The sequence below is a fragment of the Ketobacter alkanivorans genome (genome assembly GCF_002863865.1).
GTDB lineage: Bacteria > Pseudomonadota > Gammaproteobacteria > Pseudomonadales > Ketobacteraceae > Ketobacter > Ketobacter alkanivorans.
Map to the genome: position 1 here is coordinate 1,335,001 of NZ_CP022684.1, position 57,671 is coordinate 1,392,671.

The window sequence follows — 57,671 nt, forward strand, 5'->3', positions numbered from 1 at the left end:
AGGAACGCTCTTAACAATGACGAAGATTTAAGCATTAGACGCTCAAAAATGGGTGCGCAGGTTCATTTTGTCGTATAGGGCAGCCACCTGCTCCTCATAGCCGTTGAACTTTTGGGTTGGTACCCAGTTGGGATCCCACAGGCTATTGGGGAGACGGCGCTCACGCTTTTGGCTCCAGCGTGGATGGTCAACTTCTGGATTCACGTTGGCGTAAAACCCGTATTCGCTTGAAGCCAGTTGCTGCCAGGTTGTTTTGGGGGCGGTGGAGGTAAATTCGATTTTGACGATGGATTTGATGCTTTTAAAACCATATTTCCAAGGCACCATTAGACGCAATGGCGCACCGTTCTGCGGCAGCAGGGTTTTACCGTATACGCCTACGACCATCAATGTCAGCGGATGCATGGCTTCATCCATCCTGAGCCCTTCCACATAAGGCCATGATATGGTTGAGCGACCGAAACGCTGAGCAGGGAATCGGTCCGGATCAACCAACGTCTCAAATCGCACATATTTTGCGCTTGATGTGGGCTCAAACCGCCTGAGAAGATCCGCTAGCGGGAAGCCAACCCAAGGCACCACCATTGACCATGCTTCGACGCAGCGAAATCGGTATATGCGATCCTCAAGCGCGTGCGGCTTGAGAATGTCCTCCAGCGTGAAGTTGCCTGGCTTTGCCACCTCCCCCGCCACCTGCACACGCCAAGGGTCAACCTTGAATGATTTACTAAGGCGAGCAGGATCGTCTTTACCGGTTCCGAACTCGTAGAAATTATTGTATTGGATGATGTCTTCGTAAGGTGTGGGCTTATCTCTGGATGAACCAGCCCATGCGACACTGTCGGCCAGCTTCTGCTTGAGCATTGCCTGCCATGTTTCAGGCGAGGCAGGAGCCCCCACCACAGGCAGACTGACCGCAGCAGCCAAACCAGCACCGAAGTAGCCTGCAGCCTTAAGCCAGGCGCGACGGGACCAGTAATCGCTCTCTGAGGTAAGCTCATAGGATTTGGGGGTTGTTTTGTCGCTAGCCTTAATCAGCATCGGGGTATCCTCGTCTGTCTGTAATTATATAGACGCAGATACCCCGCTAATGTTTCTGCTTGCTAGCTAGATTTTCGACGCAACGCCAGCAACGGGCCACTGAGCGCGTAAAGCAGAAAGATTGCCAGTAGCATTTGCGAGGGGTAGGAGGCAACAACGGCCAACACCAACACCACCACAAGGATGGCAACAAATGGCACTCGCCCTTTGAAGTCCAGCTCTTTAAAGCTGCTGTACTTGACGTTGCTCACCATCATAACGGCTGCAAACCCTGTGACGAGAGCGGCAATCACGGCAATAACCTGGCCATCGAGCTGATACTCCGTCCCGCACCAGACCATGCCTGCAACCACCGCGGCGGCGGCAGGGCTGGGCAGCCCAGTAAAGTATCGTTTATCTGCTGTATCGATCTGAACATTGAAACGGGCCAGCCTGAGTGCAGCACAGGCTGCGTAAACGAAGGCCACCATCCACCCGACTTTACCCATACTGGACAACGACCAAGAATAAGACACCAGCGCAGGTGCCACCCCGAAGGAAATGCAATCGGCAAGACTGTCGTACTGTGCACCAAACTCACTCTGCGTGTTGGTCATCCGTGCAACGCGCCCATCAAGCCCATCCAGTATCATGGCAACGAATACTGCAATGGCCGACTGCTCGAACATGCCGTTCATTGCGGCGATGATGGCGTAGAAACCTGAAAAGAGCGCGCCCGTTGTGAACAGGTTGGGTAGTAAATAGACGCCTCGGCGGCGGATTTTTTTGCCTCCCTCCAGCTCCTCACCCTCTACGACCTCAAACGTCACTCCATCGTGATCGTCAAAGTCATGATGCTCTTCATAATCCTGCTGGTCTGTGGCCGATTCAGCCTCGATGCTCTCATCGACAGGCTGCCGAGTCGGATTTGTGTCCTTTTTTTTGGGATGCTGCCGTTTGTCTACCATATTCCGCACCTTACCGACGAATCTGTTACTCGCTAAATGTGGTGTTTAAATGCCTATTTTGCAACTGCATTGATCTATTTTAATGGCCGCAAACAAAAAACGCGGCAAACGCCGCGCTTTTTGTCACCGAATAGGCCGCTTAGTTCTTGGACTTGTCGATGATTTTGTTAGCCTGAATCCAAGGCATCATTTCGCGCAACTTAGCACCTACCTGCTCAATAGGGTGCGCTGCATTATTACGACGATACGCTGTCATGGAAGGATAGTTGTGCGCACCTTCTGCGATGAACATTTTGGCATACTCACCATCCTGAATACGCTTAAGCGCATTACGCATGGCAGCACGGGACTCATCATTGATGACCTCTGGACCCGTTACGTACTCACCGTATTCTGCATTGTTGGAGATTGAGTAGTTCATGTTGGCGATACCGCCTTCGTACATCAAATCTACAATCAGCTTCAACTCGTGCAGACACTCAAAATACGCCATCTCAGGGGCATAACCCGCTTCAACCAGGGTTTCAAAACCGGCTTTAACCAGCTCGACTGCACCACCACACAGAACCGCCTGCTCACCAAACAGATCTGTTTCGGTCTCATCTTTAAACGTAGTTTCGATAATGCCGGTACGACCACCACCTACGCCGGAAGCATAAGAAAGAGCTACATTTTTGGCATTGCCGGAAGCATCCTGATAGATGGCAACCAGGTCAGGGATACCACCGCCTTTAACGAACTCGGAGCGCACTGTATGACCAGGTGCTTTAGGAGCAACCATGATGACGTCAAGATCTGCACGAGGTACAACTTGATTGTAGTGGATAGCAAAACCGTGAGCGAATGCCAGGGTTGCGCCCTGCTTCAGGTTAGGCTCGATTTCGTTTTTGTAGAGTTGAGCCTGAAATTCGTCTGGAGTCAGGATCATGATCAGGTCAGCCCACTGCACTGCCTCTGGCACAGACTTGACACTCAGACCAGCGGCTTCGGCTTTAGCAGCGGTTGCAGAACCCTCTCGCAGAGCTACCACGACTTCAACGCCGGAGTCTTTCAGGTTGTTGGCGTGCGCATGGCCTTGTGAGCCGTAACCGATGATCGCAACTTTCTTGCTTTGGATAATGGAAAGGTCGCAATCTTTGTCGTAATAAACTTGCATGGTTCTTCCTCTATGTGTAAATGCTTTCTTCGCAATAATAATTAAGTGTGTTACTTGTTTGCGCCAGACTTAAAGCGCCAGTACCTTGTCACCACGGGCAATACCGGAAACACCGGAGCGAACCACTTCCAGGATGGAAGCCTCGCCCACCGATTCCAGAAATGCATCCAGCTTATCGCTGGCACCTGCCAACTGCACGGTATAGACCGAGCTGGTCACATCCACGATTTGGCCGCGAAAGATATCAGCAGTACGTTTGATCTCAGCACGCTGAGCACCGGTGGCTTTCAACTTAACCAGCATTAACTCACGCTCTATATGAGCGCCTTCGCTGAGATCTACCAGCTTAACCACTTCGATCAGCTTGTTGAGCTGTTTGGTTATCTGCTCGATGGTACGATCCGAGCCCGATGTGGTCAGTGTCAACCGGGACAGGGTTGGATCATTGGTGGGCGCCACTGTCAGAGTTTCGATGTTGTACCCGCGCTGGGAAAACAAGCCTACAACTCGCGACAATGCACCCGGTTCGTTTTCCAACAGGATAGAAATAATTCGTCGCATGATCAGGTACGCTCCGTCTTATTCAGCCACATGTCACGCATGGAGCCTTCTTTTATCTGCATAGGATATACGTGCTCGTTGGGATCAACGGAGATATCCATGAACACCAGACGATCTGTCAGTGAAAAGGCCTCTTTCATTGCGCCCTCAAGGTCTTCCGGCTTGGTAACTCGTATTCCCACATGCCCATAAGATTCCGCCAGCTTAACAAAATCAGGCAGCGATTCTTCGTAGGTCGAGCTGGAGTGACGCCCCTGATATTGCATGTCCTGCCACTGACGAACCATGCCCAGGGCCTGGTTGTTCAAATTGATGATTTTGACGGGGAAGTTATATTGCAAGCAGGTGGACAGCTCCTGAATATTCATCTGAATACTGCCTTCACCGGTTACACAAGCCACCGTGGCATCAGGCTTTGCCGCCAGACAGCCCATGGCCGCAGGCAATCCAAATCCCATTGTGCCCAAACCACCAGAGTTGATCCACTGACGCGGATACTTGAACTTGTAGTACTGGGCGGCGAACATCTGATGCTGACCAACATCCGAGGTAACAATGGCTTCGCCGTTAGTAGCCCGATACAGCTCTTCGATAACCTGCTGTGGCTTAAGCAATCCAGTCTTGGTTTCGTAACGCATGCCGTGGTATGCGCGCCAGGCTTCAATTTGCTTCCACCAGGCTTCAAGCGCCTGCGGATCTGGCTTCTCATCGGTTTTCTCGAGTTGCTCCAGCATCTCTTTCAACACCTGATCAACCGGGCCCACGATCGGGATGTCGACAGGTATGTTTTTGGCGATGGACGCAGGATCCACGTCTACGTGTATGATCTTGGCGTTGGGGCAGAATTTGCCGGTGTGGTTGGTTACTCGATCGTCGAAACGAGCGCCAATAGCCATTACCACATCGGCATGATGCATAGCCATGTTGGCTTCGTAGGTTCCGTGCATGCCCAGCATGCCGACAAATTGCGGATCATCCCCTGGAAAACCACCCAACCCCATCAGGGTGTTGGTGCAAGGGAAGCCCATTTTGCGAACCAATTCGGTAAGCTCAGCGGCTGAATTGCCCTGAATAACACCACCACCGGTATAAAAGATAGGACGCTTGGCAGCCATCAGCAGGTCGACGGCTTTTTTGATCTGTCCAGAATGACCTTTGGATACCACATTGTAGGAACGCAGCTTCACCTTGGAGGGGTAGCTGTACTCATAGGTAACCGCCGGGTTGGTCAAATCCTTGGGAATATCCACCAACACTGGGCCAGGGCGACCGGTGCTGGCGATGTAAAAGGCTTTCTTGATGATGGACGGAATGTCTTCGGTCTTTTTCACCATGAAGCTGTGCTTCACGATAGGCCGAGTCACGCCCACAATATCGGTCTCCTGGAAGGCATCGTCGCCGATCCAGTCAGACTGCACTTGCCCCGTGATGATGACCATGGGGATGGAATCCATGTAAGCGGTAGCAATACCGGTTACTGTATTGGTTGCGCCAGGGCCTGAAGTAGCCAGGCACACCCCCGTTTTGCCGCTGCTGCGGGAAAACGCATCAGCCATGTGAGCAGCAGCCTGCTCATGACGAACCAGCACGTGGGAAATGCTGGGCTCCTGGTATAGCGCATCATATATATGCAGCACGGCACCACCAGGGTAGCCGAATATGATTTCTACACCCTCATCCTTTAAGGAGCGGATGAGCATCTCTGCACCAGATAAAAGTTCCACGATCTCACACCTTCTATTGAGCAATCGGCACCGGCCTTTCTAGCCAGCCAGCGTGCGCTCAAGCCTGTTACGAACCAATTAAAGTCATGAATGTCAGTTCCACCCCACCGCAGTCGACTTCGGTATGGGGTGGCCTGTGGGTCAGAGCTAGCTTGGCAACCAGAGCCCAGGGGTTTTGGCCGGGTTGCCTCATACGCTGTTAAGCCTATGATTTATCTAGCGAGATCGACGGGGTATGGCAGGAAAACCGGGTATCCGCAGCCTGCCTAAAAGTGGCGATACTCTCGCTCTAGCGCAGCCCGGCCGGGTATCTCCCTCCAGTCTGCACCCACCTCAGTGAGCCGCATATCTTGACATGGATGTGAATTTTGTCAATAGAAGGGCTTTGTGTGGAAAACCATGCACTTAGCGTGGGCTAATCTATACTTCCAAAATTGCAGTAATGAATTCACAAATCAGCACTGAATTCCTACGAAGGTGCCCATTAAGCGGCTATAGTTAGGGTAGTATTTCTACAAACATGGGCAACATCATGATTAAACGACCTTTATTCATTTTTTCAGTGCTGTGCTTTGCGCTGATAACTTCACCACTTACCCATGCAGGAAAATTCTACAAATGGGTGGATGGAGCCGGTGTAACCCATTACGGTGAAAACCCGCCTGATACCGAAACCGCTGTTGTAATCAACGTCAAAGCCGGCGCATCGAGCGATCAAGCCAAAGAGCTGGATAAATTGGATGCGCAGCGGAAAGCCGCTCAGCAAGACCAAGCCCCAAAGGAAGACCCCAATGCTGAGGTCGAACGCCGCAACAAAGAGATAATGGCTAACAACTGCAAAATTCAGCGGCAGAACTTATCTCAGCTACAAGCTAACAGCCGAGTTAAGCAAACTGACGAAAATGGCACTATCCGATATCTGAGTGCCGAAGAAATTAGCGCCAGAACCAAGGAAATACAAAAGTATATTGACGATAACTGCAAAGGCTTATAGCAGCAGGCAGCCTCTTGCGGACAGGGCGCGCCGGTTTCAAACTGCCCGGCGAGCGCCCAAGCCATCCTGATAAAAAAATGCCTTAAGGGCACTTCTGTTGATGGGTTTGGATAAATGCCCATTCATTCCGGCATCAAATGCCTTCTGCTTGAACTCATCAAAGGCATGGGCCGTAAGCGCAATAATCTTCACTTTCTCTAACCCTAAATCATGTTCCAGTGCACGGATCTGGCGGGTAGCATCGTAACCATCCAATTCAGGCATCTCGCAATCCATAAAGATGTAGTCGTAGGCACCATTGGACTGCTGGTAAAGCTCTACGGCTTCACGACCATCCCCGGCTATATCCACCTCACCCACCAAAGGCTTCAACAATTCTCGAATGACCATCTGATTAACCGGGTTATCTTCTGCCACCAAGACCTTCACCGGCAACAGCGGTGTATTATCAGCCACATCCACATCCCGTGACGCTGCTGAAACATCGCGCCAACCTAGCCATGCGTTAATAGCAAAAGGGGCTTTGTAACTGCGTTTGGGGTTGATCGCAACAGCGCTGCTGCACTGCTCCAACATCACCCCATGTTCATCAATTTGAATTCTGATATCTGGCTTTGTGGTGACCGCGACAATAGTGACCCCTTCGCGCTCCAGACTTTCGCAAACGAAGTGGTTGAGCTGAGCAGCACCACCTACGACAGCAACCGATGGCATGGGGTCAGGCAGTTGGGGCTGCTTTGCGTCTGCGCCCAAGGGAAAACCTAACTCAACCCAAAAGACACTACCCTCTCCCTGAATACTTTCAACGCCGATGTTGCCGCCCATCGCTTCAGTCAGCTTCTTACTGATGGCCAGACCGAGCCCTGTCCCTCCAAATTTACGATTGGTTGAAGTATCCCCCTGGGTAAACGAATCGAATAGCTTCTGTTCCTGCTCATGGCTTAGGCCAATACCCGAGTCAATTATTTCCAATCTTACCGTCTGACGCTGACCATCAACAGCCACACTACGAGCACTGATGAAGATGTGACCTCGATCGGTGAACTTAATGGCATTACCCAACAAGTTATAAATAATCTGCTTGATTCGGGTTGGATCACCCAACAGCGGCGCATAAATCTGAGGGCTGACAAACGACGACATCATCAACCCTTTCTGACTGGCTGATGCATCATAGATAATCACAGCATCATCGATAATCTGTTGCAGGGATAGCGGGATCTGCTCCAAATCCAGTTTTCCTGACTCAACTTTACTCAGATCAAGGATGTCGTTGAGAATATTTAACAGCAGCTTGCCAGAACTCTCTATGGTGCCAATCATTCTGGTTTGCTCTGCATCCAAACGTGTGTCCTTAAGCAGGTCAAGCACCCCCAAAACACCGTTCATGGGTGTTCGGATTTCATGACTCATCACGGCCAGAAAATCGCTTTTGGCTTTGCTTTCATACTTGGCTGCCAGTAGTTCTTTGTCGGCCTGAATTTCTTTCTCGCGAGCCTGGAGCTGCTCCTTTTGCAGGGTTAGGCTGTCCTCTCTCAACCGGTTAATACGTGCCGCCAACGCCAGGGAAAGCAATATGGTTTCCAATGCAGAACCAATCTGCATCAAGTTCTCGGTCAGCCAGTTATAGGGAATCAGGCCAAATTTATTCAACCCCATGACCAAACAACCAAGCACGAAAGCATCCCACGCCACTGAAAATATCCGCGCATCTGTCTCATATCGAGCCCAGTAACGGATGCCAATATAAGCAACACTGGCAGCGCTCACTACGGTCATGAAGGTGGATATCGGAACCACATACTGAAACGGAAAGATCAGGCTGGCAATTGCCAAAAAGGGAGCGCTGACTATCTGGAGCAACATAACCTTGTACAAAGGCGGGGACACTTCACGAATGCGCAGCATTTTATTGGAGAACAGGCTTGAAAACCCGTTCGCCAAAGGAATGAAAAACGCCATGCTGACGGCGTTCCAATCGGTGAACTCAGGCCATAAAACCTGATAAGCAACACCATGCAGAATCGCCTGAAAGATCAATACGCCCGCCATGGTACCTACATAAAACAAGTAGGTAATATCACGAACGCCCCACACCAGAAACAGGTTGTAGAAGATCATGGCAATCATCAAACCATAGTATACGGTTTGCCACGACAGCCTCTGCTGATCGACACGCCAAAAAGTAGACTCGCGCCACAGCGCCATCGGCACCTGAATAGCGTTGCCACCTTTAACGCCAAGATAAAGTGTTGTACTGGAATCAGCAGGCATAGTAACAGGAAAGATCAGATGCCGGTGATTGATGGGGCGATGGTCAAAATCCACCTGATTACCCAGCACCAGCGTCTGCAGTTGGCGCTGCCCCTGCATGTGACGCAGCTCAACCCGGTCTAACAATGGATAGCTCACTTCCAGCAAGCGATGGACTTCATGCGGCGTGGGGTTTTCAATAACAAACCGCAACCACAGCTGCGAATTGCTAAAACCGAAGTTTGGAACGCTATCTGGGTGTTGTTGCCACACCAAATCTGTATCAAGAGGATCAAAAGCGCTGTCCCGATCCACTAACACATACTCTAATTCATTGTATTGAAAGGCCCCATCCTCAAGCGCTGACAACTGAATCCCCGCAGATGCCCTCGAACTGTTGAACAGGGCGAGATCCAAGATGAGCCCCACACACACCAAACCGAATACCCAAAACACACTACATCGGTGTTGAGATAGCTGCACCACGTGCCCTCTTAAACATTGCGATCTATAAGGAAAGGATAGCTTGATTATCTGTATCCTGTACCTCCATTACCGTTTAATCCGGAAACGCTAACGCTCAAAGAAAAAAGGCCTGCGTAACGCAGGCCTTCGTATCTACGAAATGTATAATATTGATAATTAAAGGCTATTTGTCGAAACGGATACCATCTCCATCCAGCTCTGCACGAATGGTTTCGCCGGGCAGGAACTCCCCGGACAATATTGACTGCGCCAGCGGGTTCTCTATTTCACGCTGAATCGCCCGCTTCAGTGGTCGTGCGCCGTACACCGGATCGAAACCGGCCTCAACCAGTTTGGCCATCACCCCCTCAGACAGGGTCAGTGCCAGGTCACGATCAGCCAGTCGTTTGCGCAGGTTGGCCAACTGAATTTCGGCAATGCCTCGAATCTGCTCGTTTAGCAAGGGATGGAACACCACTACCTCGTCGATGCGGTTAATTAATTCAGGACGGAAATGAGTGGCCACGATGTCCATCACTGCAGACTTCATTTGCTCGTAGTTTTCATCTCCAGCCATGGTCTGAATCACATCTGAGCCCATATTAGAGGTCATCACAATCACCGTATTACGGAAATCCACGGTTCTACCCTGTCCATCCGTAAGCCGTCCGTCTTCCAACACCTGCAATAGAATGTTAAACACATCGGGGTGCGCTTTTTCTACCTCATCCAGCAAAATAACCGAATAAGGCTTACGGCGTACGCTTTCGGTCAGGTAGCCGCCCTCCTCGTAACCCACATAGCCGGGAGGCGCACCGATCAAGCGAGCCACCGAGTGCTTCTCCATAAACTCCGACATATCGATGCGAACCAGCGACTCCTCGGTATCAAAGAGGAATGTCGCCAAGGCCTTGCACAACTCCGTTTTACCTACACCAGTAGGGCCAAGGAACAGGAACGAACCATTAGGACGATTCGGGTCAGACAATCCAGCCCGAGAACGACGGATCGCGTCGGATACCGCTTTTATGGCCTCATGCTGACCCACAACACGGTGATGTAAGGCATCCTCCATTTTCAGGAGTTTTTCACGCTCACCTTCGAGCATTTTGGAAACCGGAATACCGGTCCATTTGGAAACCACCTCGGCAATCTCTTCCTCGGTGACCTTGTTGCGCAACAACTTCATTTCCATCATTTCAGCCTGAGCTGCCATATCTAGTTGTTTTTCAAGCTCTGGAATGCGCCCATACTGCAGCTCGGACATTTTGGTCAGATCACCGCTGCGCCGGGCCTGCTCCAAGTCGATTCGTGCTTGCTCCAAGTCCGCCTTGATCTGCTGGCTACCATGGAGGGAGGCTTTTTCTGCCGTCCACACTTCATCCAGATCGGCGTATTCAAGTTCAATTTTGTCGATATCTTCATTGAGCTTGTCGAGGCGTTTGCGAGAGGCTTCATCCTCCTCTTTTTTCAACGCTTCACGCTCCATCTTCAACTGAATTAGACGGCGCTCCAGACGATCCAGCTCTTCCGGCTTAGAGTCCATTTCCATACGAATGCGGCTGGCAGCTTCATCGATGAGATCGATGGCTTTATCGGGCAGTTGCCGATCCGTGATGTAACGCTGTGACAGCTTGGCCGCTTCTACGATGGCAGAATCGGTAATGTTAACCCCGTGATGAACTTCGTAACGCTCTTTCAAACCGCGCAGAATCGCAATGGTATCCTCAACGGTGGGCTGATCCACTTGCACCCTTTGGAAACGGCGTTCCAATGCAGCGTCTTTTTCGATGTACTTTCTGTATTCATCCAGTGTGGTCGCACCCACGCAATGTAACTCACCACGGGCCAGCGCAGGTTTCAACATATTGCCTGCATCCATCGCGCCTTCGCTTTTGCCAGCGCCCACCATGGTGTGCAGTTCATCAATAAAGAGAATCACACTACCCTCTTCCTTGGCCAGCTCATTGAGAACGGATTTGAGGCGCTCCTCAAATTCACCTCGATATTTGGCACCCGCCAGCAGTGACCCCATATCCAAGGAAAGCACACGTTTGTTTTTGAGACCTTCAGGCACCTCACCATTCACCACACGCTGCGCCAAGCCTTCCACTATGGCAGTTTTACCCACACCGGGCTCACCAATAAGCACTGGATTGTTTTTAGTGCGACGCTGCAATACCTGAATGGTGCGGCGGATTTCATCATCCCGCCCGATAACAGGATCCAGCTTGCCATCGGCGGCACGCTTGGTCAGATCCATGGTGTATTTCTCCAGCGCTTGCCGGGACTCTTCTGCATTGGGATCGTTCACTTGTTCACCCCCACGTACTTTCTCGATGGCTGTTTCCAGATCGCGCTTGGTAACACCCAGTTTTTTGAAAATGGCTCCGGTAACCCCTTTATCCTCCACCATGGCTAACACCACGATTTCACTGGAGATATATTTGTCACCCCGTTGCTGCGCGTATTTGTCCGCCACATTAAGGATGCGCCCCATGTCATTAGACATGTGAACATCACCATCATGATCCTGAACTTGCGGCAAACGAATCAACTGTGCCGTAATTTCATCCTTCAACTGACCGACGTTTACGCCAACCTGGGCCAGCAAAGGCTTAATGCTGCCGGAGCTGTCATCCAACATGGCTGACAACACGTGCAGCGGCTCGATAAAATTGTGATCCCGGCCCACCGCAATGGACTGAGCATCAGACAGCGCCATTTGCAATTTGCTGGTCAAACGATCAATTCGCATGGAATACCCTCTTAACTGTGCTTTCGGCGCGATGGCACACTCGCAACGCCACACGCCCTAGTAACTGCTTTACAATTTGGGGGCGTTCCAGGCGCTTTTCAAGCTTGATGACTGTTTTAGGTGAACAGTTTTAGGGAAATTCAGGAGGACTATTGAGCTGGATCAATCCAGATCAAGGATAACATCCGCCCCGTCACAGGCTGACGCCGAAAGGAGAAGAAGCGAGTATCGCTATAAGTGCAGTACTCACCACCACCGACTCGATTTATACCCGAGCGAACGAGGCGGTTACGGGCTAACTCATAGAGATCGCATTGCCAACGCCCCCGCACATTGCTCTGGAAACAATATGCCTGGTCAGGGGAATCGCTTAAAAAGGCCTCACGCACCTCTGCACCCACTTCGAATGCTGACTGAGCAATGGCAGGGCCTAACCACACACTTATTTGATGAGGCTTGCAGGCGAACTTTGCAAGGGTAGCTTCCAATACGCCCGCCGCCAATCCTCGCCAACCGGCATGAGCCAGCGCCACCTCAGCACCATCATTGGCAGCGAAGAACACCGGCAAGCAATCAGCCGTGTGCAGGGTGCAAATTTGCCCCGCATCGCAACTGTAGACCGCATCACCCTCCCGCTCCAAACCATCTGGCCTGGCTTCAACAACGGCGGTACCATGGACCTGCTTCAACCACTGAGGTTGCCTCTGCCAATGAAAATACTCTGCCAATGCCTGGCGGCAATTTGCCACCGCCACAGGATCGTCCTCCACGTGATTAGCCGTATTAAAACCGTCATAAGGTGGCTGGCTTAGATCCCCGGCCCGGGTTGTACACCACGCCCGCACACCGGGTATGTGCCAACCCGGCTGGAGCCATTGCTGTACCTGTTCCTGGGTAAGCACATTCATCACCGATCGCTGGCGGCGTCCTCGCGCAAGACCTTGATCATGGCTTTGAAATCATCCGGCAAGGGCACTTCCCACTCGCAGTATTCACCGGTTTCAGGGTGTTGCACACCTAATTTTTTGGCGTGAAGCGCTTGGCGTTTAAACTGGCGCAAAGCTTCGATCAGCTCCGAAGTAGCCCCTTTGGGAATGCGCAAACGCCCACCGTAGGTGGGGTCGCCAAGCAATGGATACTGTGCATGGGCCATATGCACACGTATTTGGTGGGTACGCCCGGTTTCCAACTGCACTCTAATATGAGTATGGGCACGGAAACGCTCGATCAGTCGATAATGGGTAACCGCCGGTTTACCGGAATGGGTGACTGCCTGCCGGGTACGCTGGGTTGGGTGTCGGCCGATGGGCTGATCCACCATACCGCCCCCTGTCATTACACCAGATGCAATGGCTTCGTACTCACGGAAGGCGGTTTTTTCCTGCAACTGATTAACCAGCGAAGTATGGGCCTTTAGGGTCTTGGCCACCACTAAAAGACCGGTGGTTTCTTTGTCAATTCGGTGCACGATTCCTGCACGGGGCAATGTTGCCAGTTCCGGCGCGTGATGCAGCAATGCATTCAGCAAAGTACTGTCCCGGTTGCCCACCGCAGGGTGCACCACCAGCCCTGCGGGTTTATTAATCACCAGCAGATGCTCATCCTCATACACAATATCGAGATCAATCGGTTGGGGCTCCCAGCTCTGCTCGGCTTCCAAAACGGCATCGATCACTAGCATTTCGCCGCCGATCACCTTATCCCTTGGCTTACGGGTTTGGCCATCGACAGTAAGCTCACCATTCTTGATCCAGCTCTGCAGGCGAGAACGGGAATAATCGGGAAACAGCTCGGCGGCTACTTGATCCAGGCGCTGCCCACCGTAATGATCGTCAACCTGGGCGCTGAATTGGATTTGCTGGGACATGGAACTCTCTCGTTGATATCGGGTCGGATATTTTACCTCAGATCCAGAGCATTCGCCTGACTTTGCTGTGCAGGTGGCCGAATGTGGCTATAATGGCCGACTTCAAGAATTCTAATAGTGGATAAAACGATCCTATGTTGATTTGGCGAACCTTTTTGATTCGACGCCTGTGGTTAAGCCTTCCTTTGATTGCCCTGCTGGCGGCCTGCTCTAGCGCACCGAAAACACCCCAGCTATCCGAACGCCAGTTCTATGAGGAAGCACAAAAAGCCATTGATGGGAACAACATGAGCCTCGCCATCGAGCGCTTACAGGGCTTGGAATCACGCTACCCGTTTGGACGCTATGCCTCACAAGCAAAGCTGGATCTGATTTACTGCCACTATCGGGCAATGGACTATGAGGCTTCCGCCGCCACGGCAGAACGCTTTATTAACACCAACCCCGATCATCCACAGCTGGACTACGCCTATTATATGAAGGGCCTGGCCTCATACAGCGTCGATAGGGGCCTGCTGGAACGCTTCATTCCCAGCGACTTTACCGAACGGGACATGGGGCCAGCGCGGGAATCCTTCGAGGACTTCAATCGCCTTATCAACCGTTTCCCCAATAGCGTTTACGCCGCCGATGCCCAGCAGCGCATGGTGTACCTGCGCAACTTGCTGGCAGCCTATGAACTGCGAGCTGCAGAATTCTATATGCGCCGAGGCGCTTACGTTGCCGCTGCCAATCGTGGCCGTTACGTGGTGGAAAACTTTGACACCAGCCCATCGGTAGCCGATGCGTTAGTCATTATGGCGGAAGCCTACACTGAGCTGGATCAACTGGATCTGCGGGACAGCACGGTAACTGTGCTGGAACACAACTACCCCAGCCACCCCAGGCTGGCGAAAACAGGTGGTTTCGAGTACCAGAAAAGCAAACGTGGCCGTCGTTCACTCGCCAGCGTACTCACCTTCGGATTAGTAAACTGAGGTTACGGGCCTGCTGGATTACTCTCCGGCAGGCCACTTGCAGGTAATAGGGTAGCGTCGATCCCGCCCAAACGCCCGTGAGGTGATTTTAGTGCCCACCGCAGCCTGACGCCGCTTGTATTCATTCAAATCGACTAACCGCAACACCCGTTGCACCGTTTCGCGATCGTACCCCTTAGCCACAATCGCATCCGCGCTCAAGTCTCTTTCTACATAGAACTCTAAAATGGCGTCCAGCTCAGGATAGGGCGGCAAGCTGTCTTCATCTTTCTGATCCGGTGCCAACTCCGCAGAGGGAGGGCGATCAATGACTCGCTGGGGAATGGGCGGGTTATCTGGAGTCAACTTATTGCGGTACTCACACAGACGAAATACCAGCGTTTTCGGAACATCCTTCAAGACATCGAAACCACCTGCCATATCCCCATAAAGCGTTGCGTAACCGACAGCCATTTCACTCTTATTACCGGTGGTCAGGACGATATAGCGCTTCTTGTTAGACAGCGCCATCAACATCACGCCACGACATCGAGCCTGCAGATTTTCTTCTGTGGTGTCGCGGGCGGTACCCTCAAAATCAGGCGCTAACGTCTGCATAAAGGCTTCGTACATGGGCTCTATTGGACGAATATGGTAAGGGACACCGAGCGCAGTGGCCTCTTCTTCAGCATCATCAAGACTCATCTGAGAGGTATATCGGAACGGCATCATCACCGCCTCAACCCGCTCGGCCCCCAAGGCGTCTACCGCTATTGCCAAGGTCAGCGCTGAATCCACCCCACCAGACAACCCCAATACTGCACCTTTGAAGCCATTCTTGTTAACGTAGTCCTTAACGGCCAGCACCAGCGCGTTGTAGGCGCTCTGCTCCACTGTTTGATCCGGCTCCACCGACATAGCGAGCGGCTCAATCTCATTGTCGTATCGAAAAGCCACCGGATACAGGCCAGCTTCAAAAGCCGGAGCCCGGAACACCATCGCTCCATCAGCGTTCACCACAGATGAGCCGCCATCAAACACAAGCTCATCCTGCCCGCCCACCAAATTGGCATAAACAATGGGCATATCGCCTTCCCGTGCGCGCTTCTCCAGTAACCCCGCCCGCTCCTGCTCCTTGCCTAAATGGAACGGCGATGCATTGAGATTCAACATCAGTCGTGCACCAGCATTACGCGCTTGAGTCATGGGGCCGCTATGCCAGATGTCTTCACAAATGGTAATGCCCACCGGTATATCTTTGATCGAAACCACACAAGCCTGATCCCCAGGCTGAAAGTAACGCTTCTCATCGAACACAAGATAATTGGGTAATTCCTGTTTGTGATATTCTGCAATCAGCTTGCCCTGATGAATAACACCGGCCGAATTGTACAGTTTCTCATCAAGCCCTCGAGGATACCCAACCAAAGTATACAAATCACCCGGCAACTGATCACACAGTCGGGCAAGCGCTTTTTCCACCCGGGTGCGGATACTGGCACGGAACAGGAGGTCTTCTGGGGGGTAGCCTGTCAAGGTAAGCTCTGGAAAAACAATCACATCGGCATTGAATTCATCCTTGGCACGCCGAGCGGCATTTAATATTTGTGTCGCATTCCCGTCGATATCCCCTACCATGAAATCCAACTGCGCTATAATGATGTGTAAATCATTGTTTTTCATGAATTTTAAACCCTGCTAACCTATGGCTTGCCAAACACTGACAAAATAAGCGCGTATTTTGGGGCAAATCGCCCTCGCGCGCAAAGGCCAAAGCCACTGAGGACAAAACCATGATCGTTCGTTTAATCATTTTTATTGCACTGGTAAGCCTGCTGATCCTGGTTTATCGCAAGTTTACCGCCAATAAACAAGCCACTCCGCCTGAGGCCGACGCAGCTTCTATGCGCAAGTGCGCTCAGTGCGGTATACACCTGCCTGAATCTGAAGCCTGCACTGAAAACGGAAAGTTCTTTTGCAGTGACGCCCACCGCCAAGCCTATTTGAATAACAACAAGGATGACTGACAACACCGCCAACCACGAACTGGCCCTGGAGGAAGTTCGCCAAAATCAATGGCGATTGCTTCAGGTATACCTGTACTACCGGCTGGTACTGGGCTTCAGCCTTGTGGGTGCCTACATCGTGGAAACCAGCCAGAATAAAAACAGCAGCGGGCTGAACGAACGGCTGTACTTTGCTGCGGTGATCACCTACCTGGTACTATCCGTACTAAGCCTGCTGATCAATCGCTTGAAAGCAGGCCGCATCAGTATCCAGATCTTTATGGTCATTATTATCGATATTGTTGCCATAGCTTTACTTGAGTACGCAAACGGAGAAACCAACAGCAATCTCTCCATCCTGCTTGTAGTGACCGTAGCTGCCGGCAGTATTTTGGTAGAGGGCAAACTGGCAACATTTTTTGCGGCCGTTGCAACCCTCGCCATACTGTACAAGCAAATTCTTAATGGCGTACTGCACGGCAGCTTTAAGCAGGATGATTTTCTACAAAGTGCTTTTATAGGCATTGCCTGTTTTGCCACCTCACTACTTGCTCAGCAAATTGCCAAACGCCTGCGTGAAAGTGCGGATTTGGCAGGCAGGCAGGCCGAGGATCTCGCAAATCTGGAAGAACTGAATCATCTGATCATCCAACGCATGCGCACAGGCATTGTTGTTGTCAGTCATGATGAAAGAATCGTGCTTATCAACGAGGCCTGCTGGAAAATGTTTGGGATGCCAGTAATGCGTGGGTTGAACTATCTTGAAAATCTTTCACCACAGCTGGCAACACAACTGAAGACCTGGCGCTCAGATCCATACAAGCGCACCACCCCCTTCCGCACTCACCCTGCCGGGCCTGAGGTACAAGCCAATTTCACCCTAATGGAAACTGGCGACCAATCAAACACGCTTATTTTTGTGGATGACAACACCCGAATGGCGCAGCAGGCGCAACAATTAAAATTGGCCTCTCTGGGTGGGCTAACCGCCAGTATTGCCCACGAAATAAGAAACCCCCTGGGGGCCATCAGCCATGCCGCGCAGTTGTTACAGGAATCCAACGACCTCAACAAAGGCGACGCCCGCCTCAGCGAAATCATCCACCAACACACCATCCGTGCCAACAAGGTGATTGAAAACGTACTGCAGCTATCCCGCCGAAAGCAAGCTGAACCTGAACTTTTCAACATCTATCAATGGGTGGAAAATTTCATTCGTGAATTCGAATCCACGCAAGATCAAAACTGTAAAATCCAATTCATCTGCAAAAAGAAAGACCTCCAATTCCGCATCGACCCTTCTCAGATGCAACAAGTGCTTACCAATCTATTTCATAACGGCATTCGCTATAGCGAACAAAACACCGGCAAGCGCACCCTGACTGTCGTGGCAGATTTCAACATCCAATCAGAACAGCCAACACTGGATGTGATTGATCAAGGCCCCGGTATCGCCAAAGAGCAACAGGATAAAATCTTTGAGCCGTTCTACACTTCAGAAAAGAGCGGCACAGGTCTGGGGCTGTATATCGCCAGAGAGTTGTGCGAAGCTAATCAAGCCCGCCTTGACTACCACACCATTAAGAGTGGCAGCTGCTTTCGTATTACGTTTTCACATCCATCCAGAATAGTGACCATATAACAATGAGCCAATATAAAGCACTAATTGTTGATGATGAGCCTGATATAAGGGAACTGCTCGATCTGACGCTGTCTCGAATGGACATAGAAACCTTTACCGCAGCCAATATTGATTCTGCTCATGTTGCACTTGATCAGGAAAAATTTGATCTCTGCATTACCGATATGAACCTGCCAGATGGCAATGGCATTGATTTAGTGAAATACATTCAAGCCAACAACCCTAGCTTGCCGGTAGCTGTTCTTACCGCCTATGGCAGCATGGAAACGGCCATTACTGCGCTGAAAGCAGGCGCCTTTGACTTTGTATCCAAACCAGTAGATCTTCAACGATTGCGGGATCTGGTAAACACCGCTCTCAAATTAAAATTTGAAAAACAGGAGCCTGCCACCGGCGAGACAGACTCACCCATATTGGGCACATCGCCACAAGTAAGAAAACTACAAGCGCAAATCAAAAAATTGGCGCGCAGCCAGGCTCCAGTCTATATCAGCGGAGAATCAGGAAGCGGCAAAGAGCTGGTGGCCAAAGAGATACACCGCCTTGGCCCTCGCACAGATGGCCCATTTGTTCCAGTGAATTGCGGCGCCATCCCCAACGAATTGATGGAAAGCGAATTTTTCGGGCACCGAAAAGGCAGCTTCACCGGCGCCTACGAGGACAAAACAGGCCTATTTCAAGCCGCTCAAGGTGGCACTCTTTTTCTTGATGAAGTGGCAGACCTGCCCATGCAAATGCAGGTTAAACTACTGCGGGCAATTCAAGAAAAAGCCGTGCGCCCGGTGGGCTCACAGAAAGAACTTGCCACCGATGTACGCATACTGAGCGCCACCCACAAAGATCTAGCCAAACTGGTGGAGCAAGGGGATTTCAGACAGGATCTTTTCTATCGCATTAATGTCATCCAGATGAGCGTTCCTCCCTTAAGAGAAAGAGGAGAAGACATCATCTTACTGGCCAAGCGGATGCTGCAATCACTGGCCCAGGATTGGGAAATGGAACTGCCAAGCCTGAGCCCAAAAGCCGAAGCCGCGTTGCAAGAGTACCAATTTCCCGGCAACGTGCGAGAGCTGGAAAATATATTGGAACGCGCCGTTACCCTGTGTGACGATGAAGTCATCACACCCGAGCACCTGCAACTGCCCACCGATGGCACGCCGGTGGTGAAACCCATAGCAGGAACCAGCCCGGATCATGCCATCCCTGATTTTGTAGAAGGTGACTCTCTAGAAGAATACCTCACCGACATTGAAAAGCAGGCGATCCTCAAAGCACTGGAAGAAACACGCTGGAACCGCACTGCAGCAGCGAAAAAGCTCGGTATGAGTTTTCGCTCGCTGCGCTATCGTCTGAAAAAGCTGGGACTTGATACCGACGACTAGAATCCATTCTAGAACATATCTGAAGACGGCCTGGGTGTCAGCGGGTCATAAGGCCCTGGATCAACTATCGGCTCCTCATTCAGCAATAAATTTCGCATCAAGCGCACAGAGGCCGGCGCCAAGACCAAACCGTTGCGAAAATGCCCCGCGTTAACATAAAGGTTTGACCACCCTGGCACCTTGCCAATAAAAGGAATGCCGTGGGGAGAGCCTGGCCTTAGCCCCGACCAATGTGCTTCAACCGGCACCGAGCGTAATTCGGGCACCAACTTAAACGCCTGCTCAAGTAACAGCTCTCTCGCCTCTTTGGTTGTGGCCTTGTCAAACCCCGTATACTCAAGAGTACTTCCTACTAAAATGCGACCATCCAAGCGAGGAATCAAATAACGCCCCTGATGTAAAATCATACTGTTAATCAGGCCAGGCCTGGGCTCGAAAATCAGCATCTGCCCTCGAACTGGTTGGATGGGTGTGTCTACCCCTAGAGCCCCCAGCAATTTGCCCGTCCATGCTCCGGCGCAAATAACGGCCTTGCTTGCGGTGAGTTTTTTCCCCACGGCAATGATGTCAACTTGCCCGGACTTTGACTCCCGAATGGACTCAACCTCAGTATGGGAGTATACCTTGCAGTGATCACTCATCTTGAGGTAAGCATACAAACTCCGCAGCAGCCGGGGATTGCGAATATTACCAATATGTGGCCACCAGACCGCATAATCCAAACCACACCCCAATGCTGACTCCTTCGCCAATGCCTGTTGAGCAGAGAGCAGCTGAACGGCCTTCTGATTAACACTTGCCCAATCCAGAATACGATCCTTTCCTGGCGGATCGAGCATCATTAGGCCACAAGGGTTAAATTCGGGATCTATGCCAGACTCTACCGCGAGCTCAGCTGCCAGATTTGGATACGCCTGCTGAGCCCAATTAGCCAATGCCGTAACTGGTTTAGAGTAATTCCAAGGATATAGCGGTGAGACAATACCACCACCTGCCCACGAAGCCTCTCGCCCAAGCTCACCGCTATCGACAATCGCTACTGAAATGGACTGCTTTACTAACTCTCTGGCCAGTAACAGACCAATTACACCGCCCCCTACTATCAGAATATCTGTCATAACCGCCTTACATCATCTATGTATTCAGTGTGTCGCCCCGAAATGGTAATCTAAGCCCACATTGATAACAGCAAATTATTTAATAACGAAATAAATGGGGAAGCGTGATGATGCGCATTAACAAGGGATTCACTATGGTGGAGCTATTAATCACCATGTTCATTGCGGCCATTCTACTAGCCTTTGCGACACCGTCTTTTGTGGATCTGATCGAACGTACGAGGGTGAAAACAACCGCCGAGAATGTGGTGGAGCTAATGAGAATGTCTCGCTTGGTCGCCGTGGAAAATCGAACTATTGTTTCCGTTTGTGGGAGCTCAGACAGCGAAAACTGCGACAACGATTGGGGTACATCCATTATCGCTATTAAGCGTGGCCAGGATGCAGATGATGCGGATCAACTTCTTGCAAGCATCAGCATAAGTGAAAAGCTATCCATTACCAAAACGAACCAGAATAACCCCAATGTAGATTTTCGGGTTAACGGCTGGACACCATGGGATCAGACAACAATCAGCATATGCCCAGTCGATGGCAAGGAGGGCAATGCATACCAGGTGGTCGTGTCACAGTCAGGAAAAATCAAGATGCGCGCTAACCTAGATGGGGAATCTTGGTGCTAATAATTATGTTAAAAGCAATAAAAAGCCTCCATTAGGAGGCTTTTTATTGCTTTTAACATACTGGATCAAGATCCGCCGCTATTACGCCTTATTACGTTTGCGTGAGAAACCTAACGCAGCCAACCCCAAGCCGAAAAGAGACAGCGTGAAAGGTTCTGACACTGGTGTAGACGGAATCGGTGGAGTAATAAACTCTTCCACATCAATTGTGAACGTAACGAAATCGAGTGACCAGCCATCCAGGTCACTACCCATAACAAAATCCAGCGTTATTAACTCGCCCAGCAACGCATCTAATATGCTGCGATCTGTAATTGAAACCTGATCTTGCACAGCGTTCTGGATAACACCTAAATCAGGATCCATATACTGGCTACTTAAATCAGCGATTGTAGTCCCATTCAGCTGAAGAGCAGAACCTGCAGAGGCACCATATACGCCATATCCAACCACAATACTGTTGATCGTGGAATACCCGGAAAGGTCTATCGGTGACCACGAAAAACCACCCTGATTTATGCCATCAATATAGGCATCATCGCCAGCGGCGGCCGTAGGGAAAGACATACCTGTATAGCTCTGGGAATAGTCAATATCCCCATTAAAGCTATCATTATCCCCGTAAGTCGCGCTGATAACGACCGCGTTTGCATTAACGGCCAAACCTGCAGCAGCCAGCAAAACCGAGCACGCCACACCCTTTCTAAAAGTAGACATATAAGCCAACCCCATTTATTTCCTATTGAATGGATTTACCAAAATCATGTTAAACGCAAAAATGAATCTAAAATACTCATCAGGTCAACTTTACGCAAAAAACACACCAAAAAACGCAACGCATTGAAAACAAAGGCGACAGAAAACAGCCCGTCTTCACAACAACATCTTTATGTAAGAAATATCGACACTACAACATCAATCCATCTGCAACCATCGAGTCTTACGAATAGCATCCAAATTCAACGGCACCCGGCCACCGGACGCTGTACCTGACAAGAGTCCACCCTGTCTGCGAGTATCAGGGGCAGGTGATTCACCATCGCCATCATCGATAATCGGATCTTCGATTACCGAAATCAACGCCTGCATGGAACCAGCGGCATTCTGACTTAACCCGGATGCAACAGTCAGCACCTGGGCATCACCAAGGCCCAACGCATAAATAGCTGCAGCACCCTCACCAATCTGACAGGTTCGAGTATTTGTAAGCACCGGAGGCCTGTAATAGGTGGAGAAATACGCCGTACCACCTACGATCAATGGTGACCCCATTAACTTCTCAGCGGCAAATCCTGTACCGCCTAATTGCAACGAATACCCTCGGATTCCGGGGTCACTGGTCACATCGACGATCGAGTCTGCATCGCTTGTTTTAGACAAGGCTAAAACCTCAAGAGTGGTTCCGTTTGCTGAGGCGGTTGAGGTTTCTGTTATTGTAGGCTGAGCACTGCCGAATGGCTCGTAGTCCATCAACATATAGAACTTCTCAGTTACTGATGCATTGGTAGGGTTAGAACGCCACCCTGAGCCTATTGCAACCATAATGCAGGAACCGCGAGGGCAATTTCCCAAAGCGACACTTGGCGGATAAAAGAAGCGGCGATCATCAGCATCCGTTACAACAGCTACCCCGTCATTCGCAAAGCCCAGCTGGGCAATAACCGTGTCGTTAATATTGGAAATAAGATTCGATGATCCTGTATTGCTGTTATTGACATCAAAGCGGTGCACCTGGCCGCCCATATCCCCTACATAAAAATGATCCAGATAGCCATCACCATCTGTATCCATTGTTTTAACCGTGGAAGGTATGCTGTATTGCAGCGCACTTATTTGGGCGTGGGTTGTATCAGTGCCGCTGGCATCAGCAGAAGCCCACCATAGGACCTCCCCCGCTTGATGCGGGGTACCAGTGCCCCGCTCTGTAAAATAACGGGCAGATACAATATAAACCTGAGCACCCCGTGCAGGCAGCGCCTCGGGGCGGCCATTATCGTAAGCGGTGTCATAGCCACCACCAATAATAAACACCGCGGTAGGCGTTCCTGCGTAATTGATAATGGCTAATCGTGGCTCAGACCAACTCTGCCCATTATTAACAAACGGCCCGGTACCGCCTTCCAGCACAGCTAATTCACTGATGGTTTCTGATGCCTGAACATTGGTGGCATCCAAAATATAATAATTCCGGCCCCCACGTCGCATTCCGCCGTAGAGGTAAACGAAATCACTAGTGGCCTCATCAATATTCCCGTTACGATTAACATCCTGTCTCCATACCGTCCAGCTGGAATCCAATCCGTAAATCAAACCACCATCGGCCGCTGTGGGCTTGGTCGCGTCATACATTCGTTCGACCGGTGACCGCTCTGTAAGGGAGGGTCGCTTCAGCATCGCCTCTGGCATGTATGCGAGATGCTCTTCACCTGTATCAGAATCCACTGCATACAATTTGCCATCATTAGTACTTATAAAAACAACGTCATCAGGGTCGGTGAGCGCGTTGCCCAACGCATCCCTACTACGGTAGTTAACCAGTGCTGGTGAAGAATGCAGCGGAGCGCCATAAAATGTTCTGAGATCGTTGCTATCTGTTCTTGTATCCTGCGGAGCGGCAGGCCGCTGACTGGGATCAATGTGCTGGCTCAGCCTTATCCATTCATCATTCTCATCGACACCCAACACCCAATTAAGAGATGGCACCAATGTATCTGTACCATAGCTTGCCAATAACGCCTGATCAGCGCCCGACGGATCAGCAAGCAAACCGGCATAATCAGCGCTCAACTTGGTGCGTAATTCGTCAATATCTTCATTGGTATCGGCTGCGTTATCAGGCTGGATTAAATGTCGGTCACCATCATAATAAACATAAAGCTTGCGGTCAGCTGGCTGCTCAATTTTACTGGCAGCTCCGCCAACATGGGCAATATCCCCATCAACACTCTGAAGGTTGTTAGTGTTGTAGTAGGCTGGCACCACATCGGACCACTCGCTCAGAACGCCCGGAAGAAAAACCCCATCATCTGTTGCTTGTTCAGTCTTCGCCGAATTTGCATAAACACCCAGCTCACCATCGAGCCCAACCTGGAAAAAATATTTCTTAAGGTTCCCATACCAGAATGGCTTGCTTGAAGGAGTAAACATGGCGAAGTACATTTCATCCAAATGCAAAAAGCGGTTGAGCTGATTTACGCCCACACCGCTTGACGCAACGACAAAAGTACCTGGCAAGATAGCTTCATTACTGATGGTTTTAAAGGCGTCAGCCAATTCAGAGGAGTTATTGGCTGCCACAAACTGACCGCCTCCATTGACAGCCCAATTACTCATGCCGTCACTTACATCGCTACTCGCAGACCCCATATCATAAGCAATCACATGGGTAGTCACACCCGCATTAACAGAGTTCGCACCATCAGTCTGAGTATGGTTATGCAGGGCATCCGACATGATGCTCAAGCATCCCCAATAACTCTCATAATTCGAGTTGCCAGCATACGTGGATAAGAAATTAGCTGGGCACTCATCATGATACTGATTAACTTCGCCAGTAACGAACTCATTTATTCGAGTGCCCAAATCACCCATCAGCACACTATTAGTAGGAGCGGAACACCCACTGCTTTCTCTTTCAAACTCTGTAAACCTTGAGCCTTTCTCACAGCTGGACGCACCGTCCGTTAGGAATACAAGATGGTTATTGGTTATGCCACATTGCGGCCCGAGATCAACACCTTTATAGCGTGTATTGGAGCTGGTATCACCCACCCAAACGGAGGAATCACTTTCGGATGATGCTGCTCCAACCGCCTGACCGCCGGTCAAATATTCCGCTATCTCCAGATAACTGCCCACTAAAGGCGTCGATCCTGCAGCAGTTAGGGATTGAACTGACTGAATAAGCCGATTTCGATGGGAATCTGGATCAACGATACTGCCCAACGCAGACACAGGCGCTACCACCACCCCACCGGGCACCCCGTATCGGGCAAGCCCTACTTCAAAGTTATCTGGCCAGACAGAATCCCCACCAACATCAGGATCCAAAAAAGACAACAATATGCTTCGCACAATACAGATTTTTCGATCCGCATTCTGGATAGTAAATTGTCCAATGATTCGATAGGGGTAAGTGTCTTCCCTGTCAGCATACACTTGCTCCCCGACGCAATCCCCGTTATAGGAAGTCACTTCAGGCCGAGGATCATTCTCAACTCGAGCCATGGAGCCAGAGGTATCCACCACCACCGTTATACGGGCAGGTGCCGACACCGCGCTAACATCAAACAGGTCGGTATCATCCGCCTGCGCAAAGCTCGTGAAAAATGCCACCACGACAGCGACTGTGCTCAGCACGACCGCATAAAAATTGGATTCAGTGTTCACATCCACCCTCATTTCTTATATTCCTTATTTTTCGCCTTAGGGCGCATCGTTACCATACCCAAGCAACCCCTGATCATCCGAGAATTGCCCTGAGCTTGGGCCAATTTTGCGCCACTCCTGATAATTGGTTGTACGAAAAGGCATTGAAGATTGGATAAAGGATCCGCTCCCTTCAGTGGCAAATTGATAGTCCATAAAATAATCTGCATCTGAGTTCGTTAACGGCTTTTTTGCATCAAAGTGAGAAGAAGCGTTGGACTGGATACTCTCTCGGGCATCAATAGTATCGTCACCATCGCAGCCACCTTCGACCAACCCTGATGCTCGCGACAAACAATGCGTAATCGCTGCAGCGCCGGGTTCCAACATTTGAGTTAATACACTACCGTTGGATCTACCTTCCGAGATCACTGCATTTATGGCTGACTCCGCGCTCTGAAAGGTTAACTCTTCCGCTTGCGCATTAAATGCCATTCGTTCGTGAAACATTCCCGATTTAAGAGCCGAAACGCCCACCAGCGTAATCATTAGTAGAATAATGAGCGCCATCAACAACGCGGCTCCACGCTCCGATTTATGTTGTTTCATATTCCACTCACTAAATTGCGCAGGGAAACGGTAGAACCGTAGGTTCGGTAAAGACGCCGATCTTCAAAATTAATATCGGTACCAACACTACCATCGCCCTGAGTATAAGTTTGATCCAAGACCGAAATAGAATCGGGGGCATAATCTTCTTGCAGTGTAATCGCCTCATCACTTGCCAACAACACTGAAAAGCGCACACTAACTATGCGTACTCGCCTTTGCGTCAAATCTGACAACAAAGCCTTGGTTCGTGTAGCATTTGTATAAATATCCGCAAAGCCATACCCGGCATCTTCAGTACCATCAAAATCCAGACCGTACAGCACCTGAAACGCTTCAACATTATCAAACAGTGGGCCACTGTCATCTGCGCTCCAGCCACCTACAACCTCGCCCTCTTCATTTTCTACTTGGCTGAATTCATACGATGTGCAAATTAGGCGTTTGCCATCACTGTCTGCCAGCACGTGAAAGCGCTTATAGCCAGTCAAGGCATTTCCCAGGCAGTCTTTTCCCTCAGATACCTCGAACGCAATACTGTCATATTTAACGCCATCACCAATTTCCGCATTAGCGGGCGTGGTCGAATTGAATTGGTTACCGTCCAGAATGAAGGGCACAATGGGCTCGTTGGCACTGTAACCTGCCGACATCAGGGATCGACTCAGATAATCAAAAGCGAAACGGCCGTTTTCCTGCACGCCGGCAATACCGAGCTGCAGATTCGAGGTTTGATTATTGACCAAAAACAATTGGGTAGCGGCAATAGTCAAGACACTCCCCAAAAGCAGGGCAATCATCAACTCAACCAGGGAAAGCCCCTTTTGCTTAATCATATCTGCTCCTGAAGGTGGAACGGGATCTGGACGCAGTGGGCATTAGACTGCCGCTGACCGCCCTCAAAAGCCGACTCATCACAATCATCCAGTTGCGTATCAGCCCACGCGACCGTCACACAATAGATCTCCTCGCACCTAACGATGCCAATTTTTCCATTAGTCAGTAGATTGGTGAGATTAGAACGAACCTGAAATACATCGTATTGAGCCATCAAAAGAGAGCTGCAACCGTCACCTGCGCCGGGGACTGCTGCGGTGATAACGCAAGATCCTGGATCATTCAGCGCTGCAGACCACGAGGTCGCCCTGAGGTAGTGCTCCAGTGCTTCAATGGTATTATTGGCTCCAGCCCTTTCAATTAAATCCTGAGCAATGGACATGGCCTGGCTGCGACTGTATGTTTCTTCTACTTTTATCACAGATTTGAGTTGCAACGCAGCAAAGCCCACAACACCAACCCCGAACACGAGCAGGGCAACAAGAACCTCGATGAGGGTCACCCCGGACTGATTGCTTAATAAGCGGCTTGCATTCCTATATTGCATGCTGTCCCCCGACAACATTGATCCTACTATTATTTTATTAAGCCGGATGGTATCAGGCGCTTTGGCCCTTCCCACACAAAGTCGACGAACGGTTGGATTCAACCACTAAACAGATTTGAATTGGTCGTTTTTTAGACTAAAGGCACTCTTGCTCAGTAAGGCTGTTGCCAAAAGTCCAGGCACCGTCATTGGCATAAGAAAGCGTGCCGCATTCATCGTTGACTTGATCCGATGTAGTAACCGGCGTCGCCGTTATTGTATATCCGCTAACATCACCATCCGTGCTAACAGCGGTAACCTCATATTCATATTTGATTTCTGTTTCAGCAAAACCAGCCAAATCCGCTGCTGAAGAGGGGTAGGCAAATCGCTGGGTTCGGTATTGCTCTAAACGGCCGGCTATCTCAAGTACTTTCCCTGCAGCTGCTTTTCGTGCCGCCTTTCGTACATGATCGGAATATGAAGGGTAAGCAAATACAGCAAGGATGGCGACTATCGCCACCACGATTAATAGCTCCATAAGGGTAAAGCCGGAAAACGCGGCTCGTTTTGAATATGCCATCGATACACCACGCGCCCATTCGTTGAAGGAAGTGCGCATAGCATAATATAGATAGGTTCGATGACCAAGCTAGACAAATGAGACAGCCGTCACTCTTGGGGGAATGACGGCTGTCTTGCTTTTCATGCTGCTGCGTATTCAGAACATGCAGTCGTGTTACCAGCAAACACCACCTGCCGGAGTTGAACCTTTTACTCCGGCATGATTCAGAGTAATCGTTACACACTCTGAATCATCGGACTGAAGCCCCTGCGCTGTAGCAGTCAACGCAAAGCAGGAGTAATAAGTCGTGCCACCTACGGTACGATCACAGCTCAAAGCAACGGATATATCATAATACCCTTCAGGTGAACTGCTCCCGTCTGCATTAGTGACCAGCCTAGTTAGATCTCCGGTATAGGTATTTGCCTCTGTATAAAACCGCTCCTGTCGAGCCGCAGCCTCCTGTAATGCTGCACGACCATCCGCGCGTCGCGACTTTTGAACTGAATCCACATAAGATGGATAAGCTATCGCAGCGATGATCCCGATAATAGCGATCACTATCATTAGCTCAACCAAACTGAACCCTTTTACACTTTTCATACCTTTGCTCACCTTATATTAAAATCCGATGTTAAAGATCTGACGCCATGACTGCCTACGAAGCGATACATTACCTTTTGTAGCATCGATAATAATCACTCGCCCTGTAGAGTCATGCATAACAAGGTTTCCATCAGGCAATGTAGTCAGCTCACCGGCCTTACCATCCCCCACCAAGGTACTGGCAAGTATTTCGGTCAACCCGGTTGTTTCGTTGATCACGGTTGAATCCAAGTAGTACTCTTTAGATGCAACACCGGTTACGTAATCGATGCTCCACACATAAGACTCACCCTCTGGATTACATTGATCATCGCTAGGAATGTATTCAGAAAATGTCACTGACTCCAAATAAGTAATGGGGCTCGTATCAGAACGTCCACTTGGCACAGTACCAGAATCCGTTAACGAGCGAACCCATCCTTCGTTGTTCTCGTTCATGTACGCAATCAACTCAGCAGGTGTATCAACACCAGACGGACCATTTTCAATTGAGTCTGGATTAGTAAACACCCTGATATTACTGATATCCAGTAATGTGCCTGTGCTCACTGCTCCATAGGTCAGGTCATAGTCAGTATTAATAGGCTCCTTAACACCGTAAAAATACTGTTGTTGACTATTGGCATTATCTGAACCCACCAAAACACGTCCAGTACCAAAATACACCCAGCGACGCCCATATATATCAGCCTTGGTTAAAGGACTACCAATGACACTGCGCTGCACATCAACCAACGTCCCAATACTAGCGGCCGACAACCAACTGCCTGCGCCTTGATCACTGCGCAATCTAAGGCGAGCAACTCGACCGTCCGTTGCGGCGGCGGTACCTGTGTTCAGGCCGAAGTAGACTGCATCATCGACGTAGTCTCGATCCCAGTCTTCTGAAGTAGCATCACCTGTAAACGCATTGCTCTCAAGGTTCAGCACCATGGGCTCAGCCGACCAATCCGATGCCCATTCCTTCTCCTTAAGGTCATAAGCATATAGGCGCGCTTGCTGGGTGCTGGTTGCTGTATCCAGCTCAGTTGGCCCAGATCCGAACACCAGCATCCACTCATTAACAGCAGGATCGCTCCAGGAACCTGATGTGGCCGAAGCTACCCGGTTTTTTATCAGAGCGGCTTTACCAAACGTGTAACCTATTTCAGGATGGCTAATCTCCGCAATCAAGGTTGGCTCCACTTCTGGATTGGTTACATCAAATATGAACACGCTGGGGCGTATAACGACGTCTTCATCTGTACCATCGCCATCATCATCCACTCGGACAGTAAATGGACCACCGCCCAGACGCATATTAACGACAAGTATTGTGCCCCAGCCGTTGGGGTGATCCGCGTCATTGGGGAATATATTGACATCGAATGTCTGTGGGGCGCCATCAACCAGCGCCATGTGGGCATAGTTTGTATTCGCCACAAATTGTAAATGGGGTAGTGCCGCTTTTGGAATAAAGGCCCATAGCTCCGTTCCAAGAGGATGAGCCACTGAAGTATCTCCACTAAGTTGAGTCACATAGCCTTTCTGGCTGTCATCCCAAAACCCGCTGTTAAACGCATGCAACATACCGTCGTTACTGCCAGCATACACAACCTGTCGACGATTAAATTTGGCATTTAGATAATTACGGTAGGTGGTATCGCCGTAGCGGCTGTAGTACAAACCTGTTGGGCGGCCGACCACAACTGGCGTGGAGTTAACAATGTCGGCCAAGCGCCATACTTCTTCGTCTCCATCCTCATCGTAATCAATTGTGCGATTACGTAGCCCTGTAATCTCTTCACCACGAATCCAGCCTACGATGTCGCTGCGCTGAGCATAGGTCAGATCCGTATCGCCAACCTGGCCACTGATATTGTCATCCATATACTGAATATAACTCTGGGAATTGATCTGACTATTGACTTCATTCAGCGCTGCCTCGTACGCCTCCTTCTGGGTCATCTTGCTATCAATGTCCGCAACAATCTCTGCAATCGAATCAAGAGGATCCGCTGCGTTCTGATCATCAACCAAAACCGCAACATTGACAATTTCTGTATTCAATGAATCCAGTAACGACTGCAGATTAGTGAGTTCGGTATTGATGCCAAGGCCTGCATTAATACCCAGATCAGGCTGACCCGCAATTAACGTCTGCAACTCGTTAAAGATTGCATCTATCTGGGCCAAAAGATCTGAGCGTGCAGCTGCATCAGCATTACCTAGTGAACTCAAATAACCTAGCAGTTCTCGCAACCGGTCTGCAGCAGCCAGCAGCTGATCGGTCCATGCAGCGGCAGCGTCAAGTTTATCGACCAAACCATTCAGATAAGATAAGTCATCATCAACTAGCTCTCGAGCTGCAGTGGCGGCATCATAGTCGCTCTGTGCATCAGCAACCACCTGAGTGGCAGCGGTCACATCGGCTTGCTCTGCATCTCTGGCTGCAGTTGCATCCGCCACAACGGTATCAGCAGTATCTCGGGCAGTTGTAGCGGCAGCACGATCAGCAGCAGCCTCTGTTACGGCGGTTTGGGCAGCCGTCAGTTCACTCGCCTTGGTAGCTGCATCGGCGTTAGCATCAGTAAGAGTGGTTTCTTTCGAAGCCAAATCTGATTGCGCCGCAGTTAACACACCTTGGGCAGCACTCAGATCTGATTGTGCGGAGTTATAGTCAGACACAGCCTGTGCATATGTACTCTGAGCAGCCGATCGGTTCGTTGTCGCAGTGTTCAAAGCGCCCTGTGCAGCGGTACGCTCATTGTCACGCGTATCAACGGTATCGAGGGCATCCTGAAACTCCTGATATTCAGTATTGTACGCATCATCCGCAACATCATATGCACTTTGTGCTGCGGCCACATCAGCTTCAGCAGCAGCTATTGCCGGGTGCATGGGAGGATAGGTCGCCTGGGCATCAGCCAAGGCATCCTGTGCAGTGGTAAGATCAGCATTTGCTTGCGCTAAATCTGATGCAGCCGCATCAGCTTCAGATTTAGCTTCCCCGGCTGACGTAACCGCAGAGTCATAAGCAGACTGTGCGTCATCCCGATCACTCAGGGCAGCAGAATAATCGTCGTTTGCTTGATTTAGATCGGAACTAGCAGTATCCCGGTTGGCCTCTGCTGTATCGAAATCCGATTGTTCAGTAGCCACATCACCCTCAGCAGTTGTAACAGCAGCAGCTGCCGTGTCACGCTCGGACTGAGCTGTAGCTTGTGCTGCCTGAGAGTCCGTCAGCGCTTGCTGTGCTGCATCGCGGTCACTCTCTGCTTGGGCTAATGCCGCCACAGCATCAGCCAAAGCTTGATTTGCAGCCGTTTGATCAAGCTCCGCCTGATCAAGACTCGCTTGAGCTGCGTCCAACTCACTTTGCTGCGCTGCAAGATCACTCTGTGCTTGCGTCAAATCCGCTCGCTCTTCTGCTTCTGTTGTAAGCGCACTGTCACGCAATGCTCGCTGGGTAGCGATATCAGCCTCTGTTGCGGCACGAACCGATTCTATTTCCTGTTGTACCGCCAGCGCCGCATCAAGTAAATCACCTTCGCCAATGCCATCAAGATCATCGGTCAGCAAAATCAAGTTGTTTGTGTTATCCAGTTCTGTCTGCAAGTCATTCAAATCAAAATCAGTGGGGTTGGAATCACCACCATAAATCTCATCTTCAAGCGTAGATATGTTGTCACGCAGGGTATCTTCATCCTGTTCTAACGCATTGAGATCATCAGGATCTATTTGCATAAAGTTCAGTAAAGTCTGCCCATCAGTGGTTGTGTATATGCGCCGCCCAGTGTTGGCAGGGGACGAATAGGGTCGCTGAAAGAGCACATCGTTTATAGCTGCCAATTGGTTTCGAGCGCTCCATATAGAGGCGATATCTTCAATTGCAGAAGTGATCGTTGCCCCCGTATCGATCTGCGTCGGATCCGTAGCGCTGGTACTGATCATTCGATCTACTGTAGTGGTTTTACTATCTGAGTCGTAGACGAAGTCAATGATGCGATCAACTGTGTAAGATCCAAGCAAGCCATCCTGGTTAGTATCTTCCCGCAGAAGCCGGTTTTCATCTATAAAGAAGCCCTGTAGAGTCCCAACCCATTTAACTGTGCGGCCACCATAAGTCTTTTCAGGCGTATATAGGGCCTGGAAGTCGGCAGACAATCCATTACCGCGGTTTGCCACAACTGCTGCACCGGTACCAGATGATGTTCTATTAATAATATCAATAAAGATATTGTCCAGAACCGCAGTCAACTGTGATACATCATCGGCAAAATAGGCCTGATCTGTACCGCCTGCAACGGCCATCCGCTCCAGATATTCAGTTCCGCTGGCAATAGCAAACCCAATCACATAAGTCTGCACACCCGCAGCCCGCAGAGCACGAGCCTGCACTTCAACTTCCGGCATAAATTCATCGACGCGCTCATTGCCAGCGGCACCCGCGATATTAACGGAGGGCAAACCATCTGTAATGAGAATTGCGTAATCCTGCTCATCACAGATATTATCAGTTGGCCAAGCTGAGTCAGCACTGCTGATATCTGGGTGGTATAAACTGGAGCTTAAAGAGCCATTTTTGTACTGTAATGCTGACCTAAAAGTACCGGCAATTGGCGTACCACCATTACTGACCAGTCGATCGTTAGCGTAGTCAGTACTAGACGTGTAATAAGTGTTATCTAGGGTAAATAGATTGTAATAGCCGCTGGTTGGAGCTGGCTGGCTGACTATATCCAAACCCAAACGATTTCTAAATTCGTTGATTCGAGCAACGGTTGATGCACTGGAATCGTTAGGGTTAACACTACCAATAGGAATGTAAAGGTAGCCAAGATTAATCGCATAATTGCTCAGCGTTCCCAAGTTACGCCCAGCCCAATATTGCCCAGGGCTTGTGCCTGATCTCTCATAATCAAAGCTTGGGGCCGGCTCAAAAGCCATTAATCCCATTCGAACCGTCTCACCAAACCGATCAAGCAATGTTCCGATAGCCTGTCGAGCCATCACCGTACGGGAGGTTTTATGGTTTGGCCCGACATAATCGAATTCGCCATCATCGTCTTCATCGGTGGTGTCATAATCCATACTGCCCGAGGTATCCAGCATCAGTAGAACATTAGGCCGATCATTTGCACCTGCAGTGCTGATCAATGGAGGCAGAGAATCATAATCCGACGCCAACCCATCCGCTTTCACCTGAGCCCAGCTCGTGCAGAGAACTGCAGAAACCAGCATTCTTATCAATACAGCACCTCTCGTCATGCCTGATTTTGTTGCATGACTGGCACCGGATCTCGCCTGTATTTCCATCTTTAATTTGGTTTCTGTATTCATTTTCATTGCGTTCACCCGCTCGGTAATGCTTGGCGTGTTATTCGGAAATTAGCACTCGGACTAGCTCTAGATCGTTTGTGTAATAGAACACAACCTTGGCATCTTTCTTCACGTACCATTCTTCTGGCGGGCGTTCATCAATTAACGTCACCAAAGGGGGGACATCAACAATACCCGATGCCGTGCTTAATCTTCTTTGATCAATACGCTGGTACAAAACCACTTCGTTTTTAACCTCATCAACACGCATCTGTTCCTCGGTCGGCCCGTTGAATTCATCTATTGCTGCCCGTACAGGTAGAGAAGCGCAGACAGAGCAACATATAAGCAACCAAACTGCCATACCCATGTGCTTTGTAATTAGTTTTTTCATAACCTTCTCCAATTTAAATCAATCAACCCGGTAGGTAGACTGCAACATAATTCGTGTTTCAGGATGGGAGCCGTAAGCTAAAGCTGTCACCCTGTATATCCGCACCCAACTTGTATAATCTGGCGGCTCTGTATAACTGGTAGGATCCCGCGGGGTATAACAAAGAAACTCTATAAGATATTTCGGGGGGGCAACTGCCGCTACCGACTCAGAATAGGTCGCAGAATTTGAATTCCAGATCGATTCGTTATTCCATACTGGGGTACCGGAAGTATCCACTTCGCAAAGTGCGCTAGACCCTGCAGGGTAACTGCCACGAAAACACAGGCCGTTTGTACAGTTTTGCGTCCAGCATGTGGAGCCCGTACAACTGCTTTGGAGATGCCCATTGTTCCAGCCACCATCATAGTCATCTATCCAGCGTTCACCCTGCACCAGAGCCGCCTCAGCCATCTCGAACGCAATATCATAATCACGTTGATTGTTTGTCATCTTTTCGGTCATTGATACACCGCTGATCGAAGCAACTCCAACCACTGTAAGAATGAGCAGCATTACCAGGCTTATTAACAGAACACTTCCGCTTTCACGCTTCATTTCTCAAACACCCCTGTTGCGCAATTTAACAGTGGAGGAAAACACCCGACGAACATATTTATCAGTGGGCGTGTGGCTTGCACCCATATAAGAAAACGTCTGTGGCTCACTGGCTATCTCGGTTAAAGAGCGCAGCAAAAGAGAGATTCTTGCACTTACCACATCAGACTCCCACTGAGCATCGCTTACGCCACTGGCATCCACATAACGGTCTGGTAATGAATCTCCGTTAGTATCCAAGCCATATTGAATCTGCAAGTTCTCAACACCCTGAACCATTTCTTCGGCTGTAGTGGTCAATCCACCTGTATCCAGACTCTCTCGAAAGAGGGATGGGACACCGTTTGACGCCGTATCTATATAGTAGGCATGCCCAACCGCACGCATGATGAATGCGTCCTCTTTGTAGGCATAACCATTTCCTAAGGTCGAGCACACCACTGGCACTCCCAAGCCTTTCGAACAGTTACCCGGAGACGCTGATGCACCCGTATTATGATTGACTTTGTTGGAGCCATTGCCAGTTGACTGAAACACGGCTGAGTGGTGGCAATCGCTTACTATTAGAATGGTGCCGTTGGGATAGGGGTGGTTGCCCTGCACATCAATAACAGCAGACTTCGTGTTGTGCCCTGTAACTTGGAATGAGTTATCTAGATCTGCTTTATGTACTGTAAACACATCAGGTTTCGGCACGCTATTAGGTAAAGTTGCAGTGACGGGCTGTGGAAACGACGCAACTGGAAACGACGCATCATCACCATCAAACCCATGCAGACCTTTGCCAAAATCACTGACCCAGCTCGAGTCTGGATCGTTCAGAACGTTAGCCACACTAGTAGATCTGGAAGCGCACCCGTAATAACCTGCCATACGCAGATCTTCCGCCATGAAACCCACCGAGAACCGCGCGTTCTCTTGCACCCATGCCATTTCTTCGTTCAGGTTATAAGCCTGCTTGGTTGATATGAAGACTTGAATCACACCGCCCATCAATACCAGGCCAAGCACCATAGCGATCATCAACTCTACGATACTAAAACCTTTCTGTTTAAATGATTCTGGATATAGAGCTCTCATATCTCTGTCCTCACCTGGACTTCGCGCAGACTGTCACCGGCGGTTCCGCCTTCCAGCGCACGATCTATTTTCATGTCGGTGAAACGCACTGAAATCACATAAAAAGGGCGTACACCTGAGTTATCCACTGTAATTTGACCATCGCCCAAAGGTAGGTTTGCCGCTAAGGCACCCTTCCATTCGCTGGTATCGTAGGTCGCCATTTGGGTTGGCGTGCACGTGCCTGCGGTACAGTCATTACCAGCATTCACATCCGTACCATAGTCAACCAAGTAATCATCTTCGCTACCCCGATTAGCGCGCATACGATCGGTCATCTCATAGGCCATCATTAGTGCCTGGGAGGTATAGATTGACTCCTGGCTGATCTGCAACGCTCGAGTCTGAAGAGCAACCATGCCCAAAATACCAATGGTCAAGATCAACAATGCCACCAGCACTTCGATTAACCCTACGCCTGCTTGTTTAAATGATTTATTCACTGATTTATTCGTTAACATGAGAAGTCAGCGCCTCCGTTATCTTCATGAATACCTGAACCATTTGTATCAATCGAACGCCGAGTAGAGCCTGTTGAAAGCAGAATAATGCCTCTGGCAAGCCCTGCGTCTCCGTCAGCGTCACACAGTTTAAAGGTACCGCTTTGACCACTCGTTAAGCCTCGCGCCAAAAATGTAACGCTGGTACCACCACCACTGAAAGACAGGGAGTAACCATTGTGTACGCCGTCGCCGACTCGAATCAGCTCATCCGCATCAACACTGCCATCACCGTCGGCATCATGAAAAACAAGCCAACCATCACCCCAAGCGCCTGAACAGGTAGCCTGATCATCACTGGCGCAGAAAATCACTGTGTCATTACGCTTTACTGCCTCACCTCGCGCTAGCCGCAGGCCAGCATGGAATTCGTTAATGGAGGACACCACTCGATTGCTTGCCATCAAGTCGTTAAAGGACGGGATACCGATGCCCGCAATGATTGCGATGAGGGCAACGGTGATCATCAATTCAATTATGGTGAAACCTTGTTGACGCATTTTCGCTCTTCCGCCTGTTTGGTTTTTGCTCAAAGTAAGCATAGGCAGAGGATTTGGAACTGCAGAGAGAGGGCGACTACCGGTAGGTTTTCGGGATCAATGGGCTTATAAGTGGTTATTTTGTGAACTACTTCCAGGTTAAGGTGGAAGTAGTCCAGAAAGGCTCATAACAGGACATTCAAGAAAGATAAGTTCTTATAACAAAAGAAAAAAACCTAATGAGGTTAATAGCGTAAGACAGGCTTAACGCAACTCTTTGGGCATGGAGAACACGATGTTCTCCTCCCGCCCATCCAACTCACCAGGGGCGGCACCACCCCATTCCCGCAGTTGGTTTACTACCTGATATACCAACTCCTCGGGAGCACTGGCACCAGCAGTTACGCCAATGGTTTTTACACCATCCAACCAGGCTTTCTGCAGCTGATCAGGAGCATCCACCAGAAAAGCCCTGGCGCCGCAGCGCTCAGCCAGCTCCCGCAGGCGGTTGGAGTTAGAACTGTTGGGTGAGCCCACTACAAAAACAATATCGGTCTCCAGTGCCAGCGTTTTCACGGCATCCTGACGGTTTTGAGTGGCATAACAGATATCATCCTTACGCGGCCCCTCTATCGCAGGAAAGTGTTGGCGCAGAGCATCAATGATGGCCGAGGTGTCATCCACCGATAACGTGGTTTGTGTAACATAGGCTAGCATCTCGGGGTTGTTAACCTTCAGTTTGGCTACATCATCCACAGTTTCCACCAGATAGATGCCACCGCCGAAGGTGGCATCGTACTGGCCCATGGTGCCCTCCACCTCCGGGTGGCCTTCATGTCCAATAAGAACGCACTCCATACCATCACGGGAATACTTCATGACTTCCATATGGACTTTGGTAACCAGGGGGCAAGTGGCATCGAATACCTTCAAGCCCCGGTCTGCAGCCTCGCCCTGCACCTGCTTGGAAACACCGTGCGCACTGAAAATCACGATCGCGTCATCAGGGACTTCATGCAGTTCATCGACAAATACTGCGCCACGCTCACGCAAACCGTCTACCACAAATTTATTATGCACAACTTCATGGCGTACGTAGATCGGTGCGCCAAAGACATCCAACGCCCGATTAACGATGGCAATTGCCCGGTCAACACCAGCACAGAATCCGCGGGGGTTTGCCATTTTGATTTCCATGAAATGCCTCTTTGTCTAGAAGGAGTTACTGCAACTGTACCGCTTGGGAATCGGCATCTACAACGTTGATGATTTCTACCTGAAAGGTTAAATCCTTACCGGCCAATGGATGATTGAAATCAACAACCACTTGATCTTCCGTTACCGACTGGATCAAACCGGGCAACTCGGCCTTACTTTTATCTGCGAATGACACGATCAAACCAGGTTCCAGCGCCATATCACGGCTGAACGCTCCACGGCGCATGGTTTGAATATTATCCGGATTATGGGGGCCGAAAGCATTTTCCGCCTCTAACACAATGGAGCGTTTGTCTCCCGCCTTCAAGCCAAATACGCTTTGCTCAAAGCCCGGTAACAAATTGCCGTCTCCCACGGTAAACGTGGCTGGCGCTTTTTGCTTGGTGGTATCCACCACCGAGCCGTCCATAAGCAGCACTGAAAAGTGCAGGGTTACCCGCTTGCCAGGACCAATACGCTGTTCGCTCATTTTGCGTTTCCTGGATTACGGAACATCTCCAAAATCATCATGGCCGCGCCGACTGTAATGGCGCTGTCTGCCACATTGAAAGCTGGGAAATGCGAGCCCTGCCAATGAAAATCCAGAAAGTCGATAACATGCCCGTACACAACCCGATCATAAAGGTTGCCAAGGGCACCACCCAGAATCATTGAAATGGATATCGCCGACCACCAATCGGTTTTGGGTAACTTGCGCAACCAGACGATCAACATGACGCTGACACCCACCGCTATTGCAGTAAAGAACCAGCGCTGCCAACCACCGGCACCTGCCAGAAAACTGAAGGCGGCCCCCTTGTTATACGCAAGGGTCAGATTGAAAAACGGCAAAATCTCTAAACGCTCATATTTTTCAAAACTGCCATCCACAGCAAGCTTGGTGATCTGATCCAAAACGACCACTACAGCGCTTAGCCATAGCCACTGCAACATACCTGTAGCTTGTCCAGTTTTATCTTTTACGGTTTCTGTCATGGTGTTCACTGCTTATCTCTACCTCAGCAGAAGTTACGGGCCTCGCCCTCGCCTTCTACATTATCCACACAACGTAAACACAGTTCGGGATGGTTATTGTTGGAGCCAACGTCTGCCCTTAAATGCCAGCAACGCACACATTTCGGATGCTCGCTTTTCTTCACCTCAACGCGCAAGCCATCAAGCTCTGTAATATCTCCGCCTTCATTCCATTGATGAACACGTACAGCGCTGGTTATCATGGCAAAGCGCAGCTCATTCCCCAATCGATCCAGATCTTCTTTCAGGTCAGCGCTGCATGACAAATCCACTTCTGCCTCCAGGCTGCCACCTACCGTGCCGTTCTTGCGGGCATCCTCGAGCTGTTTGTTCACAGCATTCTTCACGCCCTGAACGGTTTGCCAAAAATCCGCATTCATGGTTTCGCCAGCAGGCAATTCAAACAAGCCTTGATACCAGGTTTCCAAATGAACCGATTCACTGCGCTCACCCGGCAGATATTGCCACAATTCATCCGCCGTAAAAGACAGAATCGGGGCAATCCAACGAACCAAGGCTTCGACAATATGATACAAAGCCGTTTGGGCCGAGCGGCGCGCAACGCTATCGGTTTTACAGGTGTACTGTCGATCCTTGATTACATCAAGATAGAAGCCACCAAGGTCAACCACGCAGTAATTGTGCAGCTTCTGATAGATTGAATGGAACGAATACTCGTCATAACACTCAATGATCTCCTGCTGCAGTTTGGCAGCGCGATGCACCGCCCAGCGATCCAGAGCCAACATATCGTCTGGTGCCACAGAGTGCGCCTTGGGATCAAAACCATTCAGGTTCGACAGCAAAAAGCGCGCAGTATTCCGAATGCGTCGATAGGAATCTGCAGTACGCTTCAGGATTTCGTCAGAAACGGTCATTTCCCCACGGTAGTCCGTGGCAGATACCCACAGGCGAATGATGTCCGCCCCCAGGCTTTTAACTACCGTTTGCGGAGACACCACATTGCCCAAAGATTTGGACATTTTTTTACCTTGGGCGTCCACGGTGAAGCCGTGAGTCAGTACGGTTTTGTACGGCGCTTCGCCGCGAATGGCAAGGCTCGTTTTCAGTGAAGACTGGAACCAACCACGATGCTGATCAGAGCCTTCCAGATAAAGATCGGCAGGCACATGCAGATTTCCACGCTGCTCTAACACAGAGAAATGAGTGACACCGGAATCAAACCAGACATCCAGTGTATCGGTAACTTTGTCATACTGACCGGCATCGCCACCCAGCAACTCAGCTTGATCCAGCTCAAACCAGGCATCCATTCCTTTTTCTTCAACCAGCTTGGCTACAGCCTCAATCAACTCTGGCGTGTTCGGGTGCAGCTCAGATGTTTCTTTATGCACAAACAACGCGATGGGCACACCCCAGGTACGCTGGCGGGAGATACACCAATCCGGACTCTGATCAAGCATTCCCTCAATCCGAGCCTTGCCCCACTCAGGTAGCCATTGAACTTTGTTAGCGGCTTTTTTGCAGGCATCCAACAAACCGTTCTGATGCATACTGATAAACCATTGGGGAGTGGCGCGATAGATCAGCGGGGTTTTGGTACGCCAACAATGGGGATAGCTGTGTACCATTTTCGCCTGCTTCAGTAAGGCATTGTTTTCCTCTAACAGCTGCAGAATTTTTGGCTCAACTTTGTATACGTGTTCACCCGCCACCTGCGGTGTAGTGTCCACATAAGTGCCATCTGCGCTGACATAGTTCAGGGTTTTAATACCGTATTTGAGGCCGACGTTGAAGTCGTCCAGGCCGTGATCTGGGGCAATATGTACGGCGCCGGTACCTGCGTCTGTCGTTACATGATCACCCATTACCAGCGGCACTTCACGTTCGATAAAGGGATGCTTAAGCATCAGGTGCTCAAGGCTGGAGCCCAAGGTCGTGCCCAGCACCTCATAAGCGTCCACGCCGTAACGTTTACAGACATCATCCACCATATCGGTGGCAAGCAGGATGATCTCATCACCACAACCAACATCCAGTTTCACCAGACTGTATTCCAGATCGCGACTCAGAGCTACGGCCTGGTTAGCCGGTAAGGTCCAGGGGGTTGTGGTCCAGATCACCACAGACAACGGCAAAGCTGAAACGTTAACGCCAAACTGATTAGCCACGGCATCAACATCCACCGGAGCAAACCGCACATCCACTTGCGTGGAGGTCTTTTCCTGATATTCAACTTCGGCTTCCGCCAGCGCTGAGCCACCCACCACACTCCAGTACACCGGTTTGAACCCTTTCACCAAATGGCCGTTCTCGGCGATGCGGCCGAGCGCTCGAATGATGTCCGCTTCGGTTTTGAAATCCATGGTGAGGTAAGGGTTTTGCCAATCGCCCAATACACCCAAGCGAATGAAGTCTTCGCGCTGGCCATTCACTTGCTTCTTGGCGTATTCACGGCATTTTTTACGAAACTCTGCATAAGGCACTTTCACCCCTGCCTTGCCGATTTTCTTTTCCACGTTGTGCTCAATCGGCAAACCATGGCAATCCCAGCCAGGCACATAAGGCACATCAAAGCCGCTCAGGCGCTTGGAGCGCATGATGGTATCTTTCAGGATCTTATTGACCGAATGGCCGATATGAATGTCGCCATTGGCGTAGGGAGGGCCATCATGGAGAATGAACTGGGGTCGCCCGGCTGTGGTTTCCTGTACTTTCTTGTACAGATCCATTTTATTCCACTTCTTTAGCATTTCTGGCTCTCGCTGAGCCAGGTTGCCTTTCATTGGAAACGCTGTATCCGGTAGATTCAGTGTAGGTTTGTAATCGGCCATGGAGTTCAATTGCCCTTAGATTTCTGTTTAGCAAAAAACTGTTTTGCTGTTTCAATATCTTGCTGGATGGCTGCGGTCAATGCATCCAGTCCATCGAATTTTTTCTCATCGCGTATTTTGTGACGGAACATCACTCGTAGGTGCTTACCATAAAGATCGCCCTGGAAATTCAACAAGTGCACCTCCAACCCAACATGTTCGCCGCCAAGTGTGGGCCTGGTACCCAAATTGGCAACACCTTGCTGAACCTGGCCAAGCCCCCGTACCTCTACGGCAAACACACCACTCACCGGGGTTCTTACCCGCTTGGGAAGAAAGTTTGCGGTGGGCACGCCAATGGTGCGACCGAGTTTTTGGCCATGTATAACACGCCCGGACATAAAGAATGATCGACACAACATTACCGAAGCGGAGTCAAAATCACTGCGCTCCAGACATTCTCTGACCCGCGTGCTGCTAACCCGTTCCCCGTGCCACTCAAAGGTGTGGGTATGATCCACGCTGAAGCCATGCTCTGCCCCCATACGCTGTAAGAAGCGGAAGTCACCGGCCCGGTCGTTACCAAAACGAAAGTCATCGCCCACTACAAGGTGTCGAATGCCCATACCCTGAATCAGGATATTGTCACAAAACTCTCGAGCCGACTGGCTGCAGAAACGTTTGTCGAACTTGACACACAATGTGCGATCCACCCCCAACTCCGCCAGAACCTCCACCTTTTCACGGAAGGTCATCAGACGTGCCGGCGCATCCTCTGGTGCAAAAAACTCACGGGGCTGGGGTTCAAACACCATGACCGTGGATGGAATGCCCAATTCTTTGGCTTTCGCCCCTAGCTGGCGAATGATGGCGCGATGCCCCAGATGGATGCCATCAAAGTTTCCGATGGTTGCTACACAACCTCGGTGGTGGGGTCGCAAATTGTGAACTCCGCGAATCAACTCCATAACTACGCCATCACGCCAAAAAGGCGAGCATTATAGCGGAGTTGGGCGCGGGATATAACTGCATGGCCCAACCAAATCGGGCATTTGAGGCTTAACTGCCGCTCTTAATCGCTATGCCGGGCAATCATATCCCGAGGCCGCATCCCAGACACCAGCAAACTGCCAAAATAAGTAGCGATACCTGCCGCCACCAAGAATGCCAGATAAGCGCAGCGCTGCTGCCATCCCCATAACAGCCACTGATCTAAGTCTTTGTTAAAAAAAGCAATAACAGCAACCATGATCAATGATGAGAACGTTAGCCTGACTCCGAACAGAAACCACCCCGGCTGTACCCGGTAGATCCCCTCCCGGCGCAAGCCCAGCCACAGCAGACCAGCATTCAACAGCGCCGACAAGGAAGTTGCCAGCGCCAACCCCACATGGGCCAAGGGCAGGATCAGAGCAAGATTCAGAACCATATTGGCCACCATCGCAACAATACCCACCTTGACCGGGGTTTTGGTGTCCTGCCGGGCAAAGTAACCGGGGGCCAGCACCTTGACCAGCATGAACCCCAACAATCCCAACCCATAGGCCTGAAGGCTCAGGGAGGCACGCTCCACATCGCTGGGGGCAAACTCCCCATACTGGAACAGGGTCATCAGCAACGGCGCCGCCAGCACAATCAGAGCCAAGGCTGCGGGCAAACCAATCAGCAGCACCATTCGTACCGCCCAATCCAGAGTTTGAGAAAACGCTTCACCGGACTGGCTGGCGTGCTTACGCGACAGACTGGGTAGAATCACCGTAGCAATGGCAATACCGAACACACCTAACGGCAGCTCCATCAGTCGATCAGAATAGTAAAGCCAGGATACACTGCCATCTGCCAGAAACGACGCCAGTACCGTATCAAGCAGCAAGTTAATCTGCGCTACCGACACCCCAAACAATGCCGGCAGCATCAGCTTCATAATGCGCTTCACCCCAGGGTCAGACCAACCCCAGCGCGGCACGGTTAACAGATCTATTTGCTTGACGAACGGCAACTGGAACACCAGCTGCACAACACCTGCCGCCATCACGCCCCACGCCAACGCCATAATCGGTGGATCCATAAGCGGAGCCACCAAGCAAGCCGACGCAATCAGGCAGACATTGAGCAAAACAGGGGTAAACGCAGGCATGGCGAACTTACCGTAGCTGTTCAGCACACTGCCCAGCAACGCGGTAAGCGAGATCAGCAACAAATACGGAAACGTAAGCCTCAGCATATCGGATGCCAAGCCGAACTTTTCTGGCATGCCATGAAATCCGGGCGCGAACACAAAAGTCACCGCAGGAGCGAACATCACGCACATCAACGTCACCCCCAACAACAAACCACCCAGAGAGCCCGCCGTATAGCTGACCAACAAACGCACTTCGGCATGCTCTCGCTGGGTGCGGTATTCCGACAAAACCGGAACAAAAGCCTGAGAGAAAGCACCCTCAGCAAACAAACGCCGAAAAAAATTAGGGATTTTGAACGCCACGAAAAAGGCATCTGCCCCGCCACCAGCGCCGAACAGGTTAGCCACCACCACGTCCCGAACCAACCCCAGAACCCGCGAAAGCAAGGTAAATACGCTGACAACCCCGGTCGAACGCAGCAATCCGCTTTGTTTCTGCCCTGATTTTTCGTTTTTCATGTACAATCCTTCTCCACCCAAGGCCGCCATTATACGGATTAGGGCATCATTCCGTATCCTCGCAGATAAATAGTATTCAATCCTTGACAGCGAGGCCTTAGGTGGGAATAATCTTGCGTCCTCGAATTCAAGTCTTTAACGCCCTGAATATTCGAAACCGGTTACTTAAATCAATTAGCGTTTCAAGTTTCTGCAAATTTTACTGATTATAGAAAGGAGCTAGACCTTGGCTAACATCAAATCAGCTAAGAAACGTGCACGCCAGGCTGAAAAGCGTCGCAGACACAATGCCGGTCTGCGCTCCATGGTTCGCACTTATATCAAGAAAGTGGTTAACGAAATCGCCACTGGTAACAAAGAAAACGCCCAGAAAGCTTACCTGGAAGCGGTGCCTGTCATCGATCGCATGGTAACCAAAGGGATTATCCACAAGAACAAAGCAGCTCGTCATAAGAGCCGCCTGAGCACACAGATCAAAGATCTGGCTGCTTAATACGCTTTGTGGACATAAAAAAACCGGCTCTAAGCCGGTTTTTTTATGTCTGCTGATTTCACAGGCAAACCCACTAGAAAACCACCATATTATCCCGATGGATCAACTCTTTCTCATCGGCGTAGCCCAGCACCGACACAATAGCATCTGTACTCCGCCCCATGATTTTACGGGCCTCGTCTGCCGAATAATTCACTAAACCACAGGCTATTCGCTGATTGTCCGCATCAACACAGGACACCATCTCCCCTCGTGAGAAGTTGCCCGTCACTTCGCGCACACCCACCGGCAACAAGCTGACGCCTTTTTCACGCAGCGCTTTGGCCGCACCCTCATCCAGAACCAGCACACCGCGCATCTGAAGATGCCCTGCCAGCCATTGCTTGCGAGCAGCCATGGGAGACTCATCTGCTGTTAACAAAGTCCCTACGGACTCAGCCCGCTGAATCCGCGTCAGAACCTCAGGCAGGCGGCCACCGACAATGATGCTGGCGGCACCAGAACGCGCCGCCAGTTTCGCAGCACGGAGCTTGGTCGCCATTCCCCCTTTGCCCAGTGCACCACCACTGCCGCCAGCCATAGACACCAGCGCTGGGTCTGAAGCACGAGCATGAGAGAGCAATGTCGCATCAGGATTAGAACGGGGATCAGCATCATACATACCCTGCTGATCAGTAAGAATTACCAGCAGATCCGCCTCAACCAAATTGGTCACCAGCGCACCCAAGGTATCATTGTCACCAAAGCGAATCTCATCAGTGACCACGGTATCGTTTTCATTCACCACCGGCACCACCCCATGACCAATCAAGGCCAACAAGGCACTGCGAGCATTGAGGTAGCGCTTACGATCAGAGAGGTCGTCGTGAGTCACCAGAACTTGAGCAGTGTGCACACCATGAGCCTGAAAAGCCTGCTCCCATGCCTGCACCAATCCCATTTGACCCACCGCAGCGGCCGCCTGCAGATCATGCATGGCCTTAGGGCGACGCTTCCACCCCAAACGCGCCATGCCTTCTGCAACGGAGCCGGAAGACACCAACACCACTTCGACACCCAGCTTACGCAAAGCAGCAATCTGCTCCACCCAGCCAGCAATAGCAGCCCGATCCAGGCCCTGACCGTCATTCGTCAGCAAAGCACTGCCAATTTTTACAACCCAACGCCGGGAAACCGACACCTCCGCACGCAAAGCCTGATCTTCGACACCTGACATAAGAATCTGCTACCCCCTAATGATCAGTGCGGTGCGTAGACCACTTCAACGTCGTGATCATCATCGTCGTCATCATCCAGATCATCCGCATTACGCTGACGCCGACGCTCCGATCGGTATTCCTGAATTTTAAGACGCGCCTCTGCCTCCAAACGCTGCCTTGCCGCACGCTCGGCCTCTGCAAACTCTTCATCTGCAGCCATGCGCTCATCCAACTCCTCAAGATGATTCATAATGGCAAAGACCAGCTCCTGGGTACCGAAGCCGTTGGCGGCAGAGATCTTAAATACCGGCCCATCCCATTCCAAATCGTCAACGATTTGCTGACAACGCTGGCTCGCTTCCTCTTCAGGCAACAAATCCGTCTTATTCAACACCAACCAACGATCACGATCCGCCAAGGCGGGGCTGAATAACTGCAACTCACCCGCAATAGCATCCACCGACTCAACCGGACTGGAATCATCCCAGGGAGCAATATCCACCACATGCAACAATATACGACAACGAGCCAAATGCTTTAGGAAACGAATACCAAGCCCGGCACCTTCCGCCGCACCCTCAATCAAACCAGGAATATCAGCCATAACAAAGCTGCGCAACCGGTCAACTTTCACCACCCCCAAATTGGGAACCAATGTAGTGAAGGGATAATCGGCCACTTTGGGCTTGGCCGCAGAAACAGCTCGAATCAACGTAGACTTGCCCGCATTAGGCATGCCCAGCAACCCAATATCGGCCAGCACCTTCAGCTCCAGCTTCAAATTGCGCTTTTCACCCTCGGTGCCCGGCGTAGTCTTGCGGGGGGAACGGTTCGTGGACGACTTAAAACAGGTGTTTCCCAAACCACCCCTGCCACCTTTGGCCACCACAAACTGGTCGCCCTCTTTCAGCAGATCACCCAGCACTTCCTGGGTATCCTCATCCACCACCGTAGTGCCCACCGGCACTTTCAGAATCAGGTCATCCCCGCTGGCCCCGGTACAGTTGCGGCCTGCGCCACCCTCGCCTCGCTGCGCCCTGAACAAGCGCTCATAGCGATAGTCAACCAAGGTATTAAGGCCATTATCTGCCAACAGGACTACGCTGCCACCCGCTCCACCATTACCACCATCGGGGCCACCGTACTCGATGTACTTTTCCCGACGAAAACTCAGGCACCCGTTGCCACCATCTCCGGCTTCGACTCGAATGGCAGCTTCATCAACAAACTTCATAGGGCACTCCTGCTGTGTAAAGGTGACGGCACATCAATTGGGTGACGACACTGGGTGCGTAAATGTATTCTACTGTTACCGCCGCACAACGCAAAAAGCCCCGCCTTACGGCAGGGCTCAGCGATCCGGAACGACAGCTTTTGTCGTTTAGGCTACGGGCTCGATTGAGATGTAGCGACGGTTTTTTGGACCTTTCACTGCAAACTTAACCACGCCGTCTGTCTTGGCATAGATCGTGTGATCTTTACCCAGACCAGTGTTCGGGCCAGAGTGGAACTGAGTGCCACGCTGACGAACAATAATGTTACCGGCTTTAACTACTTCACCGCCATAACGCTTAACACCAAGGCGTTTACTTTCCGAGTCGCGACCGTTACGGGTACTACCACCAGCCTTCTTGTGAGCCATTATGCTTCTCCTTAACTAATTAGGCGCTAATGCCAGTGATCTTCACTTCCGTGAAGTACTGACGATGCCCCATCTGCTTACGATGGTGCTTACGGCGACGGAACTTGATAATGCGAATTTTATCGCCACGGCCGTGGGTTACCACTTCCGCTTTCACTTTGCCGCCTTCTACAACAGGTGCGCCAACTTTAACGTCGTCACCGTTTGCTACCAATAAAACTTGATCGAATTCGATGGCTGAGCCGGGCTCGGCTTCAATCAATTCCAGCTTAACCAAATCACCTTCGGCGACTCGGTGCTGTTTGCCACCACTTACAAATACCGCGTACATAGCTGCTGACTCCAACCGCTTTTAAGCATCAGAATAGGTTGTCTTGTTCCGACTGACCACCGACGCATTTGTTGATTGGCGTCAGGTCACAGGGGGCGCAATTGTAAGGGAATCAGATAACCGGTGCAAGCCTAATCAACAGACCAATTTAACAGCCCCGAATAAGGTGGACAGGACAAGCAAAATCAAGTCTTTAGCTTGACACCCCCCACCCCCCGCCATAGCATTCGAAACAATTTCACGTTCTTTATTGGTGCGGTGACTTTCCGCCCCCATCCAGGTTACCTTAAGTATGGATTTTAAAGCGATTTCCGCTGCGGTTGAGACCGATTTTCAACAGGTTAACGACTTTATTTTCAAGCAGTTACACACCCACGTCCCGCTCATCAAGGAAATCGGCAACTATATAATAGACAGTGGCGGCAAACGCCTCCGTCCGCTGGTATGCCTACTCAGCGCCCGTGCGCTGGGCTATGAAGGCCACAAACACGTGGAAATCGCCGCTGTGGTGGAATTCCTGCATACCGCCACCCTGCTGCACGATGATGTTGTGGATGAATCATCTCTGCGCCGTGGCAAAGCCAGCGCCAACGAAGTTTGGGGCAACGCCCCCAGCGTACTGGTAGGTGACTTTCTGATCTCCCGCTCTTTTCAGATGGTGGTGAATGTGGGCAACATGCGTGTCCTGCAGATCCTGTCAGACGCCACCAACCTAATCGCCGAAGGAGAGGTACTGCAGCTTATCAACTGTAAGAACCCGGATACCAACGAAGCCCAGTACATGGAAGTCATTCGCTACAAAACCGCGAAAATGTTCGAAGCCTCAGCCCAATCCGGTGCGGTACTCGCACAACCCGGCGAAGCGTTGGAGCTGGCATTCGCCCGTTACGCTGATCACCTGGGCTTAGCCTTTCAATTGATTGACGATGTACTGGATTACACCGGCAGTGCCGAGGAAATGGGTAAAAATGTGGGTGATGATCTGGCAGAGGGCAAACCGACGCTCCCCCTGATTTACGCCCTGCAACATGCCAGCCCCGCAGACCAGGACATGATCCGCACAGCCATCCGCACCGGCGGGTTGGATAAGATTGACGCCATCACCCAGGCGGTTCGCAACTGCGGCGCCATCGACTACACAATTGAACGGGCAAACGAACAATCTCGCCTGGCAAAAGAAGCCCTTGGCGAAGTCAAAGATTCCGTATATAAAGAGGCATTGCTTGCATTAAGCGACCTGGCGGTTGCCCGCAACCATTAAGCCGCCAACCCAATCGGAGTGTAGCTCAGCCTGGTAGAGCACTGCCTTCGGGAGGCAGGGGTCGAAGGTTCGAATCCTTTCACTCCGACCAAAACGACATTCCAGCACATCCCAGAACATCCAAAACACCCCTGAAAGCCCCGTAGAATCTGACCTTTAGCTCCCAACCCATCCCAGCACATCCATTGTAATCCCAGATATTTGGGGGTATATATGGGGGTATGTGGCCGTTTTCCATATTTGATACCCCCAAAAGGCCCAAAACAGATACCCCCAAACATAGCTGGAGACCGCACCACACATGCCTTTGACCGCCTTAGCTGTAAAGCAGGCCAAACCCAAAGAAAGCGACTACAAGCTAACGGATGGTGGGGGTATGTACCTGCTAGTGAGCAAGAAGGGCGGCAAATATTGGCGGCTTAAATATCGCTTCGCCGGTAAAGAAAAAGTATTGGCCTTGGGGGTGTACCCCTCAGTTAGCTTGGAGCAAGCCAGACAGGAACGGGATAAGGCCAAAAAACTACTGCCCAACACCGACCCCAACAGCGTAAAGCGGGTAGACAAAGCCAGCAATCTGGAAGCCGCCGAAAACAATTTCGAGCTGGTCGCCACTGAGTGGTATAGCAACCACATGGTGAACAAATCCGACAGCCACCGCACCCGCACATGGCGCCTACTGAAAAATGACCTGTTTCCCCCACTTGGCAAGCGCCCAATTTCAGACATCACACCCCCTGAATTACTCAAGGTGCTGAGGCGAGTGGAAAGCCGTGGCGCCATTGATACCGCCCACCGTGCACACCAAACAGCCGGGCAAGTGTTCCGTTATGCCGTAGCAACCGGAAGGGCAGAACGCGACCCCAGCGCAGATTTACGGGGTGCACTAAAAATTCATATTAAAAAGCACCATGCAGCCATCACAGAACCAAAGGAGCTAGGCAAATTGCTACTGGCAATGGACAGCTTTGGCGGCACCCCCGTTGTTAAAGCCGCATTGCAGCTATCGCCCTTGCTGTTCGTACGCCCCAAAGAGCTACGGCACATGGAGTGGACAGAAATCGACTGGGATCAAGCCCTATGGCAGATACCCGCCGACAAAATGAAAATGAAAGAACCCCACATTGTTCCCCTGAGCGTACAGGCCATAGCCATACTTGAGGAAATACATTCACTGACCGGGCGCGGCAAGTACGTGTTTCCCAGCGCCAGAGGCGGAAGCCGCCCATTGAGCGAAAACGGTGTCAGGGTGGCCTTACGTACAATGGGATATGACAACGACACTATGACCGCACACGGCTTTAGAGCCACCGCCAGAACCATTCTGGATGAAGTGCTGTGCTTTCGGGTGGATTTGATTGAACACCAGCTAGCGCACACAGTACGCGACACCAACGGGCGGGCGTATAACCGAACCAAGCATTTGCCGCAGCGCAAAGACATGATGCAGAAGTGGGCTGATTATTTGAACGGATTAAAGCTTAAAGCACAAAACGGCAACATTATTGCTGGCCGCTTTAAGTAACGAGTAAACCAACCCTAGGGTAGCTCCTGAAAAGCCGGACACCTTCACCGGCTTGGGTTGGTTCCAAATGAAGGCAACGCACAGAAGGCGTGCATATGAGAATAACAGCAACTGTAGGCGTCGCAAGAATTTTGGCTTCTCACGCGCTTTATACCGACATTACAATGTACGACGTTGTGAACTCCTTCTCAACGGGATCGCTTGGAATGGAGCACAAATGCTTTGTTGATAAAAACGGCGAGACCATATATGAATTTAAGGATCTCTGGCCACTTGGAGAACAAAGTTTTCGAGAGCTAGAAAAGTGCAATGAAGATCCAATCACGGAAAACAATATACAGGAAGTATTGCTAATCCCCCTTATTTACCTACGAGACTTTAGGCTAGGCCTGCTTGATGTACTCATTAATTACAATGCAGAAATCCGTGCCGGTGGAAAAGAATTTAGGGGATTTAGAGCGCTCAAACACTGGCCTATTGGACACCCTATAGACGATTTTCTGCAAGCGCGTAACGTTCTAATTCAATCCGAGCCAGACGCTGAAGTCGCAGAACGTTTATTGACCTCCCCAGAGTGGCTCATCTTGCCCAGAATATTATTGTTCAGCGCTATAGATTCAATTTTTTTAGCCGAGTGGGATGATGGCTACGGAATGGGAGAAGCATTTTCTAGTCTAAGCAGCTTAAAAGAAATACTTGATTATGCTGAAACTGCAAAGTCAGTCAAATCAATGCTGGCTAAAAAAGCAAGCATTGAACGACACAAAGAAACAAACGAATTTAAACAGCAAGCGATCAACTACTATGAAAATAACGAGAAACGCTTTAAATCAAGAGCAGCGGCAGCTAGAGAAATTGCCAGACAAATACCAATCACTACTAGAACCATTGAAAGCTGGATCAAAAACCACCTAGACGAAAAATAATTTCATACAGTCTGCGGGCAGACTGTACAGTGTAGGCGTACACGCATCTATGGTTTTATTTTTATGAGCACATAATGACTAACCATGTCCAACAGCATCCACAGGAGCACGACATGGTTAGTACAAATCCCGACAGACACACCCTACCACCAACCGGCTTTATTCGACTCGATGACATTCTGAAAATCTTTCCTATTGGGAAATCCACATGGTGGCAAGGTATCAAAGATGGCCGCTATCCCAAAGGCATTAAACTAAGCCCACGCACAACAGCATGGAGGGTTGAGGACATCCAAAACCTGATAGATTCATTGCAAAGTGACGAGGGCTAAACCATGAAAAAGAACAAAGCCCCCACAATGCGCAGAGGCCGTAACGACGCCTACAATGATACCAACGTAAAAGCACAACGCCAACGACTGCTAGCGGCCTTGCTACGGGCTGGAAGCGCGGGAATAAACACCATCCAAGCAAGGCACAACCTCAACATATTGGCCCCGGCGCCTCGCATCTATGAATTAAGGCACCATTACGGGCACAACATCCAAACAATCTGGACAACCGAAACCACGCCAGAAGGCCACCCACACCGGGTTGCCCGCTATGTACTGCTGAACGGAAAGTACAAGGAGGCGATCTGATGTTGGAATATGCGACTCTTCGAGTTTACCGGATGGTCAGCGGGTTCAATGGTGGGGTGAGCGGCATTGTGTTTGCCGCTTCACGCCACAAGGCTGTAGAAGTCTTTTGCAGGCTGCACACACTTTACCCGGCACAAGTCGCGGTTTTATACAGCCACCCCCTTCAGTACCATTAAAGGTGCGCTATGGCATCCAACAAACCCAAAGGCAGGGCAAGGAAAGCCCGCTTTGCGGGGGTACCTCACGCGATCATGGAATCAGACAACTATCGGCACCTGAATGGCTGGGATGTAAAACTGCTGTTGGAGCTGGTAAAACAACACAATGGCAGCAACAACGGCGACTTAAGCGCAGCTTGGGGCATGATGAAAAATCAGGGTTGGCGCTCCAGCGGCACGCTGTTCAAATCTTTGGCCAAATTAGAGCGGCTTGGATTTATTGAACGCACACGGCAAGGCGGTAAACACCAATGCAACCTGTTTGCCATTACGTGGTACCCCATTGACGAGTGCAAAGGTAAGCATGAAGTTCGGGCAACCAGCACCCCATCCAATCGATGGAAACAACCCGCACCCGATTAAAATCCTTACTCGCTATACGAACGAATGTGCTCACCATGTGAATCAATTGGGGTGCAAACAGGCAGAAAACGGCCTACCTGTAATCGCTATATGAACTAATCAGGGGCTTTTTGATGATTTCGGCACTCACTATTTGACCACCTTATTATATAGCCATAGGCAGTAGCTAATAATGATGCAGTCACAAGGGGATGGGGTAGCCAATTCTTCAGGGCTTTCAATAACTGACCGCCGCCGGTATCTCAATTGTCACAGCCACAAAACCACAGCTCTAGCCAGCCACGCCAACTTTTAGCGAAGGTGATAACGATGGGCAGCAAATGACAGGGAAAAAGGTACTCCCGAATTATAGCACTGGGGGTATTTCTAACCTCATGCCCGCTTAGCTTATGAGCAATTGCAAGCATAGGTTGCTGTTTAATCCTGATTTAGCCATGAGGTAAATTTCCTAATGATTTCGGATAAAAAATCTGTATCGAACTGAAAGATTGAACATGAAGGCTACTCACAATCCAACGAACTACAGGAACTTAGCATGGGCGGTATAGGCAGCGGTCGAAGCCTTACAGGGAGCAAGCGCACGACAATGGAAAACACTCTAAAAATAGACATTGGCACCTTAAAGAGATTGGGCCTTTTTCGTGAAGGGCAAGCCGGGGCGCTCTGGTGGACGCGTAACGGCGAGGAAACCGGACAGGTGGACTATGTAACCCAGAAGCATGGAATAGCGCTGAATTACCGATACAGGGCCGGTGGTGGCGATTGGGAGAGCGTTTCGCTAAACATTGCGTACGGAATAACCCCCTGCCACTTTGGCGGGGTGCGGCACTGGCTGGTTTGCCCATCTTGCAAACGAAATGTGGGGGTGCTGGCTGCGGACAGTAAACTATTCCTGTGCCGCCATTGTTACGAGCTGCCCTATGCTTCGCAGAGTGAAAGCCCCATTGACCGGATGATCAGAAGGCGTGAGAAGATAGGCAAACGCATTTTCGCCCAAAACGGTGATCAGGTTTACCTGCGCAGAAAAGGGCTGCACAAACGCACCTATGAGCGAGAGCTAAACCATTACCATGAATTAGAGTGGGCAATAGACTACTGGATAAGCGTGAAACTGAACGCCCTTGATGGGCTGATTTAAACTGAACCCAGCCGATCAATGGTATCAGGGAACTTTTCCACCATCTTAATCAATAGCGCGGCTTGAGCATTAGGCTTAGCCCTGCCCTGCTCCCAGTTTTCCAAGGTGCGCTTATTGATTCGCAAGTATCGGGCAAATACCGCCTGTGACAAATGCAACTTCTCACGCAGCTTTACCAGTTCAGTGCTGGTGATTTCTGTGCTGGCTGGTAGCTCAATCGGGTGTTCTTTCAAAGTGAGCTTGCCTTCGCGCTGATCTTTCAACGCTTGAAAACCTTCGTTTAATTCTGCAAACAGGTTACGTTTCATGATTGGCACCTCGCAGCCATTTCTTGCTTCAGCATGAGCGCCAACGCTTTGCGCTCATCGTCGGTCAAGTCGGACATTTCACCTTTACCGTACAGAGTGAACAGCCAGAACTGATCACCCCCCAACCACCAATAATAGATAATGCGTACACCGCCCCGCTTTCCCTTGCCTCTGCGCTCATCCCTATAACGCACTTTGCGCAATCCACCTGTGCCTTTGATAACATCACCCGCCAATGGGTTGGCTAACAGCTCTTGCTGTAACCCCTTGAACGCCTCATCATCTAGGTACTGATTGCGGTATCGTTCAAACGGCGGCAATTCAACAAAGACAGCTTTCATTTTATCCTATACGTTAGTTGCGTACACCAAACAACTATACGTTAGTTGCGTACAGGTCGCAAGCCAAAGAATCTAACCAAAACCTTAGCATTGTTTAGCAACCGGGTTCTTTTGGGGGTATTTATGGGGGTACATCCAGAAAGGCAAAATCTATATTTATTTTATATTCAGATAGTTACAACAACTTTTCGGTTGATTTCACTCCGACCAAAACACCCAAACACCCCAGCGCACCCTTCACGTCAATTAACCGAACCACTCTGCGCCCATGTAACAAACCCACCCGAACCAACTCCAATCATTGCAGCGCAGAGGTTTAAACCCAGCCTGCATTTAATAAATCTATTCAAAAAAACAAACACAAGGAAAGTTCAATGGACGCATTTCGACCAAAGTTTATGCGCGCTATGACAGTGGCGCTGCATATCATGCTGCTAAGCGCATGCAAACAAACCGTTCTAGAAGAGAAGGGTGTCAGGGAGCCGGAGTTCCCCACCATCGAAAGCAGCCAAACCATTTTGTTCATCCACGGCATGTATCTCACACCGCAGGCCTGGGCAGAATGGCGCCAGTATTTTGAGGAAAGAGGCTATCGCACCTACGCTCCGGCTTGGCCGCTACATGATCTGAGCATTGAGGAGCAAAATCGACTCCACCCCAATGCAGATCTCGGTGAACTGAGAATAGAAGAGGTGTTAAATCAGTACAGGGCATTTCTAGGCACGCTGGATGAAAAGCCCATTGCCATAGGTCATTCGATGGGCGGCCTGATAGCACAACTTCTGCTTGAAGAAGACTTGATCAGTGGTGCTATAGCTTTGCATTCTGCGCCACCATTCGGGGTAATCAGTGCCGAACCCGCCTTTCTAAAAGCGAACTGGCCAATGTTGAATCCCTTGATCCCTGCCAACAACCCCATACAGCTTACCTTCAAACAATTTCAGTATGGATTTACCAATGGAATGACCGAGGCAGAACAGATCAGCGCCTATGAACATATGGTTCCAGAGTCACGCCTGATCGGTAGATCCACCACTACCACAGCTACCGCGCTGGAACGTGATGCTCCTAGGAAACCGTTGCTGATTGTGTCCGGCGGAACAGACAGGACCATAACAGCCAGTTTGAATTACGCGAATTTTGAAGCGTTCCGTAACACTCCTGCAATCACCGACTACAAGCAGTTTCCTGAACGCAACCACTGGACGATCAAGGCAAATAACTGGGAATCCGTGGCAGACTATAGCCTGGAGTGGATTGAATCAAACCGCTAACACTTTACCCATGACGCTGAGGTAACCATACCGAAAAAACCGTCAGCTTTCCTGGTTCGCTGGTAACGCTGACGGTACCCTTGTGGAGTTCGACCAACTCCTTAGTGAGCGCTAGCCCTAACCCTGTACCTTCGGGATTGAGCTTTTCTTCTCGGCCGACTTTCTGGAACTTGTTAAATAGTTTTTCTATGTCATCCGGTGCAATACCAATGCCGGTATCCTCAACTCTAAGCTCCACTCCAGGCACTTTCTGAACGCTTTTCTCAACCAGGCATATCTTGATCTCACCACCCACGGTAAACTTAACTGCGTTTGCCATCAGGTTTATGATCACCTGCCTCAACCGCGTTGCATCCGCCTCAATCAAACCATGAAACTCACACTCAAGCTGCACACTGGTTCCTTTAGCCTCAGCCATTGGTAAAAATTGATTTTTCGTTTCCGCCAACATCTCGTCAAGCGCTACCTGCGTTAAGGAAAGCTCCAGCTTACCCAAATCCAGCTTACTAATATCCAGTAGGTTATTGATCAGCCCAAGCAGGTGATTGGCATTACGATCAACAACGGCAAGCGCATCAAGACTGCGCTCATCCAGCCTGCTTGCAGACCGATTCATCACTCTGCGCGTAAATCCAATTACGGAATTGAGAGGCGTCCTGAGTTCATGAGACATACTCGCCAGGAACTCGGTCTTGGCCATACTGGCTTTCTCCGCGGCTTCTTTGGCTAACGCCAACTCGCAGGTTTTAATTTTCACTTGATCCTCTATTGTACGTTGACGCGTAATCATGGTTAGCAAAACGGCCTCCAGCATAGCAACATACAACAACCCACAAATCAAAATCAGGTAGCTCTGCCAAAAAGATACGCGCGTCATAATGCCATAAGTGGCCATCAGCTCAATGCTAATTACACGATCCAAGAAGCTGAAACGGGATGACCATTCAACAGGAAGCTCTCGCTTATCGTTGCC

Annotated in this window: 53 protein-coding genes and 1 tRNA gene (2 of these 54 only partly in view); 16 read left to right on the top strand and 38 right to left on the bottom strand. The window is 50.4% G+C overall.

Translation table 11 applies throughout. The annotated features are described in order from the left end of the window. From Kalk_RS05650 to Kalk_RS05675, 6 genes are all read right to left on the bottom strand, one after another. Positions 1-35, bottom strand: partial view of a protein-methionine-sulfoxide reductase heme-binding subunit MsrQ gene (locus Kalk_RS05650; protein WP_101893274.1) — the beginning only. Its footprint begins 544 nt before the window's first position; only the first 35 of its 579 coding nucleotides appear in the window; its start codon is at positions 33-35; its stop codon lies off the left edge, out of view. Between the two features lie 7 nt (positions 36-42). Beyond that, on the bottom strand, positions 43-1,041 hold the full coding sequence (msrP, locus tag Kalk_RS05655) for a protein-methionine-sulfoxide reductase catalytic subunit MsrP (RefSeq protein ID WP_101893275.1): 999 nt from the start codon (positions 1,039-1,041) through the stop codon (positions 43-45). Between the two features lie 62 nt (positions 1,042-1,103). Beyond that, positions 1,104-1,988 (bottom strand): CDP-diacylglycerol--serine O-phosphatidyltransferase, encoded by an 885-nt coding sequence (pssA, locus tag Kalk_RS05660; RefSeq protein WP_101893276.1) that lies wholly within the window; start codon positions 1,986-1,988, stop codon positions 1,104-1,106. Positions 1,989-2,127: 139 nt separating this feature from the next. Then, positions 2,128-3,180 (bottom strand): ketol-acid reductoisomerase, encoded by a 1,053-nt coding sequence (gene ilvC, locus Kalk_RS05665; protein ID WP_324774888.1) that lies wholly within the window; start codon positions 3,178-3,180, stop codon positions 2,128-2,130. 33 nt (positions 3,181-3,213) lie between these two features. Then, positions 3,214-3,705: an acetolactate synthase small subunit gene (gene ilvN / locus Kalk_RS05670; RefSeq protein WP_101893278.1), complete on the bottom strand. Its 492-nt coding sequence runs from the start codon at positions 3,703-3,705 to the stop codon at positions 3,214-3,216. A 2-nt stretch (positions 3,706-3,707) separates the two neighbouring features. Further along, a complete protein-coding gene (locus Kalk_RS05675; protein WP_101893279.1) occupies positions 3,708-5,429 on the bottom strand; it encodes an acetolactate synthase 3 large subunit in 1,722 nt (573 codons plus the stop codon). Positions 5,430-5,961: 532 nt separating this feature from the next. Between Kalk_RS05675 and Kalk_RS05680 the strand changes: the two genes are divergently transcribed. Beyond that, a complete protein-coding gene (locus Kalk_RS05680; protein ID WP_158643324.1) occupies positions 5,962-6,423 on the top strand; it encodes a DUF4124 domain-containing protein in 462 nt (153 codons plus the stop codon). A 36-nt stretch (positions 6,424-6,459) separates the two neighbouring features. On the opposite strand, the gene Kalk_RS05685 is transcribed toward Kalk_RS05680, so the two are convergent. The 4 genes from Kalk_RS05685 to rluD form a co-directional block, all read right to left on the bottom strand. Then, a complete protein-coding gene (locus Kalk_RS05685; protein ID WP_158643325.1) occupies positions 6,460-9,045 on the bottom strand; it encodes a hybrid sensor histidine kinase/response regulator in 2,586 nt (861 codons plus the stop codon). A 280-nt stretch (positions 9,046-9,325) separates the two neighbouring features. Continuing rightward, positions 9,326-11,899, bottom strand: coding sequence for an ATP-dependent chaperone ClpB (clpB, locus tag Kalk_RS05690; RefSeq protein ID WP_101893282.1), 2,574 nt, complete (start codon positions 11,897-11,899; stop codon positions 9,326-9,328). Positions 11,900-12,048: 149 nt separating this feature from the next. Then, a complete protein-coding gene (gene pgeF / locus Kalk_RS05695; protein WP_101893283.1) occupies positions 12,049-12,807 on the bottom strand; it encodes a peptidoglycan editing factor PgeF in 759 nt (252 codons plus the stop codon). Continuing rightward, the gene (gene rluD, locus Kalk_RS05700; protein ID WP_101893284.1) at positions 12,807-13,766 is read right to left on the bottom strand and encodes a 23S rRNA pseudouridine(1911/1915/1917) synthase RluD; all 960 of its coding nucleotides are present in this window, start codon (positions 13,764-13,766) and stop codon (positions 12,807-12,809) included. The genes pgeF and rluD overlap by 1 nt, the downstream gene beginning before the upstream one ends. 134 nt (positions 13,767-13,900) lie before the next feature. Here rluD and Kalk_RS05705 point away from each other — a divergent pair, with 134 nt between their 5' ends. Further along, positions 13,901-14,743: an outer membrane protein assembly factor BamD gene (locus Kalk_RS05705; protein WP_101893285.1), complete on the top strand. Its 843-nt coding sequence runs from the start codon at positions 13,901-13,903 to the stop codon at positions 14,741-14,743. An 18-nt stretch (positions 14,744-14,761) separates the two neighbouring features. Here Kalk_RS05705 and Kalk_RS05710 read toward each other — a convergent pair whose 3' ends face one another. Next, the gene (locus tag Kalk_RS05710) at positions 14,762-16,405 is read right to left on the bottom strand and encodes an NAD+ synthase (RefSeq protein WP_101893286.1); all 1,644 of its coding nucleotides are present in this window, start codon (positions 16,403-16,405) and stop codon (positions 14,762-14,764) included. Between the two features lie 110 nt (positions 16,406-16,515). Here Kalk_RS05710 and Kalk_RS05715 point away from each other — a divergent pair, with 110 nt between their 5' ends. From Kalk_RS05715 to Kalk_RS05725, 3 genes are read left to right on the top strand one after another with little or no spacing between them, the layout of a single operon-like run. After that, positions 16,516-16,749 carry a PP0621 family protein gene (locus Kalk_RS05715; RefSeq protein ID WP_101893287.1) on the top strand — a complete coding sequence of 78 codons (234 nt, stop codon included), beginning with the start codon at positions 16,516-16,518 and terminating at the stop codon, positions 16,747-16,749. Beyond that, on the top strand, positions 16,742-18,370 hold the full coding sequence (locus tag Kalk_RS05720; protein WP_101893288.1) for a two-component system sensor histidine kinase NtrB: 1,629 nt from the start codon (positions 16,742-16,744) through the stop codon (positions 18,368-18,370). The genes Kalk_RS05715 and Kalk_RS05720 overlap by 8 nt, the downstream gene beginning before the upstream one ends. 2 nt (positions 18,371-18,372) lie before the next feature. Continuing rightward, positions 18,373-19,752: a sigma-54-dependent transcriptional regulator gene (locus Kalk_RS05725; protein ID WP_101893289.1), complete on the top strand. Its 1,380-nt coding sequence runs from the start codon at positions 18,373-18,375 to the stop codon at positions 19,750-19,752. Positions 19,753-19,760: 8 nt separating this feature from the next. Here Kalk_RS05725 and thiO read toward each other — a convergent pair whose 3' ends face one another. Next, entirely contained in the window at positions 19,761-20,870 is a 1,110-nt protein-coding gene (gene thiO, locus Kalk_RS05730; protein WP_101893290.1) for a glycine oxidase ThiO, read from the bottom strand. Between the two features lie 110 nt (positions 20,871-20,980). On the opposite strand from thiO, the gene Kalk_RS05735 reads away from it, so the two are divergent. Beyond that, a complete protein-coding gene (locus tag Kalk_RS05735) occupies positions 20,981-21,493 on the top strand; it encodes a pilus assembly FimT family protein (RefSeq protein ID WP_267892440.1) in 513 nt (170 codons plus the stop codon). 81 nt (positions 21,494-21,574) lie between these two features. Here the strand turns inward: Kalk_RS05735 and Kalk_RS21330 are convergent, their stop codons facing one another. The 19 genes from Kalk_RS21330 to murJ all read right to left on the bottom strand — a co-directional run bounded on the left by Kalk_RS21330 (position 21,575) and on the right by murJ (position 45,041). Beyond that, the gene (locus Kalk_RS21330; protein ID WP_199768017.1) at positions 21,575-22,225 is read right to left on the bottom strand and encodes a PEP-CTERM sorting domain-containing protein; all 651 of its coding nucleotides are present in this window, start codon (positions 22,223-22,225) and stop codon (positions 21,575-21,577) included. Positions 22,226-22,408: 183 nt separating this feature from the next. Next, positions 22,409-25,894: a pilus assembly protein gene (locus Kalk_RS05745; protein WP_101893291.1), complete on the bottom strand. Its 3,486-nt coding sequence runs from the start codon at positions 25,892-25,894 to the stop codon at positions 22,409-22,411. Positions 25,895-25,918: 24 nt separating this feature from the next. Further along, positions 25,919-26,470, bottom strand: coding sequence for a PilX N-terminal domain-containing pilus assembly protein (locus Kalk_RS05750; protein ID WP_101893292.1), 552 nt, complete (start codon positions 26,468-26,470; stop codon positions 25,919-25,921). Then, on the bottom strand, positions 26,467-27,306 hold the full coding sequence (locus Kalk_RS05755) for a PilW family protein (protein WP_101893293.1): 840 nt from the start codon (positions 27,304-27,306) through the stop codon (positions 26,467-26,469). The genes Kalk_RS05750 and Kalk_RS05755 overlap by 4 nt, the downstream gene beginning before the upstream one ends. Next, complete coding sequence (gene pilV / locus Kalk_RS05760; RefSeq protein WP_158643327.1) at positions 27,303-27,854, bottom strand: type IV pilus modification protein PilV; 552 nt, start codon at positions 27,852-27,854, stop codon at positions 27,303-27,305. Before pilV (Kalk_RS05760) ends, Kalk_RS05755 begins: the two co-directional genes overlap by 4 nt. A gap of 136 nt (positions 27,855-27,990) precedes the next feature. Then, a complete protein-coding gene (locus Kalk_RS21475) occupies positions 27,991-28,416 on the bottom strand; it encodes a type IV pilin protein (protein ID WP_158643328.1) in 426 nt (141 codons plus the stop codon). Positions 28,417-28,572: 156 nt separating this feature from the next. Further along, a complete protein-coding gene (locus tag Kalk_RS05770) occupies positions 28,573-29,001 on the bottom strand; it encodes a type IV pilin protein (protein WP_101893296.1) in 429 nt (142 codons plus the stop codon). Positions 29,002-29,019: 18 nt separating this feature from the next. Further along, positions 29,020-34,332: a hypothetical protein gene (locus tag Kalk_RS05775; RefSeq protein ID WP_101893297.1), complete on the bottom strand. Its 5,313-nt coding sequence runs from the start codon at positions 34,330-34,332 to the stop codon at positions 29,020-29,022. Positions 34,333-34,363: 31 nt separating this feature from the next. Further along, complete coding sequence (locus tag Kalk_RS05780) at positions 34,364-34,699, bottom strand: hypothetical protein (RefSeq protein ID WP_101893298.1); 336 nt, start codon at positions 34,697-34,699, stop codon at positions 34,364-34,366. 18 nt (positions 34,700-34,717) lie between these two features. Then, on the bottom strand, positions 34,718-35,296 hold the full coding sequence (locus tag Kalk_RS05785; RefSeq protein ID WP_101893299.1) for a pilus assembly PilX family protein: 579 nt from the start codon (positions 35,294-35,296) through the stop codon (positions 34,718-34,720). A gap of 3 nt (positions 35,297-35,299) precedes the next feature. Next, positions 35,300-36,376 (bottom strand): PilW family protein, encoded by a 1,077-nt coding sequence (locus tag Kalk_RS05790; protein WP_101893300.1) that lies wholly within the window; start codon positions 36,374-36,376, stop codon positions 35,300-35,302. After that, positions 36,373-36,858, bottom strand: coding sequence for a type IV pilus modification protein PilV (pilV, locus tag Kalk_RS05795; RefSeq protein WP_158643329.1), 486 nt, complete (start codon positions 36,856-36,858; stop codon positions 36,373-36,375). Before pilV (Kalk_RS05795) ends, Kalk_RS05790 begins: the two co-directional genes overlap by 4 nt. A gap of 11 nt (positions 36,859-36,869) precedes the next feature. Beyond that, entirely contained in the window at positions 36,870-37,415 is a 546-nt protein-coding gene (locus Kalk_RS05800) for a GspH/FimT family pseudopilin (protein WP_158643330.1), read from the bottom strand. Between the two features lie 243 nt (positions 37,416-37,658). Next, positions 37,659-38,591, bottom strand: a complete 933-nt coding sequence (ispH, locus tag Kalk_RS05805) for a 4-hydroxy-3-methylbut-2-enyl diphosphate reductase (RefSeq protein WP_101893303.1) — start codon at positions 38,589-38,591, stop codon at positions 37,659-37,661. A 25-nt stretch (positions 38,592-38,616) separates the two neighbouring features. Further along, positions 38,617-39,081, bottom strand: coding sequence for an FKBP-type peptidyl-prolyl cis-trans isomerase (gene fkpB, locus Kalk_RS05810; protein ID WP_101893304.1), 465 nt, complete (start codon positions 39,079-39,081; stop codon positions 38,617-38,619). Continuing rightward, on the bottom strand, positions 39,078-39,587 hold the full coding sequence (gene lspA / locus Kalk_RS05815; protein WP_101893305.1) for a signal peptidase II: 510 nt from the start codon (positions 39,585-39,587) through the stop codon (positions 39,078-39,080). Before lspA ends, fkpB begins: the two co-directional genes overlap by 4 nt. A 23-nt stretch (positions 39,588-39,610) precedes the next feature. Beyond that, complete coding sequence (gene ileS, locus Kalk_RS05820; protein WP_101893306.1) at positions 39,611-42,421, bottom strand: isoleucine--tRNA ligase; 2,811 nt, start codon at positions 42,419-42,421, stop codon at positions 39,611-39,613. Positions 42,422-42,426: 5 nt separating this feature from the next. Next, positions 42,427-43,368 (bottom strand): bifunctional riboflavin kinase/FAD synthetase, encoded by a 942-nt coding sequence (gene ribF, locus Kalk_RS05825; RefSeq protein ID WP_101893307.1) that lies wholly within the window; start codon positions 43,366-43,368, stop codon positions 42,427-42,429. 104 nt (positions 43,369-43,472) lie between these two features. Next, positions 43,473-45,041 carry a murein biosynthesis integral membrane protein MurJ gene (gene murJ / locus Kalk_RS05830; protein WP_101896225.1) on the bottom strand — a complete coding sequence of 523 codons (1,569 nt, stop codon included), beginning with the start codon at positions 45,039-45,041 and terminating at the stop codon, positions 43,473-43,475. A 226-nt stretch (positions 45,042-45,267) separates the two neighbouring features. Here murJ and rpsT point away from each other — a divergent pair, with 226 nt between their 5' ends. Then, positions 45,268-45,534: a 30S ribosomal protein S20 gene (rpsT, locus tag Kalk_RS05835; protein ID WP_101893308.1), complete on the top strand. Its 267-nt coding sequence runs from the start codon at positions 45,268-45,270 to the stop codon at positions 45,532-45,534. Between the two features lie 73 nt (positions 45,535-45,607). Here rpsT and proB read toward each other — a convergent pair whose 3' ends face one another. From proB to rplU, 4 genes are all read right to left on the bottom strand, one after another. Then, positions 45,608-46,750, bottom strand: coding sequence for a glutamate 5-kinase (gene proB / locus Kalk_RS05840; RefSeq protein WP_233716822.1), 1,143 nt, complete (start codon positions 46,748-46,750; stop codon positions 45,608-45,610). Between the two features lie 23 nt (positions 46,751-46,773). After that, positions 46,774-47,967, bottom strand: coding sequence for an Obg family GTPase CgtA (gene cgtA / locus Kalk_RS05845; protein WP_101893309.1), 1,194 nt, complete (start codon positions 47,965-47,967; stop codon positions 46,774-46,776). A gap of 147 nt (positions 47,968-48,114) precedes the next feature. After that, positions 48,115-48,375: a 50S ribosomal protein L27 gene (gene rpmA, locus Kalk_RS05850; RefSeq protein WP_101893310.1), complete on the bottom strand. Its 261-nt coding sequence runs from the start codon at positions 48,373-48,375 to the stop codon at positions 48,115-48,117. A gap of 19 nt (positions 48,376-48,394) precedes the next feature. Continuing rightward, positions 48,395-48,706 carry a 50S ribosomal protein L21 gene (gene rplU, locus Kalk_RS05855; RefSeq protein WP_101893311.1) on the bottom strand — a complete coding sequence of 104 codons (312 nt, stop codon included), beginning with the start codon at positions 48,704-48,706 and terminating at the stop codon, positions 48,395-48,397. Positions 48,707-48,998: 292 nt separating this feature from the next. Between rplU and Kalk_RS05860 the strand changes: the two genes are divergently transcribed. The 8 genes from Kalk_RS05860 to Kalk_RS05895 all read left to right on the top strand — a co-directional run bounded on the left by Kalk_RS05860 (position 48,999) and on the right by Kalk_RS05895 (position 54,775). Further along, positions 48,999-49,967 (top strand): polyprenyl synthetase family protein, encoded by a 969-nt coding sequence (locus tag Kalk_RS05860; protein ID WP_101893312.1) that lies wholly within the window; start codon positions 48,999-49,001, stop codon positions 49,965-49,967. 14 nt (positions 49,968-49,981) lie between these two features. Beyond that, positions 49,982-50,058 (top strand) — tRNA-Pro (locus Kalk_RS05865). A gap of 210 nt (positions 50,059-50,268) precedes the next feature. Continuing rightward, positions 50,269-51,489 (top strand): tyrosine-type recombinase/integrase, encoded by a 1,221-nt coding sequence (locus tag Kalk_RS05870; RefSeq protein WP_101893313.1) that lies wholly within the window; start codon positions 50,269-50,271, stop codon positions 51,487-51,489. Positions 51,490-51,584: 95 nt separating this feature from the next. Then, entirely contained in the window at positions 51,585-52,415 is an 831-nt protein-coding gene (locus Kalk_RS05875; RefSeq protein WP_101893314.1) for a hypothetical protein, read from the top strand. A 113-nt stretch (positions 52,416-52,528) separates the two neighbouring features. Further along, positions 52,529-52,747: a helix-turn-helix transcriptional regulator gene (locus Kalk_RS05880; RefSeq protein WP_101893315.1), complete on the top strand. Its 219-nt coding sequence runs from the start codon at positions 52,529-52,531 to the stop codon at positions 52,745-52,747. A 3-nt stretch (positions 52,748-52,750) separates the two neighbouring features. Continuing rightward, positions 52,751-53,056: a helix-turn-helix domain-containing protein gene (locus tag Kalk_RS05885; protein WP_199768018.1), complete on the top strand. Its 306-nt coding sequence runs from the start codon at positions 52,751-52,753 to the stop codon at positions 53,054-53,056. Between the two features lie 185 nt (positions 53,057-53,241). Beyond that, positions 53,242-53,637: a hypothetical protein gene (locus Kalk_RS05890; protein ID WP_101893316.1), complete on the top strand. Its 396-nt coding sequence runs from the start codon at positions 53,242-53,244 to the stop codon at positions 53,635-53,637. Between the two features lie 535 nt (positions 53,638-54,172). Further along, positions 54,173-54,775: a hypothetical protein gene (locus tag Kalk_RS05895; RefSeq protein ID WP_101893317.1), complete on the top strand. Its 603-nt coding sequence runs from the start codon at positions 54,173-54,175 to the stop codon at positions 54,773-54,775. Here Kalk_RS05895 and Kalk_RS05900 read toward each other — a convergent pair. Together Kalk_RS05900 and Kalk_RS05905 are read right to left on the bottom strand one after the other, a co-directional pair. Further along, positions 54,772-55,083, bottom strand: coding sequence for a helix-turn-helix domain-containing protein (locus tag Kalk_RS05900; RefSeq protein ID WP_101893318.1), 312 nt, complete (start codon positions 55,081-55,083; stop codon positions 54,772-54,774). The genes Kalk_RS05895 and Kalk_RS05900 overlap by 4 nt on opposite strands. Further along, the gene (locus Kalk_RS05905) at positions 55,080-55,424 is read right to left on the bottom strand and encodes a type II toxin-antitoxin system RelE/ParE family toxin (RefSeq protein ID WP_101893319.1); all 345 of its coding nucleotides are present in this window, start codon (positions 55,422-55,424) and stop codon (positions 55,080-55,082) included. The genes Kalk_RS05900 and Kalk_RS05905 overlap by 4 nt, the downstream gene beginning before the upstream one ends. A 374-nt stretch (positions 55,425-55,798) precedes the next feature. Here Kalk_RS05905 and Kalk_RS05910 point away from each other — a divergent pair, with 374 nt between their 5' ends. Beyond that, positions 55,799-56,698, top strand: coding sequence for an alpha/beta hydrolase (locus Kalk_RS05910; RefSeq protein ID WP_101893320.1), 900 nt, complete (start codon positions 55,799-55,801; stop codon positions 56,696-56,698). Positions 56,699-56,702: 4 nt separating this feature from the next. Here Kalk_RS05910 and Kalk_RS05915 read toward each other — a convergent pair whose 3' ends face one another. After that, positions 56,703-57,671, bottom strand: partial view of a CHASE domain-containing protein gene (locus tag Kalk_RS05915; RefSeq protein ID WP_158643331.1) — the 3' portion only. 1,308 nt of this gene lie beyond the right edge of the window; only the last 969 of its 2,277 coding nucleotides appear in the window; its start codon lies beyond the right edge, outside the window; the stop codon is at positions 56,703-56,705.

What these genes read in the sequence shown, in the direction of transcription:
- msrP (WP_101893275.1), bottom strand. Translation starts at nt 1,041, where the DNA reads ATGCTGATTAAGGCTAGCGACAAAACAACCCCCAAATCCTATGAGCTT.
- pssA (WP_101893276.1), bottom strand. Translation starts at nt 1,988, where the DNA reads ATGGTAGACAAACGGCAGCATCCCAAAAAAAAGGACACAAATCCGACT.
- ilvN (WP_101893278.1), bottom strand. Translation starts at nt 3,705, where the DNA reads ATGCGACGAATTATTTCTATCCTGTTGGAAAACGAACCGGGTGCATTG.
- Kalk_RS05680 (WP_158643324.1), top strand. Translation starts at nt 5,962, where the DNA reads ATGATTAAACGACCTTTATTCATTTTTTCAGTGCTGTGCTTTGCGCTG.
- clpB (WP_101893282.1), bottom strand. Translation starts at nt 11,899, where the DNA reads ATGCGAATTGATCGTTTGACCAGCAAATTGCAAATGGCGCTGTCTGAT.
- pgeF (WP_101893283.1), bottom strand. Translation starts at nt 12,807, where the DNA reads ATGAATGTGCTTACCCAGGAACAGGTACAGCAATGGCTCCAGCCGGGT.
- rluD (WP_101893284.1), bottom strand. Translation starts at nt 13,766, where the DNA reads ATGTCCCAGCAAATCCAATTCAGCGCCCAGGTTGACGATCATTACGGT.
- Kalk_RS05705 (WP_101893285.1), top strand. Translation starts at nt 13,901, where the DNA reads ATGTTGATTTGGCGAACCTTTTTGATTCGACGCCTGTGGTTAAGCCTT.
- Kalk_RS05710 (WP_101893286.1), bottom strand. Translation starts at nt 16,405, where the DNA reads ATGAAAAACAATGATTTACACATCATTATAGCGCAGTTGGATTTCATG.
- Kalk_RS05715 (WP_101893287.1), top strand. Translation starts at nt 16,516, where the DNA reads ATGATCGTTCGTTTAATCATTTTTATTGCACTGGTAAGCCTGCTGATC.
- Kalk_RS05720 (WP_101893288.1), top strand. Translation starts at nt 16,742, where the DNA reads ATGACTGACAACACCGCCAACCACGAACTGGCCCTGGAGGAAGTTCGC.
- Kalk_RS05725 (WP_101893289.1), top strand. Translation starts at nt 18,373, where the DNA reads ATGAGCCAATATAAAGCACTAATTGTTGATGATGAGCCTGATATAAGG.
- thiO (WP_101893290.1), bottom strand. Translation starts at nt 20,870, where the DNA reads ATGACAGATATTCTGATAGTAGGGGGCGGTGTAATTGGTCTGTTACTG.
- Kalk_RS05735 (WP_267892440.1), top strand. Translation starts at nt 20,981, where the DNA reads ATGCGCATTAACAAGGGATTCACTATGGTGGAGCTATTAATCACCATG.
- Kalk_RS21330 (WP_199768017.1), bottom strand. Translation starts at nt 22,225, where the DNA reads ATGGGGTTGGCTTATATGTCTACTTTTAGAAAGGGTGTGGCGTGCTCG.
- Kalk_RS05745 (WP_101893291.1), bottom strand. Translation starts at nt 25,894, where the DNA reads ATGAGGGTGGATGTGAACACTGAATCCAATTTTTATGCGGTCGTGCTG.
- Kalk_RS05750 (WP_101893292.1), bottom strand. Translation starts at nt 26,470, where the DNA reads ATGAAACAACATAAATCGGAGCGTGGAGCCGCGTTGTTGATGGCGCTC.
- Kalk_RS05755 (WP_101893293.1), bottom strand. Translation starts at nt 27,306, where the DNA reads ATGATTAAGCAAAAGGGGCTTTCCCTGGTTGAGTTGATGATTGCCCTG.
- pilV (WP_158643327.1), bottom strand. Translation starts at nt 27,854, where the DNA reads ATGCAATATAGGAATGCAAGCCGCTTATTAAGCAATCAGTCCGGGGTG.
- Kalk_RS21475 (WP_158643328.1), bottom strand. Translation starts at nt 28,416, where the DNA reads ATGGCATATTCAAAACGAGCCGCGTTTTCCGGCTTTACCCTTATGGAG.
- Kalk_RS05770 (WP_101893296.1), bottom strand. Translation starts at nt 29,001, where the DNA reads ATGAAAAGTGTAAAAGGGTTCAGTTTGGTTGAGCTAATGATAGTGATC.
- Kalk_RS05775 (WP_101893297.1), bottom strand. Translation starts at nt 34,332, where the DNA reads ATGAAAATGAATACAGAAACCAAATTAAAGATGGAAATACAGGCGAGA.
- Kalk_RS05780 (WP_101893298.1), bottom strand. Translation starts at nt 34,699, where the DNA reads ATGAAAAAACTAATTACAAAGCACATGGGTATGGCAGTTTGGTTGCTT.
- Kalk_RS05785 (WP_101893299.1), bottom strand. Translation starts at nt 35,296, where the DNA reads ATGAAGCGTGAAAGCGGAAGTGTTCTGTTAATAAGCCTGGTAATGCTG.
- Kalk_RS05790 (WP_101893300.1), bottom strand. Translation starts at nt 36,376, where the DNA reads ATGAGAGCTCTATATCCAGAATCATTTAAACAGAAAGGTTTTAGTATC.
- Kalk_RS05800 (WP_158643330.1), bottom strand. Translation starts at nt 37,415, where the DNA reads ATGCGTCAACAAGGTTTCACCATAATTGAATTGATGATCACCGTTGCC.
- ispH (WP_101893303.1), bottom strand. Translation starts at nt 38,591, where the DNA reads ATGGAAATCAAAATGGCAAACCCCCGCGGATTCTGTGCTGGTGTTGAC.
- fkpB (WP_101893304.1), bottom strand. Translation starts at nt 39,081, where the DNA reads ATGAGCGAACAGCGTATTGGTCCTGGCAAGCGGGTAACCCTGCACTTT.
- lspA (WP_101893305.1), bottom strand. Translation starts at nt 39,587, where the DNA reads ATGACAGAAACCGTAAAAGATAAAACTGGACAAGCTACAGGTATGTTG.
- ileS (WP_101893306.1), bottom strand. Translation starts at nt 42,421, where the DNA reads ATGGCCGATTACAAACCTACACTGAATCTACCGGATACAGCGTTTCCA.
- ribF (WP_101893307.1), bottom strand. Translation starts at nt 43,368, where the DNA reads ATGGAGTTGATTCGCGGAGTTCACAATTTGCGACCCCACCACCGAGGT.
- murJ (WP_101896225.1), bottom strand. Translation starts at nt 45,041, where the DNA reads ATGAAAAACGAAAAATCAGGGCAGAAACAAAGCGGATTGCTGCGTTCG.
- proB (WP_233716822.1), bottom strand. Translation starts at nt 46,750, where the DNA reads ATGTCAGGTGTCGAAGATCAGGCTTTGCGTGCGGAGGTGTCGGTTTCC.
- cgtA (WP_101893309.1), bottom strand. Translation starts at nt 47,967, where the DNA reads ATGAAGTTTGTTGATGAAGCTGCCATTCGAGTCGAAGCCGGAGATGGT.
- rpmA (WP_101893310.1), bottom strand. Translation starts at nt 48,375, where the DNA reads ATGGCTCACAAGAAGGCTGGTGGTAGTACCCGTAACGGTCGCGACTCG.
- rplU (WP_101893311.1), bottom strand. Translation starts at nt 48,706, where the DNA reads ATGTACGCGGTATTTGTAAGTGGTGGCAAACAGCACCGAGTCGCCGAA.
- Kalk_RS05860 (WP_101893312.1), top strand. Translation starts at nt 48,999, where the DNA reads ATGGATTTTAAAGCGATTTCCGCTGCGGTTGAGACCGATTTTCAACAG.
- Kalk_RS05870 (WP_101893313.1), top strand. Translation starts at nt 50,269, where the DNA reads ATGCCTTTGACCGCCTTAGCTGTAAAGCAGGCCAAACCCAAAGAAAGC.
- Kalk_RS05875 (WP_101893314.1), top strand. Translation starts at nt 51,585, where the DNA reads ATGAGAATAACAGCAACTGTAGGCGTCGCAAGAATTTTGGCTTCTCAC.
- Kalk_RS05880 (WP_101893315.1), top strand. Translation starts at nt 52,529, where the DNA reads ATGGTTAGTACAAATCCCGACAGACACACCCTACCACCAACCGGCTTT.
- Kalk_RS05885 (WP_199768018.1), top strand. Translation starts at nt 52,751, where the DNA reads ATGAAAAAGAACAAAGCCCCCACAATGCGCAGAGGCCGTAACGACGCC.
- Kalk_RS05890 (WP_101893316.1), top strand. Translation starts at nt 53,242, where the DNA reads ATGGCATCCAACAAACCCAAAGGCAGGGCAAGGAAAGCCCGCTTTGCG.
- Kalk_RS05895 (WP_101893317.1), top strand. Translation starts at nt 54,173, where the DNA reads ATGGGCGGTATAGGCAGCGGTCGAAGCCTTACAGGGAGCAAGCGCACG.
- Kalk_RS05900 (WP_101893318.1), bottom strand. Translation starts at nt 55,083, where the DNA reads ATGAAACGTAACCTGTTTGCAGAATTAAACGAAGGTTTTCAAGCGTTG.
- Kalk_RS05905 (WP_101893319.1), bottom strand. Translation starts at nt 55,424, where the DNA reads ATGAAAGCTGTCTTTGTTGAATTGCCGCCGTTTGAACGATACCGCAAT.
- Kalk_RS05910 (WP_101893320.1), top strand. Translation starts at nt 55,799, where the DNA reads ATGGACGCATTTCGACCAAAGTTTATGCGCGCTATGACAGTGGCGCTG.